This window comes from Sphingobacterium sp. NPDC055431, assembly GCF_053644255.1.
In genome coordinates, this window is sequence record NZ_JBSHLH010000017.1 from 1 (window position 1) to 57,671 (window position 57,671).

At 38.7% G+C, this 57,671-nt stretch carries 46 protein-coding genes (1 of these 46 running past the window's edge); 20 read left to right on the forward strand and 26 right to left on the reverse strand.

Translation table 11 applies throughout. The features are described 5' to 3' along the window. The first annotated feature begins 189 nt into the window (after positions 1-189). From ACWIB3_RS14265 to ACWIB3_RS14275, 3 genes are all read left to right on the forward strand, one after another. Positions 190-615 (forward strand): hypothetical protein, encoded by a 426-nt coding sequence (locus ACWIB3_RS14265; protein ID WP_185212577.1) that lies wholly within the window; start codon positions 190-192, stop codon positions 613-615. 244 nt (positions 616-859) lie between these two features. Further along, positions 860-2,023, forward strand: a complete 1,164-nt coding sequence (locus tag ACWIB3_RS14270) for an acyl-CoA dehydrogenase family protein (protein WP_454291930.1) — start codon at positions 860-862, stop codon at positions 2,021-2,023. A 24-nt stretch (positions 2,024-2,047) separates the two neighbouring features. Next, positions 2,048-4,147, forward strand: coding sequence for a 3-hydroxyacyl-CoA dehydrogenase NAD-binding domain-containing protein (locus tag ACWIB3_RS14275; RefSeq protein WP_454291931.1), 2,100 nt, complete (start codon positions 2,048-2,050; stop codon positions 4,145-4,147). Between the two features lie 1,168 nt (positions 4,148-5,315). Here the strand turns inward: ACWIB3_RS14275 and ACWIB3_RS14280 are convergent. The 4 genes from ACWIB3_RS14280 to ACWIB3_RS14295 form a co-directional block, all read right to left on the reverse strand. After that, positions 5,316-6,764, reverse strand: a complete 1,449-nt coding sequence (locus ACWIB3_RS14280) for a bifunctional 2-methylcitrate dehydratase/aconitate hydratase (RefSeq protein WP_454291932.1) — start codon at positions 6,762-6,764, stop codon at positions 5,316-5,318. Between the two features lie 23 nt (positions 6,765-6,787). Then, positions 6,788-7,945: a bifunctional 2-methylcitrate synthase/citrate synthase gene (gene prpC, locus ACWIB3_RS14285; protein ID WP_185212573.1), complete on the reverse strand. Its 1,158-nt coding sequence runs from the start codon at positions 7,943-7,945 to the stop codon at positions 6,788-6,790. A 1-nt stretch (position 7,946) separates the two neighbouring features. After that, a complete protein-coding gene (gene prpB / locus ACWIB3_RS14290; protein ID WP_185212572.1) occupies positions 7,947-8,825 on the reverse strand; it encodes a methylisocitrate lyase in 879 nt (292 codons plus the stop codon). 186 nt (positions 8,826-9,011) lie between these two features. Further along, positions 9,012-9,494 (reverse strand): very short patch repair endonuclease, encoded by a 483-nt coding sequence (locus ACWIB3_RS14295; protein WP_185212571.1) that lies wholly within the window; start codon positions 9,492-9,494, stop codon positions 9,012-9,014. A gap of 185 nt (positions 9,495-9,679) precedes the next feature. On the opposite strand from ACWIB3_RS14295, the gene ACWIB3_RS14300 reads away from it, so the two are divergent. Further along, entirely contained in the window at positions 9,680-12,640 is a 2,961-nt protein-coding gene (locus tag ACWIB3_RS14300) for a SusC/RagA family TonB-linked outer membrane protein (protein WP_185216796.1), read from the forward strand. 11 nt (positions 12,641-12,651) lie between these two features. Continuing rightward, the gene (locus tag ACWIB3_RS14305) at positions 12,652-14,340 is read left to right on the forward strand and encodes a RagB/SusD family nutrient uptake outer membrane protein (protein WP_254527645.1); all 1,689 of its coding nucleotides are present in this window, start codon (positions 12,652-12,654) and stop codon (positions 14,338-14,340) included. A gap of 49 nt (positions 14,341-14,389) precedes the next feature. Here the strand turns inward: ACWIB3_RS14305 and ACWIB3_RS14310 are convergent, their stop codons facing one another. After that, on the reverse strand, positions 14,390-16,348 hold the full coding sequence (locus tag ACWIB3_RS14310) for a M48 family metalloprotease (protein WP_454291933.1): 1,959 nt from the start codon (positions 16,346-16,348) through the stop codon (positions 14,390-14,392). Between the two features lie 321 nt (positions 16,349-16,669). Between ACWIB3_RS14310 and ACWIB3_RS14315 the strand changes: the two genes are divergently transcribed. Genes ACWIB3_RS14315 through ACWIB3_RS14325 form a run of 3 tightly spaced genes read left to right on the forward strand, consistent with a single transcriptional unit; the run spans position 16,670 to position 17,980 of the window. Further along, entirely contained in the window at positions 16,670-17,305 is a 636-nt protein-coding gene (locus tag ACWIB3_RS14315) for a DUF6266 family protein (protein WP_185212567.1), read from the forward strand. After that, entirely contained in the window at positions 17,305-17,766 is a 462-nt protein-coding gene (locus ACWIB3_RS14320; RefSeq protein ID WP_185212566.1) for a DUF5675 family protein, read from the forward strand. The genes ACWIB3_RS14315 and ACWIB3_RS14320 overlap by 1 nt, the downstream gene beginning before the upstream one ends. 25 nt (positions 17,767-17,791) lie before the next feature. Continuing rightward, positions 17,792-17,980 (forward strand): hypothetical protein, encoded by a 189-nt coding sequence (locus ACWIB3_RS14325; protein ID WP_185212565.1) that lies wholly within the window; start codon positions 17,792-17,794, stop codon positions 17,978-17,980. A 59-nt stretch (positions 17,981-18,039) separates the two neighbouring features. On the opposite strand, the gene ACWIB3_RS14330 is transcribed toward ACWIB3_RS14325, so the two are convergent. The 4 genes from ACWIB3_RS14330 to ACWIB3_RS14345 form a co-directional block, all read right to left on the reverse strand. Beyond that, positions 18,040-19,164, reverse strand: coding sequence for a lipid II:glycine glycyltransferase FemX (locus ACWIB3_RS14330; protein WP_454291934.1), 1,125 nt, complete (start codon positions 19,162-19,164; stop codon positions 18,040-18,042). Positions 19,165-19,298: 134 nt separating this feature from the next. Further along, on the reverse strand, positions 19,299-19,502 hold the full coding sequence (locus tag ACWIB3_RS14335; RefSeq protein WP_093097338.1) for a YwbE family protein: 204 nt from the start codon (positions 19,500-19,502) through the stop codon (positions 19,299-19,301). Positions 19,503-19,556: 54 nt separating this feature from the next. Continuing rightward, positions 19,557-20,258, reverse strand: coding sequence for a DKNYY domain-containing protein (locus ACWIB3_RS14340; protein WP_313259771.1), 702 nt, complete (start codon positions 20,256-20,258; stop codon positions 19,557-19,559). An 86-nt stretch (positions 20,259-20,344) separates the two neighbouring features. Then, positions 20,345-20,905 carry a biliverdin-producing heme oxygenase gene (locus ACWIB3_RS14345; RefSeq protein WP_454291935.1) on the reverse strand — a complete coding sequence of 187 codons (561 nt, stop codon included), beginning with the start codon at positions 20,903-20,905 and terminating at the stop codon, positions 20,345-20,347. Between the two features lie 222 nt (positions 20,906-21,127). On the opposite strand from ACWIB3_RS14345, the gene ACWIB3_RS14350 reads away from it, so the two are divergent. Both ACWIB3_RS14350 and ACWIB3_RS14355 read left to right on the forward strand, forming a co-directional pair. Then, complete coding sequence (locus ACWIB3_RS14350; RefSeq protein WP_313259767.1) at positions 21,128-22,663, forward strand: glycoside hydrolase family 43 protein; 1,536 nt, start codon at positions 21,128-21,130, stop codon at positions 22,661-22,663. Between the two features lie 194 nt (positions 22,664-22,857). Beyond that, positions 22,858-24,807 (forward strand): glycoside hydrolase family 172 protein, encoded by a 1,950-nt coding sequence (locus ACWIB3_RS14355; RefSeq protein WP_454291936.1) that lies wholly within the window; start codon positions 22,858-22,860, stop codon positions 24,805-24,807. Here the strand turns inward: ACWIB3_RS14355 and ACWIB3_RS14360 are convergent. From ACWIB3_RS14360 to ACWIB3_RS14415, 12 genes are all read right to left on the reverse strand, one after another. Further along, positions 24,804-26,561, reverse strand: coding sequence for a hypothetical protein (locus tag ACWIB3_RS14360; protein WP_454291937.1), 1,758 nt, complete (start codon positions 26,559-26,561; stop codon positions 24,804-24,806). The genes ACWIB3_RS14355 and ACWIB3_RS14360 overlap by 4 nt on opposite strands. Positions 26,562-26,618: 57 nt before the next feature. Continuing rightward, positions 26,619-26,804 (reverse strand): hypothetical protein, encoded by a 186-nt coding sequence (locus ACWIB3_RS14365; RefSeq protein ID WP_185216778.1) that lies wholly within the window; start codon positions 26,802-26,804, stop codon positions 26,619-26,621. Between the two features lie 316 nt (positions 26,805-27,120). Further along, positions 27,121-27,570 carry a hypothetical protein gene (locus tag ACWIB3_RS14370; RefSeq protein WP_454291938.1) on the reverse strand — a complete coding sequence of 150 codons (450 nt, stop codon included), beginning with the start codon at positions 27,568-27,570 and terminating at the stop codon, positions 27,121-27,123. Between the two features lie 56 nt (positions 27,571-27,626). Continuing rightward, a complete protein-coding gene (locus tag ACWIB3_RS14375; RefSeq protein ID WP_454291939.1) occupies positions 27,627-29,231 on the reverse strand; it encodes a Na+/H+ antiporter in 1,605 nt (534 codons plus the stop codon). Positions 29,232-29,410: 179 nt separating this feature from the next. Next, entirely contained in the window at positions 29,411-30,148 is a 738-nt protein-coding gene (gene ubiE / locus ACWIB3_RS14380) for a bifunctional demethylmenaquinone methyltransferase/2-methoxy-6-polyprenyl-1,4-benzoquinol methylase UbiE (RefSeq protein ID WP_185216776.1), read from the reverse strand. Between the two features lie 199 nt (positions 30,149-30,347). Then, positions 30,348-31,847 carry a SusD/RagB family nutrient-binding outer membrane lipoprotein gene (locus ACWIB3_RS14385; RefSeq protein WP_254527625.1) on the reverse strand — a complete coding sequence of 500 codons (1,500 nt, stop codon included), beginning with the start codon at positions 31,845-31,847 and terminating at the stop codon, positions 30,348-30,350. A gap of 16 nt (positions 31,848-31,863) precedes the next feature. Beyond that, on the reverse strand, positions 31,864-35,001 hold the full coding sequence (locus tag ACWIB3_RS14390) for a SusC/RagA family TonB-linked outer membrane protein (protein ID WP_454291940.1): 3,138 nt from the start codon (positions 34,999-35,001) through the stop codon (positions 31,864-31,866). A gap of 440 nt (positions 35,002-35,441) precedes the next feature. Next, positions 35,442-35,858, reverse strand: a complete 417-nt coding sequence (locus tag ACWIB3_RS14395; RefSeq protein WP_454291941.1) for an EamA family transporter — start codon at positions 35,856-35,858, stop codon at positions 35,442-35,444. A 13-nt stretch (positions 35,859-35,871) separates the two neighbouring features. Beyond that, positions 35,872-36,666, reverse strand: a complete 795-nt coding sequence (locus ACWIB3_RS14400; protein WP_454291942.1) for a phosphatase PAP2 family protein — start codon at positions 36,664-36,666, stop codon at positions 35,872-35,874. A gap of 66 nt (positions 36,667-36,732) precedes the next feature. Continuing rightward, on the reverse strand, positions 36,733-37,767 hold the full coding sequence (locus ACWIB3_RS14405) for a sulfite exporter TauE/SafE family protein (RefSeq protein WP_454291943.1): 1,035 nt from the start codon (positions 37,765-37,767) through the stop codon (positions 36,733-36,735). A gap of 87 nt (positions 37,768-37,854) precedes the next feature. Further along, complete coding sequence (locus tag ACWIB3_RS14410; RefSeq protein WP_454291944.1) at positions 37,855-39,165, reverse strand: sensor histidine kinase; 1,311 nt, start codon at positions 39,163-39,165, stop codon at positions 37,855-37,857. Continuing rightward, positions 39,162-39,836: a response regulator transcription factor gene (locus ACWIB3_RS14415; protein ID WP_254527610.1), complete on the reverse strand. Its 675-nt coding sequence runs from the start codon at positions 39,834-39,836 to the stop codon at positions 39,162-39,164. The genes ACWIB3_RS14410 and ACWIB3_RS14415 overlap by 4 nt, the downstream gene beginning before the upstream one ends. 137 nt (positions 39,837-39,973) lie before the next feature. Between ACWIB3_RS14415 and ACWIB3_RS14420 the strand changes: the two genes are divergently transcribed. Beyond that, positions 39,974-42,337 (forward strand): PDZ domain-containing protein, encoded by a 2,364-nt coding sequence (locus ACWIB3_RS14420; RefSeq protein WP_454291945.1) that lies wholly within the window; start codon positions 39,974-39,976, stop codon positions 42,335-42,337. 6 nt (positions 42,338-42,343) lie between these two features. Here ACWIB3_RS14420 and ACWIB3_RS14425 read toward each other — a convergent pair whose 3' ends face one another. Continuing rightward, on the reverse strand, positions 42,344-43,402 hold the full coding sequence (locus ACWIB3_RS14425) for an alpha/beta fold hydrolase (protein WP_454291946.1): 1,059 nt from the start codon (positions 43,400-43,402) through the stop codon (positions 42,344-42,346). A gap of 155 nt (positions 43,403-43,557) precedes the next feature. On the opposite strand from ACWIB3_RS14425, the gene ACWIB3_RS14430 reads away from it, so the two are divergent. Continuing rightward, entirely contained in the window at positions 43,558-44,622 is a 1,065-nt protein-coding gene (locus tag ACWIB3_RS14430) for a class I fructose-bisphosphate aldolase (RefSeq protein ID WP_454291947.1), read from the forward strand. Between the two features lie 40 nt (positions 44,623-44,662). Here ACWIB3_RS14430 and ACWIB3_RS14435 read toward each other — a convergent pair whose 3' ends face one another. Next, the gene (locus ACWIB3_RS14435; protein WP_185212549.1) at positions 44,663-45,565 is read right to left on the reverse strand and encodes a hypothetical protein; all 903 of its coding nucleotides are present in this window, start codon (positions 45,563-45,565) and stop codon (positions 44,663-44,665) included. Positions 45,566-45,927: 362 nt separating this feature from the next. Here ACWIB3_RS14435 and ACWIB3_RS14440 point away from each other — a divergent pair, with 362 nt between their 5' ends. From ACWIB3_RS14440 to ACWIB3_RS14465, 6 genes are all read left to right on the forward strand, one after another. Beyond that, complete coding sequence (locus tag ACWIB3_RS14440; protein WP_454291948.1) at positions 45,928-46,095, forward strand: hypothetical protein; 168 nt, start codon at positions 45,928-45,930, stop codon at positions 46,093-46,095. Between the two features lie 190 nt (positions 46,096-46,285). Continuing rightward, the gene (locus tag ACWIB3_RS14445; RefSeq protein WP_454291949.1) at positions 46,286-47,755 is read left to right on the forward strand and encodes a glycoside hydrolase family 76 protein; all 1,470 of its coding nucleotides are present in this window, start codon (positions 46,286-46,288) and stop codon (positions 47,753-47,755) included. A 100-nt stretch (positions 47,756-47,855) separates the two neighbouring features. Beyond that, positions 47,856-48,494: a peptide-methionine (S)-S-oxide reductase MsrA gene (msrA, locus tag ACWIB3_RS14450; protein WP_254527590.1), complete on the forward strand. Its 639-nt coding sequence runs from the start codon at positions 47,856-47,858 to the stop codon at positions 48,492-48,494. A gap of 269 nt (positions 48,495-48,763) precedes the next feature. Next, complete coding sequence (locus ACWIB3_RS14455) at positions 48,764-49,501, forward strand: sterol desaturase family protein (RefSeq protein WP_185212545.1); 738 nt, start codon at positions 48,764-48,766, stop codon at positions 49,499-49,501. Beyond that, positions 49,502-51,388: a beta-ketoacyl-ACP synthase III gene (locus ACWIB3_RS14460; RefSeq protein WP_454291950.1), complete on the forward strand. Its 1,887-nt coding sequence runs from the start codon at positions 49,502-49,504 to the stop codon at positions 51,386-51,388. It abuts the gene before it with no gap. A 9-nt stretch (positions 51,389-51,397) separates the two neighbouring features. Continuing rightward, complete coding sequence (locus ACWIB3_RS14465; protein ID WP_454291951.1) at positions 51,398-52,294, forward strand: DUF6999 family protein; 897 nt, start codon at positions 51,398-51,400, stop codon at positions 52,292-52,294. 73 nt (positions 52,295-52,367) lie between these two features. Here the strand turns inward: ACWIB3_RS14465 and ACWIB3_RS14470 are convergent, their stop codons facing one another. Further along, positions 52,368-53,999: an ABC-F family ATP-binding cassette domain-containing protein gene (locus ACWIB3_RS14470; protein ID WP_313189428.1), complete on the reverse strand. Its 1,632-nt coding sequence runs from the start codon at positions 53,997-53,999 to the stop codon at positions 52,368-52,370. A gap of 135 nt (positions 54,000-54,134) precedes the next feature. Here ACWIB3_RS14470 and ACWIB3_RS14475 point away from each other — a divergent pair, with 135 nt between their 5' ends. Together ACWIB3_RS14475 and ACWIB3_RS14480 are read left to right on the forward strand one after the other, a co-directional pair. Continuing rightward, positions 54,135-55,769, forward strand: a complete 1,635-nt coding sequence (locus ACWIB3_RS14475; protein WP_454291952.1) for a 2,6-beta-D-fructofuranosidase — start codon at positions 54,135-54,137, stop codon at positions 55,767-55,769. A gap of 584 nt (positions 55,770-56,353) precedes the next feature. After that, positions 56,354-57,373, forward strand: a complete 1,020-nt coding sequence (locus tag ACWIB3_RS14480; protein WP_454291953.1) for an OmpA family protein — start codon at positions 56,354-56,356, stop codon at positions 57,371-57,373. A gap of 3 nt (positions 57,374-57,376) precedes the next feature. Here ACWIB3_RS14480 and ACWIB3_RS14485 read toward each other — a convergent pair whose 3' ends face one another. Beyond that, positions 57,377-57,520, reverse strand: a complete 144-nt coding sequence (locus ACWIB3_RS14485; protein WP_313259726.1) for a hypothetical protein — start codon at positions 57,518-57,520, stop codon at positions 57,377-57,379. A gap of 74 nt (positions 57,521-57,594) precedes the next feature. Further along, positions 57,595-57,671, reverse strand: the 3' end of a protein-coding gene (locus ACWIB3_RS14490) for a hypothetical protein (protein WP_185212539.1). The gene runs 451 nt beyond the window's last position; 77 of the gene's 528 nt are visible here — the last part of the coding sequence; its start codon lies off the right edge, out of view; the stop codon is at positions 57,595-57,597.

The window sequence follows — 57,671 nt, forward strand, 5'->3', positions numbered from 1 at the left end:
ATAGTTACTTTTGCAGAGGTAATTCCTTTGGGTAGTAGTTAAAATTTATTGCTGATTAAAAGTGCTAATCGCAGTGAACTGAACTGTATATGTACATACGATTCGGTTGAATAGTTTATTGACTAGGAGCGATTACGAACATGATTGGGGAGGAGTAGTAAGCTTTTGAAATATCTTAATTATTTTAATATGGAAATACCAAACAACACCTTGGAAGGGCAGGATCTTGAAAGGAAACTACAGGATGTCGCTGCGAATTGTTTTACCACATCAAAAAACTTGGAGAACTTGAGTGTTGAGCAACGGTCGCAGATTGTCGATTTATTTGATCGCATTAAATATAAGGACATTATCGATCAAGGATTTTGGAGTTTAGGCGGTGGATTGAACCATTATAAACTCAGTTTAAACGAGATCAAATTAACTTTATTGGAAATTTTGTCTTCGTGTTCAGACGAAAAGGAAAGATTGATCCTAAAGGAGATGTTTCTTTTCTTAAATATTCTTGATGAACCAAGTTTCTATCAGTTATTTGCCTTGAGACAATTGATACACTGTCCAGAAGAAATATTTGACGAGAAAGTCAAAGAAATCTCGGGAAATTATTTTGAATAATCATTCAACCCTTTTAGGCATCGGCAGATAGGGCAACCTCTCCATTAGTCCTGGTCTTCTGCTTGTTTTGAACCAGGGTAAATAAAAATCCTCTTATTTAGGGTGGGATTTGCCAGCTGACTGATGCCTTTTGTTTTAACGGATAATTTATGGGAAATTGACCAATATTTCCTAAATTTATCCCTAAAGGAGCAATAATTTATTTCTGTTTAAATAGATGCTCTGCAAAACCAAATAAACTTATATGTTTTTGACACCAATCAGCCCTGAGCACCAGTTTTTCAGGGAGAGTTTACGTTCATTTATTAAAAAAGAGATCCTTCCTCATATTGATCAATGGGAGAGTGAAGGTAAAATTGATAAAGCCATCTGGCGAAAAATGGGTGAGATGGGTTATTTAGGCTTAAATTTCCCTGAGGAATATGGCGGCTTGGACCTTGATTTTTATTACTCCCTTATTTTTTGTGAAGAACTTTCCCATTGCTTTTCTGGCGGATTTACCATTTCAGTCCTAGTTACTGAATATATGTCTGCACCTTATCTATTAAAATATGGCTCAGCATTTCTGAAAGAAAAATACCTCAATAAGGTGATTACAGGAGAATTAATCAGTGCTATCGCCATTACAGAACCTGGAGCAGGTTCCGATGTGCAAAATATAAAAACTACAGCGACTGATGAGGGTGATTATTACTTGGTCAATGGTTCCAAGACCTTTATCACCAATGGCTATTACGGTGATTTTTATATCACTGTGGTAAAAACAGATCCTAAAGCTGGATCTTCCGGAATCAGCTTGTTGTTAATTGATCGGGAATCTGAAGGTTTAACAACCAATAAAATTCAGAAATTGGGATGGCATGCTTCCGATACAGCAGAACTTGCTTTTGATAATGTAAAGGTTCCTAAAGACCATTTGATTGGCGAGTTGGGTAAGGGATTTAAATATTTGATGGGGGGATTGCAGCTGGAGCGTTTGACCGCTGCCATACATAGTCTGGCAACCGCGGAATCTGCAGTCGATTATACCCTACAGTATCTCAAAGAAAGGTCTGCTTTTAACAAACAATTGAAGGATTTTCAAGTTATTCGTCATAGGGTGTCGCAGATGATGGCTGATATTGAAGTGTTAAAAAGCTTTGTCTACCACTGCTGTGACCTGGAGAATCAAAAAAAATATGCCGTAAAGGAATGTTCCATTGCAAAACTGCAATGCAGTGAGCTGGCCATCAAGGTTGTGGGGGAATGTTTGCAGTTGTTTGGAGGCTATGGCTTTACAGAAGACTATAAAATTTCCAGGTTATACCGAGATGTTCGCGTAGGAACGATCATTGGCGGAACCTCCGAAATTATGCTTGAAATTCTGTCAAAGATATTCATTGATGAAGTGGATTATGAAAAACGTTAAATAACCGATGTAAATAAGAGGATAATGAGTAAAATTAAGGAGAGAATCAAAGAGCAAATCAGTGTCAGTAAAAATGCTGATGGGGTCTATCAATTGAGATGGATCAACGTAAGATCGCGCCCACATGATCTTTCATTGGATGAATTTAAGTTCTGTATCGAACTACTGCTTTCTGTCCTTAAAAAAAGTGATTGTACCAGTCTACAATTGATCTTGGAAGGAAAGTTTAGGGATGCAGACTATGAAGAATTGATCTATACGGCCGGAAAGGAAGGCTTTCTGACAAAGTTAGAGCATATCGATGAAATGATCATCGAACTTTCTGAAATCGACAAACCTACAGTTGTATTATTTGATAAAGCTTGTACAGGCTTGGCAGCAGCTTTTTTGTTGCTGTTTGATCAACGAATTGGGATCGGTCCTAAAGCCAAGATGGGATTTCCGGAAGGCGCCTTTGGTATGCTGACCGGAAACGGAAGCTTCACAAAGCTTTTAGGGCTTGTGGATGCAGAGTTGGTTTTTGACCTGTTGAACTCGGGTCGGATGATAAAACCTGAGGAAGCCGAAAAAGCAGGTCTGCTTCAAGACAGGATCAGTTCTTGGGAACAGGTCCAAGCTTGGCTTCAGGAAAATTCAACCTTCAACAGTGAGGATAAATTTAAATGGAAGGTAGATCCTGATCAGTTGTCAGCAGCTATACAGCAATTAAATGCCAAATCGATGAAGCCTTTGTTGATGACAGAGGTGTTGTTGAGTTTGATCCAGAACTCGGAAGGACAGAGTTTTAAAGACTTATTGACCAAGGAACACTTGGCTTATTTAGGACTATTGACCGCAAAGGAAACATTGGCAAGGGTAAGGACCTTCCATTATGCCGTAGAGGATGCAATTGCCATGTGCAAGGAGGTTGAGGAGGAAGAGATCAATAAGGTCGCTGTCATTGGGGCCGGGATGATGGGATCGGGGATTGCGTATGAGGTTGCAAAAGCAGGGATTGACGTGATCCTAAAGGATGTTGATCTGCAAAACGCAGAAAGGGGAAGAGCCTATTCCGAAAAGCTGTGCAACAAGCTGATCGAATTAAATAAAATGAAGGAGGATGATAAGCCTAAGATTTTGGAACGAATTCTTCCTACGGATCAATTAGAGGATTTAGATGGTGCTGAAATCATTGTTGAAGCGGTCTTTGAAGATAAACGGTTAAAAGCGGAAGTCATCAATGAAAGCAAGCGGTTTCTAGCGCAGAGCGGTTTGTTTGCTTCCAATACAACTTCGCTTCCCATCAGTAAATTATCTAAATCATTTGATGATCCAAGTCGATTTATAGGACTGCACTTTTTTTCGCCCGTTGACCGAATGGCCCTGGTAGAGGTTATCCGCGGCAAGGAGACTTCGGAGGAAACATTGGACAAAGCTTTGAGTTTTGTTGGCAAATTGAAAAAGATACCCATTGTGGTGAATGATGGGCCTGCATTCTTTACCTCGCGGATATTTTTCTATTACCTTTTAGAAGGAATCACCATGTTGTTGGAAGGTGTTCCTACGGAAAGAATTGAAGAAGCTGCAAAAAACGCGGGTTTTGGCGTTGGGCCATTAGCGGTTTTGGATGAGGTATCCTTGCCATTGATGGTGCATGTATATGAGCAACTTCCTGATATGAGCTTCAGCCAGAAAAGAGTTTATAACTACCTGCAAAGAATGATCAAGAAAGGGAGAACTGGCAGGAAATCTAGTCGTGGATTCTATGATTACCCCGATAATAAGCCGAAAAAATACTATGCCGATCCAGAGTTAAAGGATCTCGATAGCCAAATCTCGGCAAAGGATATCCAAGATCGATTATTGGCCGTCTTAGCCTTGGACAGTTACCGCTGTTTAGAGGAAGGGATTTTATTTAGCCCGATTGACGGTGATCTAGGTTCGGTCATGGGATTAGGATATCCGGTCCAGACCGGAGGCGTATTTGGATATATCGATATGATCGGATTGGATGAATTCATCAAGATCTGCGAGAACTTTGGACAGTATGGTGATGAATGGGAAATTCCAGATTCATTGATCAAATTGAGAGACGAAGGATTCCAGTTCTATGATGGATTTGAATCTAATTGGGTAGATGAATAGGAGGCTGTTCAGAAAACTTTCAGATAAAGATAGTAGGATTGGGCTTATGAAGATAAGCCCAATTTTGTTTTATAGTCATCCTTCTGAAAGACTCAGCCAATGGTGATTATTAAGATTGCAATTCACCTTCTTTGTTACTTTTTCGTGGAAAATTATCCAAACCGAAGAAGGAGCTGATGGATAACAATTCTATTGTTACTTTTGAAGCCCAAAAGTAACCAAAAGGCTTCGGCTCATTTAAGATGGCTTTTCGCACGTACATCCGCACATGAAAAGAATGCCTTGTTGTCGGGAATATCTTTCAAAAGATCATCCCTTTTGATGGGATGATCTTCTGAAAGCATTCCAAGGCCAATCCCATCGCGCAGGGCAACGGCATTCTTTCCATTTTTCCGCCATTGGAAATGATCCGGGGGCTAAAGGGCTTCCTTCGGAAGGATTATTTCTGTATTGTAAAACCTCCAGGGGGTGGATCTTTGTGGAACCTGAATGTTTGAAAGGGTGAACCCCAGAGTGGGTGAGATATTTTTCCATACCCTTTCTGTGTCACCCTGAGGGCTCGCCGAAGGGTCTCGGAACTATCCATACTTCACTTGAAATGGTTTTCTCATCTTACGATTTCGAAATGACACACTTCTCTAAATAAAATAAAAAATAGATTCTTCGTTTCACTCTGAATCCCTCTTTAGCGCATTGTGATTCTGAACGGTCAGTGAGGAATCTGTACGGTTCTCCTCACAAACTGCTTGTCATCCTTAACCGAAGGTTAAGGAGCTGTACGCCAATGTTATGCGTCATTGATTAAGTCTGTAAAATTCCGAGATCCTTCCTTTGTGCCAATGACACGTCTGTTAAATCTGTGTTTTTCCTGATGAATTTTTCTTTTGGCGGACAACTGCCCATGGATGGGCAGAATTATATTAGGTGGTCTATTGACTAGAACATGGGTGGCTTCGTCAGAAATCTGAATTTATCTAAAGTATGTAAGTGGCAGGCGTATGTAATACGCCCCCCACGAAAAGGTGCTTAAATTTGGTCTAGAAAGCTATGTTCAATTCCACGATCTTGGTCTATCCTCTCATCCTGGTTCAAAACCCAAATCTTGGTCTATCCTCTAATCCTTCCCATCCTGGTTCAAAAAAAGCGGCCTGTTCAGCCGCTTCTTTATTTATACCATTAAATCCACTAATTCATGGACAGGGATATCTTTAATCTTATCGTAATCCAGGGTGTTTTCAAGAATTGTTTTCTGTTGTTTTTCTGCGAAGACCCTTGCAAGATTGATTTTATACTTTTCGATCAGTTTCGGGATTCCTTCATCACGGCGTCTACGGTGACCAATAGGATATTCCACTACCACCTCTTCCAATATCCTTCCGTCATTCAACTCAACGGTCAAGGCGTTAGCGATTGATCTTTTTTCAGGATCGTGGTAATCTTTGCTGAATTGAGGATCCTCGAAACAGGTTATTTTTTCCCTAAGGGCATCGATCCTAAGATCTACAGCAACATTATCTTCGTAGTCAGCAGCTGTCAGTCGACCAAAGATTAAAGGAACGGCCACCATATATTGGATAGCATGGTCACGATCCGCAGGATTATGTAGTGGACCTTTTTTATCTATGATCCGGATGGCTGCTTCGTGAGTCCTGATTTTGATACTCTTGATATCATCGGATGATTTTCCGGCATCTTTTAATTGCTGATGCAAGGTCATCGCTGCCTCCACGGCAGTTTGAGAGTGGAACTCAGCTGGGAATGAAATCTTGAAAAGGACGTTTTCCATAACATAAGTTCCGTATGGGCGTTGGAATTTAAATGCATTTCCTTTAAAGGAGACATCATAAAATCCCCACACCGGAGCGGTCAATACGGAAGGATATCCCATTTCACCTTTTTGGGCAATCAAAGCCAAGCGAACTGCTCTGGAAGTTGCATCTCCAGCCGCCCAAGATTTACGGCTACCCGTATTAGGTGCATGTCTATAGGTCCTGAGTGACTGTCCATCTACAAAGGCAAGGGAAAGCGCATTGATCAGTTCCTCTTTGTTTAATCCCAATAGTTTGCTCACCACGGCTGTTGAAGCCACCTTTACCAAGATAACGTGATCAAGCCCAACCTTATTAAAGGAGTTTTCCAATGCCAGGACGCCTTGAACTTCATGGGCCATGATCATGGATTCCAAAACGTCCAACATGATCAAAGGTTTTTTGCCGGCAGCAACCCTGTTTCTGGAAATCCAATCGGCAACGGCGAGGATTCCGCCCAAGTTATCTGAAGGGTGTCCCCATTCTGCGGCTAACCAGGTGTCATTGAAATCTAGCCAACGGACCATGGCGCCAATATTGAATGCGGCTTGGATAGGGTCTAATTGAAAAGGTGTCCCTGGGACCTTAGCACCATTTGGAACTACCGTTCCGGGAACAATGGGACCCATTAATTTTGTGCAAGCGGGATAGGTTAGAGCTTCAAAGCCACAGCCTATAGTGTCAAGGAAACAATAGTGAGCTGTTTTTAAAGCTAAATCACTATTGATTTTAAAATCAAGGATATAATCTGCAATATCAACCAAAACCTGGTCAGGATTTGGTCTGTTGTTTGGAATATGTGATGACATTCTAATATATAAGTGTTTTTGTATTAATTTTTTCTTTCTGCTATGGGAATAAATTCTCTATTTTCCGGGCCTGTATAATTGGCGCTAGGCCTAATGATTTTACCGTCTTGGCGCTGTTCAATCACATGGGCGCCCCATCCCGAAATCCTGGACATGACAAACAGAGGCGTGAACATATCGGTAGGGATTCCCATTATATGGTAGGCCACCGCAGAAAACCAGTCCAGATTCGGGAACATACGTTTTTCATCCCACATTACGGTTTCTATCCGCTCGGCGATATCGAATAGACGCATATCTCCACTTTCTTCGGAGAGTTTTTTTGCAATTTTCTTTATGACTTGATTTCTTGGATCGGCGATGGTATAGACAGGGTGTCCAAAGCCGATGATGACTTCTTTATTCGCCAATCTCTTTTTGATATCGGCTTCGGCTTCGTCAGCGTTGGCATACCGTTCCTGGATTTCATAGGCTACCTCATTTGCGCCGCCATGTTTTGGACCACGTAGCGCACCAATTGCCCCAGCGATACAGGAATAGATATCAGAACCTGTACCGGCAATGACCCTAGCGGTAAAAGTCGATGCATTGAATTCATGCTCAGCATAGAGGTTTAGGGAAACCTGCATGGCCTCTACCCAAGAATCACTTGGTTTTTTTCCGTGCAATAGATGAAGGAAATGGCCACCGATTGTCGCATCATCTGTTTTTACATTGATTTCCTTTTGATTATGACTGTAATGGTACCAGTATAGTAGGGCAGAACCCATGCTTGCCATTAATCGATCGATAATATTTCTGGTTGTTTCCACCTCGTGCTGGAGGGGCTCGGGCTCAAGATTGCCAAAAACCGAAACCGAAGTCCGGAGTAAATCCATGGGATGCGCAAATTCTGGGATCAATTTCAGTACCTCTTTTAATTGCTGTGGAAGCCCACGGTCCTTGATCAGTTTTTGCTGGTAAGAATCCAGTTCTTTTTGAGTTGGAAGATGTTCATGGATCAACAGGTAAGCTACTTCTTCAAAGCTAGCTTTTTCTGCAAGGTCCAAGATGTCGTAACCTCTATAATGAAGGTCATTTCCGCTTTTACCGACGGTACAAAGGCTTGTATTTCCAGCAGGAACACCCGAAAGGGCAACGCTTTTTTTAGGTTTGAAACCTGATTCATTTGCTTCTTTCATATTATTTGTTTTTAAACAATTGGTCTAGTTCGTTTTCATACCGATAATAGTCGATACTTTGATAAAGTTCTTCCCGAGTTTGCATGCTGTCGATAACTTGCGCTTGGGAACCATCCTTTCTGATATGCTGGTAGACATTCAGGGCAGCTTTGTTGGCCGCACGAAATGCTGATAGCGGATACAGGACGATGGAGACGCGCACATCCTTTAATTGCTGAACAGTGTATAAGTCTGTTTTTCCAAATTCTGTTATGTTGGCTAGGATCGGTAGGCCTGTAGCTTCAGCGAATCGTAGATAATCCTCCAATTTGGTCACGGCTTCTGCAAAAATGAAATCAGCCCCAGCAATTTGATAGGCAACGGCACGTTCCAAGGCCTTGTCCAACCCCTCGGAGGCAATGGCATCTGTCCTTGCTCCAATTTGAAAATCAGGATCTGTCCGTGCATGCACTGCAGCCTTGATCCTATCAACCATCTCTTCAGTAGAGACCAGTTCCTTGCCGGGTCTATGGCCACATCGTTTTGCACCGACCTGGTCTTCCATGTGGATACCGGCGGCACCTGCTTTTTCCAAGGATTTGATCGTTCTGGCGATGTTGAATGCCGAGGGCCCAAAGCCAGTGTCGATATCTACCAATAAGGGCAGCGAGCAGACGTTGGTGATCCGCTGCACATCGATCAGGACATCCTCTAACGTGGTGATCCCGAGATCAGGGATTCCTAATGAACCAGCTGCTACGCCACCACCGGATAGGTAAATGGCTTTAAATCCAGATTGTTCCGCCAATAATGCATGGTTAGCATTAATAGCGCCTACGACCTGTAAAGGGGTTTCAGATTGAATAGCTTCTTTAAATTTACGACCTGCAGAATCCTTCATATATGTGACGGGATAAATAGTTTATAAAATGATAATGGTAAGGGGAAATGAACTAAGGTAACGTCAATTTGCCTCTCTCTTAAAGGTAGGAAAATTTATGGGTTATCGGAATTTTTATGCTGGAAAAGATGAATAAGAAATTGGCCTTAATAGATAGGGAATAAACTGATTTTGAAAGCCATTGAATTAAGGGTAAAGGCTTCTGGTTTCAATAAACAGATCGATTTGGTTCAGGACTTTTTTCAGATCCTTAATTACTTCATGGGACCAGAACCTGAATACCGTATAGCCTAGATCACGCAAGGCCTTGTTGTTGAAGAAATCCTTTTGCATATTTCTTTCGATTTTTGGAATCCAAAAAGCTTGGTTGCTCTTTATTTTCGATTTTACATTTTCCCAATCATAGCCATGCCAAAATTCACCATCGACAAAGATGGCTAATTTGTATCGGTGGATGACGATATCTGGGCTTCCCGGAAGTTTCTTTTGATGGATTCGGTATCGGATGTTTTTATTCCAAAGTGCTTTGCGCAATATAAGTTCGGGTTTTGAGTTTTTGCCTTTGATCTTAGACATTATCTTACTTCGCTTCTTACTGGTATAAAATCCTTTCGACTCCTCAAAGCGAGGAACTTGTATTGGGCTGTCATTGTAAAACTTATTAACCATCTACTAAAATTAAGGAAAATGTGTGATTTCTGAAGTAATAGGAAAGGTTTTGTAAGAATAGTTATACTTATACTGGCTTGACTTTTCCTAGTAATATTTAATTTCCTGCAAAATTTGTTAAGTGTTGTTTTTTTTCTATTTTGAGTTACAGTAAACCTAGATTTCTAACAAAACCTACTTAACTAATGAAAAAACAGAAGAGTTATTTTAGGACCCTGACAAAGATTCTATTGTTCAGTGGCTCCCTTAGTATGGTTCCCATTTCTCCATTATTTGCGAGTCCGGCAGTCTATACGGCCCCTCAGCAAAAAATCACGGGAACGGTCAAAGACTCAAAGGGGGAGGCCCTTTCCGGTGCGACAATCACCTTGAAAGGAAGCAGAATTAAGACCCAGACGGATGTCAACGGGAATTTTGAATTGTCGGATGTGCCAGCAGGATCGACCTTGACGGTCACCATGATCGGCTTTTTAAACCAGGATGTTCCTGTAACAGGGAATTCAGTAAATGTAGTCTTATCAGAAGATGCGCAAGGACTGGATGAAGTGGTGGTGGTTGGTTATGGTTCCTTGGACAAAAAGGAACTGACCAGTGCCGTAACTACCATCAAGCCCAAAGATTTTGTTCCAGGTACAGTTTCGCCGTTACTTTCGATGCAGGGCAAGGTTGCAGGCCTGAATGTTTCATCAAACAACGGTAGCGATCCGAACTCATCGGTCAGTGTACAATTGCGCGGAGTAAACTCCGTTAACGCCTCACAAGGTCCATTGGTGGTAATTGATGGGGTACCAGGAGGTGATGTGAACTCGGTTGCCAAAGAAGACATCGAATCCATTTCGGTACTTCGAGATGCATCCGCAGCTGCCATTTACGGTACACGTGCATCCGGGGGTGTCATCTTGATCACCACCAAAAGGCCACAGATCGGAAAACCAACTGTAAACTTTACATCCGAGTACTTTATGGAAACGGTTCGGAAGCGACCACAAGTTTTATCACCAGAGAAATTTGTGGAAGTTGGCCTTGGAGACGACCTAGGCCATAGAACCGATTGGTATGATGAAGTCACCAATAAGAACCCTTTCAGTCACCGTCAAGTGCTGAATGTCAGTGGAGGTTCGGAAGATGCCAACGTCTATGCCACTTTCGTAAAAAGAGATGCCAAGGGTATTGCACTTGGATCTAAAAGAGGGGAGATCGGCGGTCGTGTCAATACCAATTTCAGGTTTTTTGATGGATTTGCAGAATTGTCAACCAATGCCAGTTATAACCAAGTAGATGCCGATTTTACCAATAATGACATCTTCAATATGGCCATGGTATTAAATCCAACCGAAACGCCATACAATGCTAATGACCTGACCGGCTATAATGTTTTGGTCGGAGGTTATGATTATTGGAATCCAGTTGCTGAAGTTATGTTAAGAGATGATAGAAGGCAATATCGCTACCTATTAGCGAACTCAACCTTGAAATTGAATCTTACTGACTATTTAAGCACCAGTGCTACCGTTGGTATCAAAAGTAATTCAGAGCATGGAAGTTTCTTCCGTTCGGCACAACATCGCTTATCTAGACAGGACGGAATCGATGGATATGCAAGTCAGGCATTCCAACGTAATTTGGATCGTGTTTTTGAATGGACGGTAAATTATACCAGACGTTGGGAAGAACATTCGGTCAATGCCGTTGGAGGTTATAGTTATCAAGATTTCAATGGCCGCGGCTTTGATATGAATAACTCTGATTTTCCAGTTGATGGTATCAAAGAAAACGACATGGGGACAGGTTCGTTTTTGCCGGATGGGCGTGCTGGAATGGGTTCATGGAGAAATCCATGGGTGAAATTGGCTGCCTTCTTTGGACGTGTTAATTATTCCTATCTAGACCGATATATTGTGACAGCTACTGCTCGATATGAGGGCTCTTCGAAGTTTGCTCCAGAAAACCGTTGGGGATTCTTCCCAGGTCTATCCTTAGGCTGGAGAATGTCTCAGGAACCGTTTATGAAAGATGTCACCTTTATTGATGACTTAAAATTCAGAGCGGGATACGGTGAGACAGGAAATGAGGGTTTCGGTGCCGAGGTATCAACACGGATGTACTCAGCGGATACTTGGTTCTTGCAAAACGGACAATGGTTCCGTACCTATGGGGTGAAACATAACCAGAACCCTGGCATTAAATGGGAAGTGAAAAAAGAATACAACTTAGGAATGGACTTTACCATCCTGAACAATAAGTTGAGTGGTCGATTTGATATCTATAAACGTAAGATTGATGACCTGATCTATGATATTTCTGTTTCGCAACCTCCGGCGATCCACGATAAAACAACGATGAACGTGGGTAGTATGGAGAATAACGGTTTTGAATTTGAGTTGAATTACAATGCTGTTCAAAAAGAGAATTTCAGTTACAGAACTTCAGTTGTTGCTTCGCACAATACGAGTAAATTAAATTCACTATGGGGAAGCCAGACGTTTTCTGATCGTAAGGGATTCCCAGCTCCAGGTTCTCCGGGATCTGCTGTTAGGTTGTATCCAGGAGAGGAAATCGGAAGGTTCTTCTTATGGCAGTTTGCTGGATTTACCGATGATGGCTATTGGATGTTATACGATAAGGACGGTAATGCCTTCGACGTACGCGACAAGAACAAAACTGTAGGTGATAAGAAATTTGTTGGACAAGCGATTCCTACCATTCAGTTGTCATGGAACAATGAGTTTACCTATAAAAATTGGGATGCCAATATTTATATGAGAAGCTGGATCGGTCATGATGTTTTCAATATGATCAATATGTACTACAGCTTACCAAATGTAAAGGGACAGAATGTATTGGATGAGGCTTATGAAAAACATAAGGATATCAAGGGTGAAAAAGAACTATCTGATTACTGGTTGGAAAAAGGGACTTTCTTGAAAGTGGATGCAATCAATATTGGTTACACGTTCAACAGGGAAATGATAAAGCCATTTAAGAGCTTGAGAGTTTATGCAACTGGAAGAGATCTTTTTGTATTCACCAAATACAGCGGATTGGATCCTGAGGTGAACATCAATGGATTGGATCCAGGCTTTGAGGAAAGGAATGTTTATCCAAAGACAAGAACCTTTATGATGGGCTTACAACTTAATTTTTAATGAAAACGACCATGAAAAAATATATAATATTTCTATGTGCAGGTTTTGGTTTGTTGACAACAAACAGTTGTACCAAGCTTGATCAAGAGTTTTACAGCTCGGTAACACCAGAGACCTTTTTTAAGAGTGAGAAAGATATTCAAGCGGCCTTATTTCGCCCGTTTACCCATGCTAAATGGTATATGGGGGAAGACCGTTGGCGCTTGCAAGAATATACAGCAGATAATTTTGCCATTACCACCAAAGGTAGGCACTGGTATAATGGGGGTGAGAATGAAAGATTTCACTATCATCGTTGGACACCGGATGATGGATGGATTTGGGGTAGCTGGAGAGGCACACTAATGGGTGTAGCTTTGGCATTGGATGCGAAAAGCGATTTAGAGAAGTTAGATTATACGCAATTTGCACTGACCGATGAAATTAAAGCATCGCATTTGAGTCAATTGGATGCCTTGATTGCCTATTTCTATTTACGGGGTTTGGATTATTTCGGAGGGATGCCAATTTTCGAATCACTTGAAGGCGAGGCTTTACCACGAAATACCGATGTGGAACTGTTCAACCATATTGAAAAATTGTTGAAAGCAGCTTTGGAAAACATTCCAGCTAAAAAGGCTGGTGAGCAGGAAGACGGTGCCATTACCAAGGGAGCGGTTGCTGCCATGCTGGCACAGCTTTATTTCAATGCGGAGTCGTATATCAATAAACCGATGTACAATGAAGCGAAAACCTTGGCCCAGGCCATCATCAATAATCAATATGGCAGTTATTCCTTAGATACGCAATGGAATGGTCCGCATACCTTTACCAATGATAAATCGCCAGAAATCCTATGGTCTATGCCCTCGGAATTCAAAAAACTGGAATATAGTTGGTTCTATGCTGATTTTTATCATTATAACACCCGTCAGTATTTCAACCAAGATATGGGGGCGAACAATGGTGCCCACTTGACACCATCGCGCAAGCCAGACGGAAGTTTGTATACCACTGACTTTAAGTTAGGTGCTCCATATGAGAAATATTCAGCTGGCGATTTCAGAAAGAAGCCATACAAATACAATGGAAGTGGAAATTATGAAGGTATGTTCATTATAGGTCCACACTTGACTCCAGATGGAAAAGCAATCGTTGGAGGAGAGGAGTATAAGGATAAGCCATTGAATTTTGTGGATCAGGTAGGAAGGTTTACTGAAGTAGGAGCAGGCAAGAAATATTCGAGTGTCAGTCAATTACCATCTAAAATGTCAGAGGGAGAAGAAAATACGGGAGTTCGTTTGGTTAAAGTTCCGATTCCAAATCTGAACGACAATACCTTGAGATGGGGCGCAGATATGCCTATCATTCGTTTGGCAGAGGTTTATTACATGCTTGCCGAATGTAATTTCCGTGCAGGGAATGCTGCAGAGGCGGCAAATCTGATCAACCAAGTGCGTAAGCGTAATTTTGAAGGTGGAAAGGATCCTAATCCTGTGACGGTTGCTAACCTTGACAAATACCGCTTGCTGGACGAGTGGAGCATTGAGTTTCTAGGTGAAGGAAGAAGAAGGACTGATTTAGTTCGCTGGAAAGCCTTTACTACGGAGAAATGGTGGGATCATGTGGCCAGCAATTCTGCTCATTTAAACAGATTTCCTGTTCCGAATGAAGCTATTGCAGGTAATAATAACTTACAACAGAATCCTGGCTACGAATAATCATATTTGGATGAAAGAAGAAAGAGTGACTGCATCAGTCACTCTTTTTTTATGAAGCTCTATAGATGTCCTTCTGAAAATTAAGTAGGTTGTACTTATGGAGGAAGTAAGCCCTAAAGGTCATGTAGTAGTATTGATGGATAGCCGTGAATAATAGATTTAAGTTGTCGTCGTGATAGGCTGATCCTTCAAAATATACCAAGTCGTTATTGACAAATCTGGTCAAGCCATCCAATGTATCCTTTGCGAGTTCTACGGTCAAATCTGAATTGCTAAGGAGCGTTGAGATTTCGGTCTTTAATCTCGTTTCCAGGGATTTGTTTTTCATTAAATGACTGATAATTTCAGAATACTCAATCTGTTCATAAACAAAGGCATACCTTTGGGTCAGGTCGTAATAGAATTGGATGCGATTCTCAAAGCATGCTTCCATTTCCTTCATCACTTCATATTTCTTCTTTAATTGGCTTTTGGTCAAATCGTTATCCGCAAGACTATAGAAGGTTTCAAATGATTTTGTGTTTATTTCATTTATCTGTGCCTGTTTAGCTTGAATTTCAATTTCTACGGATTTGAGGATTTGATTAGTATCCGAGCTTTTATATTTTACCCCATCATAATCAAATGATTTGATCTTATAGGTTTTGTTTTTGATATCAGTTAAGGTCTGTTTATCATTCAATAAGGAATTAAGGTCAAAGGAAAGGTCTCGATTATGATCGGAAAATAGTTCAGAGATTGAAATTGGCTCAGCATGGTAATCCAGCTTGGAGAAATCTTCAATTATCGGATTGATGAAGAAATAAAAGTCATTATACATTTCATCAAAATCATTTTTCTCAAAATCCTTCACAAAGTTTTGCTGGAATTCCAGAGTATCTAACTGTTTAATGGGGCCTTGGTGATTGAGGTTGACAAATAGATGGTTTTTTATTTTTTGGAATAAGTTATCCTTATTCTTGAGTATCTCGATAGCAGGAGATTGATTGTTGTAATCAACCTGAATATCCATTTTTGCAATGGCCCTGATGCGGTCTTGAGTTGATGGATGCGACTGCCATTGGTTTTCTATATTCAATTTAGATTTATTGTATTTTGACTCAGCATCCAAAGGTACCATGGGGAAGCCATTGTTGATTTCGTAATTGTTCTTTTTAGCAAGAAATAAATTAACCACCTGTTGGTTTTCATAGATGTCTTTGGGCAACCAGTTTTGGTTATGGTTCTTTTCATAAAAAGAAATGACGCTTTCCAAGGAATGATTTGCGAAGCTCAATCTTTGTAAACTATCTGCCATGGCCTTTGATCCAGCCACATTGGCCGCAATTTCATCAGCATGAAATTCCATTTCCCTGGAAAGGGCAAGATAATTTATGTTGATATAGTCATAGAGTTTCTGGAGGATCTTTTGGATTCCATTTATGGAGAAAATGGAAATATATAATGGTAAGGCAAGATAGGAGCTCAAACCGGCAATGTTTTCATGCATCTTTCTCAAGGATTCATTGTTGTAGAGCATGTTGAAAATAACATTGTTCACATTATATACATAGCTACCGACCTTCATGCTTCGTTGCGAAAAATGGCCGAATTCATGGGCTAGGATAGCCCTCAATTCTTGGTTGGTCAATGAATTTATTAATCCCACGCCAATCTGTAGGTTTTTTCTAACTGGAAAAAACATACTCCAAAAGCTAGAATTATAAAATACGGAAGCATTAACGTTGTAAGTCAAAAAGACCTTTTGAGGGAAGTCAGTTTTTATTTCATTTACTAATTGATGGATCATGGCAAACAATTCAGGTTGTTCTTCTTGGGTGACTTCGATGAACTCACTGGTGTCGGTCTTATTCGTTGCGAAAATAAATTTGATCAAGAAAAACAAGATCATAAACCCTGCTGCAATCAAACCTAATCCGAGTGTGATCGTCAAGAAATTAGGATAATTCACAATCGTCCAGATTCCGAAATAAGAGAAAGAAGCCGTGATTGCTATCGCAGTTAGCAAAAGGATGCAGTAGACTAAAATAAATACGAAAATTGAAAAAAGAGTTTTTTTAACCCGGGATTGAAAAGCTTGGGAAACTTGAATGTCCATAAATGTTAATTAGTTAAGTCTAATATAAAAATTTATACTAAACAAAATTCATAGTTTGTTTTTTAGGCTCCTCTCATTGAGTTGTTTTCTGTTCCATATTGTTCCATATCGTTTCAAACAGTGCCAAACTATTTCAACATGTATTTATGGGCAAAGAAAACTAGAGTTTAGCTGTCGATATCAAAACAGCATTGCATGCAATCGAATGGTTAAATTTTAAAAATTAAAAAAATGGCAATTATTTCAAACGGAATTTTAGGAAGTTTTTCAGGAAAAGTAGGTTCAGTAGTTGGTGGAAGTTGGAGGGGGATAGAATATATCCGCTCACTTCCAAAAAAGGTCAAAAGAGTACCTTCAGAAAAGATGTTGAACCAACAGGCTAAATTTAGCTTAGTCATGAGTTTTGTAAATCCATTGCGAGATTTTTTGAAGGAAAATTATGAGGATGAAAAAATCAGGTACATGACATCGGCGAACCTTTTGTCCAGTCATATTTTAAGGAATGCTGTACAAGGGAATTTACCTGAAATCAAATTGGATTACTCAAAAATTATTATCAGCAAAGGGACCGTAGAACAGATCATTGATTTAAGCGGAAAACAGACAGATCAGTCTATTTTGCTGACATGGGCTCCAGAGTCGAAGTATTTGGTTCCATTAGCGGAAGTTGAGATTAGAGGGGTCATTTTTAATGAGCATAAAAAGCACTTCCATCACCTGTCATTAGGTACTCGAAAAATATCAACTGCAGAAATTTCAATGAATCTATTTGAGAAAGGCGATAAACTGGCAATATGGGTGTATTCTATTGATAAGAAGACCAAAAGGATTTCTGAAAGTCAATTTGTAAAAGAATTTATTGTCTAATGATCGAGTTGGTCAGAGTGTACAGTGCTGAAAATAGTACTTTATCTCATCTCTATATCGACGGTTTGTTTGCATGTTATATTTTGGAGGATAAGATCAGGTCTTCAAAAGTTTTCGGAAGAACCTGTATTCCTGAAGGGAATTATCCACTTGAGCTAAATAGCACGGCAGCGATGAACAGTCAATATGCGCCTAAATTTGGCAGACGTCACCAAGGTATGCTGGAGATCCGAAAAATTCCTGACTTTTCACTCGTGTTTTTCCATGTCGGAAATTATCATACTGATACTAAAGGCTGTCCGTTAATGGGAAGTTATTTCAGGAAGGAAGGTCAAGATTTTATGATTATTCAATCTGCCTTGGCCTATAAAACTTGGTATCCCGTTTTGGTAGAAAAGATAAGGATGGGGTCGGGAAGAATCAAAATTGTTAACCGCTTACAGGAGTTTAAATATGATTGATCCTCAGAGCAAAATTGGAAAATGAATGAAATTAATTTTAGAGGCATTATCCCAAATCCTATTGATGGTGAGGTCATCATCAATCAAGTTTCCTGGGAAAGTCATGATACTGATCAAATACTTAGGTTTGTTGCTTGATATCTTAAAGCAATGGTTTTATGCCAACCGAGATGTTAAAAAAGACGCTAAAGTAAAAAGATTTGTATTTAGATAATTGAAAGAATAATTAAAATGAGATTGGCAGTCCTTCATTGGACTGCCAATTTTATTTTTTTAGTTGAGGTGATAGCTTTGGTTTTGAAATTCCATGGAAGCATAATAGTTGTATTTTTCTTTATTCAGAGGGTAGTCCCAACAACCCATCCGGTGATACACTTGTCCGCCAAAACCTGATTTGAATCGATATAATCCATACATAGGATGTGATTCATCCGCTTGCGGGGATATTCCAAAGAAGTCATATTCAGTACAGCCATTTTCTTTAGCTAACTGCATTGCTTTCCATTGCAGTGCATAAGTGGCCATATAATTTCTGTTTTCGGTAGCAGAAGCACCGTAGAGGTAAGTTCCTCTATTGCCCGCAAGGACTAAAAACATGGCTGCAAGAGGTTGTTCATCTACTTGAGCGACCAAGAGAAATACCTGCGCAGGTGATTGGGTATCATTTGCCCGAGCGCTTAAAACCACCTTAAAATAGTTGATGTCATGCAGGAAGAAGTTGTTTCTCTGCGCTGTTTGGCGATAAAGTTCATACCAAACATCTAGGTTTTCTATGCCTAAGGATCGGATTTCTACACCTTTTCTTTTTGAGAGATTGATATTATAACGGGTCTTGGACTTCATGTTAGCCAAGATATCTTCTTCATTTTTTTTGAGATCCATGAAGATCGTATTGGAAGGGAGAATATCTGTATTAGCTTTACGGAGATTCCAATTTTCAGTATTGAAGTTAAACCTTAGTTCTTGAATTCTTTTTTCTGGAACACCGATCCAGTTTCCATGAATGTCATAGCAATCACCTTCTTTTGCCCATAAGGATTCCCATGATAGGTCATATCGGATCATGATACAGGATGGGGGAAGATAACTTCTGAGGCTTTCGGAAAGTTGTTCCAGGAAATAGCCTTGGTTTTCAGCCTCTGGTTCAATTTCAGGGCCATAAGGAACATAGGCAATACAGTGATCGGCATCAAGGTGCTGAATGATGATCAGCAGGTCGCCAATGATATAGGTGTCATCAGCTGGATGATTGAACAAATCGGATGACTTTACCTTAAAGTTATAGGCTACGCTTTGAACCCCTTGCATTTTCTTGACTTCAGACCAATAAGCGGTCTGTTGGATAATAGAGGTTCTGTAGATTTCTTTTATCTTTTTATCTTCTAAATCTGCGATCATGATGCTCTTTATTCTATAGGAAAGGCTGGCGAGAATAAATAAATCACCGGTCTTTGTGCCAAAAAGAGGCAAACATAACCAATAAAAGTTGGCTAAACGAATTTAATTGTCACGTTGTTGTTAGAAAGCGCTATTTAGTCTTCGTCGATAATTTCAGCGACTCTACCAATCTGGCCATCAGTGAGCCTAACTTTGATTCCCCGGCTATGGTAGGGAGCAGAAGTAAGGATATCTTTCACAATTCCTTCGGTGAGATTTCCAGATCTTTGGTCTTTTTTTAGGATAATATTAACCAAGATACCCGGTTTGATGTTGCTTCTAGAATTTGGATCGCTCATTTTTTGCTTTGTTTATAGAGTTGCGAATTTAGCCATTCTAATGGATTTAGTCGATTAACTTTCTTGCTTTATAATTTTTGAATCATTTTGGATAGAGCGAGTGTATTCATATTTTCCATTTTTGTCCAATAGTATGATGGGCTGTTTGATGAGGTTATAGTATTCCACTTCAAATGATTGGGGGTCTAATCCAATCTCGAAATCGTAATGAAAAATTCGGAATTGATCTTTAATAAAACCCCATTGATCCAGGGAATAATCATCAACGTCGATTGGAAGGATCTGGTCTTCATAATAGATATGTCGATCGTCCTTTCCATACAGAAAATTAAGATATTGAAAAGATTTAGGGTCCACATTTACTAGTGCATTCAGGTTTCCATCTTTTCTGATGTATATTCCGTTTTTATCTTTCCAATAAACGGTGTCGTATTTATCTTGGATATAATTAAATGACTTACCGTCCAGGCCATCCACTATTACAATCTGCCATTTTGCTTCGGGGTTGTTCATTCGGTGTCCGTAGGCATTAACAATGGTATTTGCAGGGGAATCATCTTGTAGGCATTCTCGATAGACATGGTTTTTGTCAGCAAAAAATCCCGAAACTTTTCTGAAAGTATCAGGGTCAGCTTTAGGGACTTCAATGACTTGGTTTGTATAGTCCCTAAATTGTAAGACTTTATCTCTATACTGATAAAAATTATCGAATAGTCTTTTGAGGTCTTCTCTTTTTAAAGTTTTGAAGAGTTCCATGGGTAAATTGTTTACATGGTTAGAAGATAAAGATGTAAAAATAAATATACCAAAAATACCTGTTCTAAGACTGTTCTATTTATTCGCTATTTTTCTATTTCAGCCATAAAAACTTCCTCAAAATTATCAAATGTTTGGTTGGCAATATCAATTGCTGACTTTTCTTGAGAAGGGTCTGAAGCAAATTTGTTCAATGCATCAGTGTATTTTTTCCACATTTCTTCACTTTGATCCCCATAGCCTTCGAAAAATGAAAAGCCTTTTGTGACGCCATTTTTCTTTAACATTTGAACGATATATGGGCCGCCCATGATCGATCCTTCTAATACATAGAATGAACTTAATGCCTGCAATGTATTTTCAACTTTGGGCGCTTCTGCTGGAGGTAGGCTGCTTAAATCGAACCCAAGGCTTTGGATGTCCGCTAGAATATAGGAAGAATCTCTGCGCAAGGCTTTGTCAGGTAATATTTCGGTGTTAATGAATTTTCCGGTTTCTTGTTCTACGGCATGGAAATAAGCGTAGAAATTTTTTAAAAAGGTCGCATATTCAGCTTCAGTTTTAATTTTTTTGATTATTCTAACCATTTTAGCTTCTAGCCTTTGGTGAGACCCTTTAGTTTCTTCCTTGATAATTTTACTTAGCATGATTTTTATGTGTTTAATAAATAAACCAATTTTTAGGGCATTAATTGTATTTAGGATGTAAAAAAAGGATTACGGAGATTCCGCAAGCTACAATTTGGATGCGGAAATTGCGTTCAATAATAATCTTTCATTGCATTCATATATAGATGGCTTAAACAATTTAGCTAAGCCTTGATTGGCTGTGAATTATTTGCTATTTTGCAATTAATCAATACAAACCTTATGAATTACGAACTAACTTTTCAAAGAATATTAGCAGGTATTTTCCTGATTGTTGCTGTTTTCATTTCTTCGCCATTAAGGGCACAGAACCAAGCAAGAATAGTTGGTGATTTTGCAGACCCTAGCGTCATATCAGCCAATGGAAAATATTATGCAGTGGGAACTTCCAGTGAGTGGGCTCCCCATTTGCCCATTTATACCTCGACAGATTTAAGGGAATGGAAACAGGTGGGTTTTGTTTTTGAAAAAACTCCTGACTGGATCGCATCTTCCTTTTGGGCACCAGAATACTTTTATCAGAATGGGACTTACTACGTGTATTACTCCGCAAAGCGTAAGTCAGATGGAGTTTCCTGTATCGGGGTTGCAACCTCCAAATTTCCGGATCGAGGTTTTGTCGATCAAGGGATTGTTGTAGATTATGGAACCGAGTCTATCGATGCATTTGTTGTCAGGGATGGTAAGGATCTTTACATGACCTGGAAAGCCTATGGTCTTGATCAGCGACCTATAGAGTTATTGGGCAGTAAACTGTCAGCGGACGGTATGAAGCTTGAGGGCGAACCATTTTCTATATTACAAGATACTGCAAAAATTGGTATAGAGGGGCAGAGTTTTATTAAGAAAGATGGGTATTACTATATGTTTTATTCTGCTGGAGCATGCTGCGGTCCAGGATGTGATTACCATGTACAGGCGGTTCGCTCAAAAACTATTAGAGGTCCATATGAAGATGTAGGTGAGTCTGTGCTATTAGGAAGCAACGAAAGATGGAAATGCATGGGTCATGGTACTTTTGTGACCGACAAAAAAGGAGATTATTATTACCTATTTCATGGTTATAGCCAAGATGGGACGGTCTTTACTGGAAGGCAAGGTTTATTGGCAAAGTTGGAATGGTCAGATCAAAATAAGCCTGTTTTTGATTTCATAAAAAATGATAGTGAAGATGGAACATCAAGTTTCAGTTTGGATTTCAAGAATATTAAACGATCAGCTTTGTTTGGGCAATGGGATTTTAGGAATGCTATTCCTAAAATAGAATTGAATTCAACGGGTTTGGAACTATCTGCTGCTGAGATAAAAGCAAATGAAGTTGGGTCTGTGTTAACTTGGAGGCCTGCAAGCAAGAAATACGACCTAACTGCCAAATTGGATTTATTGAAGTCGGATCAAGAACTTCTGAAAGGGGTAGTGATCTATGGAGATAAAGATCGTGCTCTTGGTCTATCTGTTCAAGGAAAGAAAGTTATAGTATGGCAGGCAAGTGGAGAGGAGTACAAGATCCTTTCTAGCCAAGAAATTCCAGGGAATACGAAAGAAATTTCCCTAAGGCTTCAGACAAAAGATGATCTTAGCTGTACGGCATCCTTTTCGGTTCAAGAAGATATTTGGAAAGTTATGGAAATAAACGATGCAAGCAGCTTTAACCTTAAGGAACTTGCACCTTGGGACCGCAGTCCAAGGCCAGGCCTGCAAGTCAAAGGTGGTTCCAATAAAAAAGCAGTATTTACTGAACTGTCCTTAACTTATTAAAACATATAAAAACGCCATTCTATCCTAAAAGGTAAAATGGCGTTTTTGTATCCAGATTCCGTACAATTAAGTACAATCTTGACGAATTGCTATTCTGGAAAGAGGGTCTAATTTATGTTATTTTCTTTATCTTAGAGTAGCTTAAACGTTTAATACCTTTATAAACAGCAGTTTAATTTTCAAAATCCATTGCCATGAAAAGAGCTTATTACCTGTCAATTTTGGCCATTACTTTTATTGTTTTAAACAGTCATCCGGCATTTCCGCAAGAATCACAGTATAGTTTTGTTGAGGAGTTGGATAATTTAATCCGTCCTGATTTACTTCCATCCTATAGGACCGGCGAATATATTGAACAAATATCAAGTTATGATCGGACAGGGAAAAACGATGATGGATTTGGAGGAGCCTATTCTTTTATCCGAAAAGAAGGGAATCATTTGGTCATTGCAGATTTTAAGGGATCGGGTGTTGTCAATAGAATTTGGACACCGACCCCAACCGATGATACCCTGGCCTTCTATTTTGATGGTGAAAAAGAAGCTAGGTTGAGGATCCGTTTTTCAGATCTTTTTTCAGGGAATGTTTTTCCATTTGTGAAGGGAATTTCTGGGAATGAGGTCGGGGGCTATTTTACCTATCTTCCCATTCCTTATAAGAAGTCGTTGAAAATAGTTTTTGAAGGGGAGAAAATCCTGTTCTTACAGATCCAGAATAGGCAAATGCCTGATAGAAAAGTTGAATCTTATACCGGGAACTATTCGCCAATCGAAAAGGCCAAGATTGAAGAGCTAAGTAAAATTTATACGGGTATGGATCCAGGTGCCGATCTATTTGCTAAAGGCAAGTCAGCGGGTATTCAGGTCGTAGAAAAGACATTTGTAATCAACCCGGGTGAAGAACTTGACTTTTTTAAAGCAAATAAGGGTGGAAGGATTGTTGGGCTGGAAGTGGATGCAGGGACATCATTTGAAGGGATGGAAAAAGATATAGTATTGTCTGCAAAATGGGATGATGAAAAAATTGAAGCTGTTTATGCTCCGGTTGCTGATTTCTTTGGATATGCCTATGGTAAAAAAGCTATGCGGGGTCTATTAATGGGGAGTAAGGGAAACCTAAACTATAGCTATATGCCTATGCCTTTTGACCGATCTGCTGAACTGAAAATGGTCTATAAGAAAAGAGCCAATCTGGAACAAGCGCCCATATCAATCAAAACTAAGGTTTACTATACAGATGAGGCAAGAGAAAAGGAGAAAGAAGGGAAGTTTTATGCGGTATGGCGAAGGGAAAAGCCAGAGACAGGTAAATATTATGAATTTTTAAAAACTAATGGAAAGGGTCATTATGTAGGGACCATTCATCTAGCTCAAGGCTTAAGGCCGGGCATGACCTTGTTCTTTGAGGGGGATGATGTTACCCATATCGATGGGAAACAAAGGTTGCATGGAACAGGTTCAGAAGATTATTATAATGGGGGCTGGTATGCTTTGTTGGACAGATGGGACCGTGGGATAAGTTTGCCCATCCATGGATCACTGGATTATAGTTTGCCAATGGGAAGGACAGGGGCCTATCGTTTTTTCATGACGGATAAAATGCCTTTTGAAAAGGAGATTGACCATGTTATCGAGCATGGTCCAGAAGGTAATGAGTTTCCAGTGGATTATACATCTATCGCCATGTATTATGCTGCCCAACCTTTGCGTTCAAAAATTGAGCCTACAGATGCACTTCGTCAGGTTTATTTGCCAACGGTTCATGAGTATTTCCCACAGTTGATGGAAGTAACACTTGGTGGTGGGGCAGAAGTCAAGCAAGACCGTGGATTAAGGATGCGTTCTGATGGGCATCATACCGTTCGAGTTATGCTCACTGATGTTCCAGAAGGGGAGTATAAATTGTCGATTTCCTATTTTGAGAAGAAAAATGGGGCTGAATTCGCCATTTGGCAAAGGCAAAAGCTAATTGCAGATTGGAAGTCAAGCCAAGCTGCCCATGAGAAATTGAATGAGAAGGTAGAAATGGGAACTATTAAGATCACGAAACAAACCAATTCCATTACCTTTCACGTCCGGAAACAGGGAGAGAAAGGTAATGAATTTGAGCTAGATCGGATATTTTTGGAAAAAATCGGCGATTAACCTTTTTTTCTGACACATCGGATGCAAGCATTCCAAGTCGCTGTATAATTTCCGGTATTGATATAATTTCTGGACATGAGACTATAATTGAACTGTGCAAATACAGCAGCTTCCTTGGTTCTCCAATAGCCTTTTGTTTGCATAAAGTTTAAACTGTTAGGAAAATATTGGCTAAATCCTTCTGTGCTGATTCTTTTGTAACCCATTGGAACAAAATTAAGATACCCATCAACATATCCGATTGATAAGGATGTAGGATTTTGTGGGATTATTCTCGTATACCAATTTAAGCCTACAGTCTGTAACTCTTTGTTGGAATAATCATCCAATTGATTGAAATCATCTCTTGTTGGTAAATCCCAAACTCCTTCTGGATAGATTCTTTCACAGATGTTCTTGCCACCTATATTGTAGATATCATTGGTAAACATATCGGTCATGTGGGGGACATCATCGGTCGAATTGAAAATAGGGTTGTCATATCGGAATCTGTATTCATAATAATTGCCAGGTAGTCTAGGGCTTTTAATATTTCGGTACACATTTGCTCTAGCCCACATGGTATTACCAATTGGAATAGCAGATTCAACCAATTTGATTGAAATAAAATAACTTTTTCCAGGTTGAGGGATAAAATTTGGGAAACTGAATGCACGATTATAAAACTCTCTTTCTAAATAATAAGGGTTGTCACCATATTCAGAAAGTCGCTCGCTTTTTATTTTAAGGGTGTCCAAAGAAACAACCAAGTTTACAGGTGCAGTTCCATTAGCAACTGTATAAAAGGTGTATCTTCTTTTCCAATCTGCTTCTGGAACAGAATCAGTTCCCACTGGTACGGAAAAACCAGAACCATGATGGTTATAGACATTCAAGGCACTGATCATAGTACTTGGGTTCTGGTAACTGCTATCGATTAATCTGAAATCAGCTCTGCTAAGACCTGAGTTGTCCTTGAATCGAGGGCTGGCATAAGCTATTGCGCCGAACATGCCCCTAGAGTTAATTTCAACTATGATCTGCGCGGTTTTCCTGGTCAAGACAATGTTGTTGATGCTGCTACTGCCATCGATGACATTGCCAGTAGTTATGAGGCCAGTAGCATAAGCAAAGTCCTGCCTCAATAAATTATTGTTTCCAGAAGGTTTTACTGGTAGGCTGTTTTGATTTGCTGTAAATACTTCTAAAGCACTGTTGTTGTTGTAAGTATATGCATACCATCGATAATTCGTGTTTCTGTATGCTTCAATGGAAACATCCGTACCACCTACCTGACCATCAGCTTGGTCAACAAATTCGATTGGCTTGCCATTTGGATCAGCTTTATATAGTACAATTTTATATCGCACACCATTTTTCAGTTGGGAGATCGCGCGGGCAAAATTTCCATTGCCCGAAGTTCTGGACTGTTTGTTCTTTACCGTGAGAGATTTCTTTTCCATCTTATCTGGGTAATGGCTGGGTATTTCCTCTGTTACCATCATAATGGCATCAATACCATCTAAACTTACGATTTCACTTTCTGCTGCAATCTTTCGTCTCCTTGCTGTAACACTATTTGAAGCTTTACTATTATCATGATTCAATTCAGGTTCACTGATGTCTTGGACACCTTGAATTCTAAAGTGAAGTGAATTTTCTTTGGAAGGATTAGGTTTCTCTGTTTCTCCAGTTTGCTTTTTACATGCTAGTATAGTTAAGATAAAAATCAGGAAAATAGCATGAAATAAATAGGTTTTATTAACTGTTATCATGTTAAATTAAGTATTGGTTTAATTTGAGCTTGGTTCTTAATTGTTTTTTTTAAGAATTTATAGATCAAAATTCTTGAATTTACCATCTGTGTTCATGTCCCAATCTTCTACTTTTGGTTCATTTGAAGGTCCTCCTGTCTTAATATTATAAGATCCGACTGCAATCCCTTCCTCTAATTCGAATTCTTCGATGAGGATAATTGGCTTGACATAAACTTTCTTTTTGTTAGTGCTGTGGTCCATGCTATTTGTTTGCAAAGAAATAGTTATTGTGTGTTTATTAACTAAATAATTAAAAATGTGAGCGAAAATATATTGTATTGTTTAAATAAATAAGTAAATGTATAACCAACATATATTTATGTTAATAAAATTAACTTTTATGTAGTAAGCTTTATTTGGTTTATTAGGATATAATCGTGGTTTTTAAGGAATTGTGGGTATGAAAATAATTTTTTGGAATTATTTTCTTTTGTAACAAAGTAAAATCCGCAACTACGCAGTAGTTGCGGATTTTATTTATCAAGTGTGTATTTTAGTATGGAAAGGTGGGGAGGGTTTATTTTAAAAGCCAGATATTGCTTTTGCCTTCCAGGGCTTCATAAGGTCTGGAGTTGCCATTCAGTAAGTCTGTTTCATGGCCTTCTAAATGCCAGTTGAGGTCTTCTTCATTTACTTTTTTCATCTGAAAAATGGCTTCAGGGTCCTTGAAACTAATGTCACTTTTTAGCATGTTGATTTTACTGTCGGCAAAAAGCTGTTCAGCCTCATCTTTGCTAACCTGGATTAAGTTATTGGCTTTTTGGTCAAAATCTGCTAATTCCCTATCCATTTCCCTTGGATAATTATCTGCAAGGTAGGAAGCATATAAGTCCCGGTTTTTGGTTCGTAGGGCTTCATTTTTATAGACAATGCGTTCAGGGTTCAGTTCAAAGTTAAAGTCTTCGGGATGTTCCCTAAATCCAAATTGTCTGTTTAATTCTTCAATTCTTTGTTCCAATGTCGGCATAAGTTTGATTTTATTGTTTCCTAATAAACGCTTTAAGGGCTGTTTTGTTATTTTTATTATGGCAAATGGCTTTTGAAAACCAAGATGATTCTTTCTTCTTCTAGGTCAATTTGATAGATCTGCTGACGTATCAATTCCTCATCATACTTTTCATCTTTGTTTAAGTTGGTCAAATATATCCTTTGTTCAGCGAAGATTTCCAGTAAGGTCTGCTTGCTTACTCCATTCATCCAACTGTGTTCTTGAACTTTGGATTGATCTTCCCAATACTTCAAGATCCTTTCCATGGCTGCGTCGCCTTGATGTTGGTTTTCATATCTATCCTTGACCAAATTGTAGACATGGGATTTTAGTCCGAGCTTCATGTTCCGTCTATTTTCCTCTTCCATTTCTTCTTCATTTTTATAGCCTTTGAAGGGCTGGGTTTTAGCAATCAAATAAGGTAAGGTGAGTCCTTGTATGACCAAGGTCAATAGGATGGCGACAAAGGTGATAAACAAAATAAGGTTCCGGTGTGGGAATGCTTCGCCGTTGGGAAGGGTTAAAGGGATGGCCAAAGCCGCAGCCAGGGAGACCACGCCGCGCATACCTGTCCAGCCCATCAATAGCGGAGTATACCATCTTCGGGTACTAAACTGTTGTTGATGTGCAATCTGGGGCCTAAAAATGAGGGTTGCTAACATGGCAGCAAAGGCTGAAATCATTCGAGCTGCAATTAATACGATGGTGATGATGATGCCGTAGCCAATAGCTGTTCCCAACGGGGTTCCATGAGCCCGAATTCCGGCCACTATTTCGGGGAGGTCCAGTCCAATTAATAAAAAGACCATTCCATTCAATAGAAATACAAAGCTCTCCCAAACGGAGGCCCCCTTGATCCGACTGCTTGCTGCCAAGTACTTGAGCCTTTGTGAGGACATGTACAGACCACCTGCGACAACCGCGAGCACTCCTGAACAATGCGCCTGCTCTGCCAACCAATACATGAAGTAGGGGCTGATCAAGCTCAGGGCAATATCAGATGCTGCTTCGGTGCGCAGGTGTTTATGTATCCAAATAAAGATCTGAGCCACCAAAAGGCCAATGCCAACTCCCCCAAACAGCATCCATAGGAATTGCGTTCCTGCCTCTTGCCAAATAAATTGTCCCGTTCCTACTGCTACCAGAGCAAAACGGAAGATAATTAAGGAAGATGCGTCGTTCAAAAGGCTTTCGCCTTCTAGAATGGCAGTTGTTGATTTGGGGATCTTCACGAATTTGGTGATTGCCCCGGTGCTGACGGCATCTGGAGGGGAGACAATTCCCCCTAGGACAAAGCCTAACGCCAAACTGAAGCCTGGGATGATCTGATTGGATATGATGGCGACTAGAAATGCGGTGAAGAATACCACCAAAAAAGCAAAGCTTCCAATGATCCGCCACCATTTTTTCATTTCCTTGAATGAGACACCCCAAGCGGCTTCATAGAGGAGCGGTGGCAGAAAGACAAAGAAGATAAGGTCGGGGTCTATCTTTAAGAGGGGCAGACCCGGAACAAAACTAATTGCCAAACCTGCCAAAACCAAAAGAATAGGATAGGCTATTTTAAGCTGATTGGCGAAAATGGTTAAAAATACGATCAGAAGTATTAATACCAGGATAAAGGGTAGTAGGGTATGCATGGCAGATTAGTATTTAGTATATAGTATTTAGTATTTAGTATTTAGTATTTAGACAGGGAAATGGGGTTTTTGGTTGTAATAGTGTGATGTAATTGATTTAAGAAATTTGATATTTTAAACAATAAAAAAAGGATAGTGTTTTGTGACACTATCCTTTTTTTGAAGCTTTTATATCTGATTTATTTCTTTATCCCTTGGTAAATGGTTGAGGCGCCGAAAAATTGAGGCATTATCTTTACGTCGGTGAATCCGGCTTGTTCGAAGCGTTTTTTTAGTTCCTCGCCATACGGGAAGTTTAATGCGGATTTTGAAAGGTATTTATAGGCGGTTTTGTCCTTGCTAAACATACGGCTCAATAAAGGCATTACCCATTTGGTATAGATTAAATGGCCTGACTTCAGGATAAAATTTTGAGGTACGGAGGTTTCAAGGACGATAAGTTGACCACCTGCTGCTGTTACACGATATATCTCTTGTAGGCACTTGTCCAGGTTTTCAAAGTTTCGGATTCCATAGGTAATACTGATGGCATCAAAATTATTGTCTGGAAAGGCAAGGTTCTCTGCGTCTTGCTGATCTAGTTTAATTCTGTTTTCCAGTCCCAATTGTTTTACTTTTTCTTCCGCTACGGCCAGCATGCCTTCTGAAATATCCGTTCCGATAATTTCCGAGGCTTTGCTATTTGCGAAAAGCAGGAGCATGTCGCCGGTTCCGGTTGCAATGTCCAAGATTTTATTGGGGCTTTTTGCTGCGACAAGATTGTAGACATTTTTCTTCCAACCTTTTTCCATGCCAAAAGTAATGACCTTGTTGAGTTTGTCGTAATTCCCGGAAATGGAATTGAACATTTTTCTCACCTGTACATGTTTTTGCTCTTGAGAAGCCTGATCTGGAAGAATAATCTTGTTGTCGCTCATTCTTAAATTTTTAATATCTGCCAAAGGTAAGTTAAATCGGGGATAAAACAGACTTTTTGGAGGGAAATTCTAAGGATAAGGAAGGGGAGAAGCATGCATTTACTTACCCTATGAATGAAAAAAAACAGCAGTAACCATTTGGTTACTGCTGATCTTCTTTTATACTCTTAATCTGATTAACTCAGATTGGTTGTGCAAATTAATTCACGTCCCAGAAAATTTTGCTGGTCTGTGGATCGATGTCTCCTTGAGCAGTTACATTTGCATTGTTGTAGCTGTATTCACTTTGAGGATACATCAAACGAAGCGGGATCTTACGTCCTTGAATATTAGGATTAGCAGATAGAGGAACGTCAGTAGGGAATCCCAATCTTCTGTAATCTACCCAAGCTTCGAAGTTGTTGATACTAGGAAGGGATAGATATTTTTGGTTAATGATCAATTCCAATTTGTTGGCTGCATTATCCCAATTAGCTGAAGCCGCAAGAAGGTCGTCTGCTTCTGTTTGTGCATTGCTGACGTTTAGCCATTTGAAGGATTCCGATACGGCGTTTTCATATGTAGTTTTAGCGTTTCCAGTTAGCCAGCCGCGTTGAGTTGCTTCTGCTTGAAGGAATAAGCTCTCCACAGATGTAAAGAACCACATTGGGTCAGAACCAGAAGAAACGATACCTGGTCCAACTACTCTAGATTGGTTCGCAGAATACAATCCTTGAACGGTTGGTCCGCCAAAAATTGCACCTACATATTCAATGGTAGGATCTACAGGATCATCAGCCTTATCGAAAAGGTATTGATAACGGATATCATTGTTTGATACATATCTATCTAATAAATATGCGCTTACTCTATTGAATGCGTCTGTTTCAATTCCACTTTGATCTGCTACATAAGACATATAGACAGGGTTTACTTGGCCGTCGTTATTGGCAAAGCTCAAGGTTAAATTGGCTGAATTACCGGCTTCAATAAATCCGCTGCCATCAGCCGTAATTTTTGCAATTTCAGCAGTAGGGTTTTGAGCAAACTCTGATTGGTGGATCAATAATTTAAGGGATTGGGTATTTGCCAGCTTTCTCCACATGGTTAAATCGCCTCCAAAAAGGACATCTGCTGTCGCTGTTGCATCTGAAATTTCGGGGTTAGCCTTGAAAATTTGTCTTGCTTCCTCAAGTTGTACAAGTAAATCCGCATAGATGTCTTGTCCCTTTTCATATGTGGGAGCAATATTTGCATCTCCTTTTAATGCGTCTTTATAAGGTACGTTATTGTACATATCAACAAGGTACATAAAACCAATAGCCTTAATTACCTTGGATACACCTAAGAAAAATGTTTCATTGGTTTCTTCCGCTTTTTGAGCCATTAATTCGGCGTCGTTTAGGACATCAAACCAAGTGGTTGAACTATTAGCCCATTGAGCTTGCTGAAATGCAGGTGTGATACTGTAGTTTTCCAAAGGTAAACTTGGTCCATAACTAGCACCGCGACCATAATATCCGGTCCATGAGGCTGCAAAGGAGTATTGAGTTCCCATTCTTGTTGCTGTCTGCTTCAATACCATCGGTAAGATGTACTGAGGAGTGACAGAGGCAATCGTAGGTCTGTTTGGGTTGGTGTTGATATCAAAGAAACTATCTTTACAACCCGACAGTACTAAAGAAGTTGCTAGTACTGCCAATAATATTTTTTGTTTCATTTTCTTCTCGATTAAATTAGAACCTAGCATTTATTGTAAATCCAAAATTTCTAACAGGTGGGTTTGAAGTGTCATTGACATTACCATAAGCGTTCGGATAATCAGAAGCCATGCTGTCAAAATCAGGGTCCATGAATTTGTTTTCTTTAGGAAGCCATAAAGCTAAATTTCTTCCGACAAGTGCGATAGAAAGACCTTTCAGGGTTTTCTGTCTTGTTGAAAGCCATGCTTCAGGGATATCATACGATAATGCCAGTTCCCTAAATCTCCAATGGTTTGCACTTACAATAAAATTAGATGCAGTATTTCCGAATTCTCCTGTATAGTAGTTGTAAATAGGTTCGTTTTCACCAATTTTCGCAGTGGTGTTAGGTATGTATGAACCTGGGTTGTTGGGATCTTCAATCACAGAGTTAGGAAGGATAAATGGTTCGCGGTTGTTGTAAGCTGTAGCTTCAGAAACACCGGTCCATGCCATTGCAGAACCTAATCCAAAGAATGAAGTTACGTGGCCACCTTTATATTCAAATAACGCTGAAAGATTGAAGTTTTTGTAGTTTACAGATGGGTTCAATCCGATTATCCATTTAGGAAGGGTTCTACCAAAGTTTACATTGGTTGATGATTGGAAAGGGCGACCATCAGCTTCACTAACAATGATGCGGCCTTGGTCATCTCTCTCGTAGTCGGTGCCACGCATGACAAATGCCGGTTCACCCACGATTGCATAGTTTCCTGCAGCAATATATCCGCCAACAGCAAGTTCTTTTTGGTTCAATCCTTGAGCCTCGTAGATGCTTGTTACTTCTGAATCGTTCCATAGGAAATTTCCTCTGAAGCTGATACCACCATCATTAAATTTAATTAATGGAGATAAGTTGAAGTCAAAATCAACACCTTTGCTGTTGAATGAAGCGGCATTGGTATTTGTTCTTGAATAACCAGAAGCTTCTGAAGTACTCACCCTGATAATTTGGTCAGTATTTTTCGAGAAGAAGTAAGTAGCTTCTAACGTTAATCTGTTGTTCCAGAAACCTGCTTCAAAACCAGCTTCAGTGGTATTGATACGTTCTGGTTTAAGGTTGTAGTTGTAAGATTCATTGTTGGCAGTCAAACCAGAAACTACACCAAATGGGAATCCATTGGCTTGAGAGAATGTTGCTTCAAGGAAGTAAGGGCTAATGTCTGAATTGGCAGTATTGGTCCAAGCACCTCTAACTTTTAAATAATTAAAGAAATCAGAAGTGATGTCAAGAGCATCTGAAACCACTACTGCAGCATTTACTCCAGGGTAAAAGTATGAATTGTTTCCTGGAGCTAATGTTGAAGTTTTGTCCCAACGGCCTGTGAATTCTAAATTAGCCCAATTTTTGTAATTAAAACCAGCACTTCCGTAGGTAGAAAACAATCTTGTTTTATAACCGTCGGAGTTACCGGTTAAGTTTCCGGTCCTTATGCTGATGTTATATAGTTCTGGTATTACAAGGTTGCCTGCACCTACAGTTGTCGCTCTGTATTCATTCTGTCTTACAAAGGTTCCTAAGATACCGTTGAATTTGAAATCATCATTGATTTGTTTAGTGACATTAGCAAAGAATTCAGAGGTTAAAATTGTTTGGTTATAGCTATATTCTTCTAATGAAGAAGGAATAGGTGTCTTGCCACGAGATTCACCGAAAGGTGTAGATTTATTACCTACGGTAAGATCGCGTTCTGCAATTCCTCTAGACGTTAAACTTGCACGGTAGGTGAAGTCTAACCAATCGAATGGTTTTAAGCCAAGGTCGATATTAGTAATCAAATCCTGCTTTTTGCCAGAAGTACGCCAGTTGTCTAAGGTAAAGTATGGGTTCAAGCCGTAGTTAGTGAACCAGTTCTCGTAAGTCGCGAATTTATTGTTTTTGTAATCTTTATAGCTTGTAAGGGGGATATGCGCAGCTGTATTGATCAATTGGCTGAATAGACCGTCATTACCACCTGTACCTTGGGCTGTGAAGTAGTTTTCTGGGCCTGATTGGTTAAATGTGTTGTAGTTCTGTTGCGAGTAGTTGAAGTTAGCCCCTGCTCTGAACATACCAAATTCACGTTTTGCATTTAAGCGAATACCATTTCTTCTGTTTTTATCACCAGGTACTATACCTTTGATGTCAGAGTTTTCTAAACTTAAGAAAAAGTCTTTTGCGTTAATAGATACGTTGGTTTGATTAGTGACACCTGTGTCGTAAAATTTTTCGCGTTCATCTGTACCTACATAAGGAGTTGTCTGTTGGCTACCATCAGGTAATTGCGGACCAATATCAACTATTTGACCATCGTAAGCTGGTCCCCATGACCAGTTCTCTACTGGGTCGATGATGCCATCGTAACCCTGTCCGAATTGTTTTTGCAATTTTGGAAAGAAGGAGATGTTTTGCCATTGGGTAGAGTGGCTAACATTTATGTCAGTTTTTTCAGATCCGCTTTTGGTATTAACCAAAATCACCCCGTTACGTGCATCAGGACCATAGATTGCTGCAGCAGCAGCGCCTTTTAACACAGATACATTTTCAACATCATTTGGATTTAGGGAAGAAAGATATTTGATATCCATCTGTACACCATTCAATACCAATAATGGGTTGTTGTTACCTGTCAATGATCTGATACCGCGCAAATTTATGCGGACATCTTCAAAAACGCCAGAATTGTAGGTCGTTACATTCAATCCTGAAACTTTACCTTGTAAACCATTGGCGATGTTTACAGCACTGGCTTTGTTAACGGTTTTGCTATCTACTTGTTCAGCAGAATAGCCTAATTCTCTTTTTTCTCTCTTAACCCCTAATGCCGTTACGATAACTTCTTCAAGCTCGTTGTCAGAGGAGGTTAATTGCACATTTACAGTAGATTGGGTACCTACTGCTACTCTTTGTGTTGCATATCCAATATAAGAAAATACAAGAGTTGCATTTCCTCTAGATACATCGATGGTGTAGTTACCATCACCATCAGACTGGGTTGCAGTATTCGTTCCATCAACACGGATTGATACCCCGCTTAAGGAGGTGCCATCCGAGGCCGAAGTCACTTTACCGCTTACCTGCCTTAGTTGTGCATTTGCTACTCCTACGAATAGCAAGCACAGCAGAATAACGCTGAGTAATCTTTGTTTCATAATACTTCGTTGTTCGTAAATAAATTTTGTTAGTAATACTATTTGTTAAACATTTTCAATAAGTGAAGGCTTATTGATTTCATAATTATTGATTGTGTCAAATATAGAAAAACTTTAACATTTATAAACAAATTGGAATATTACTAAGAAAATATAATACTCTACTTGATATTTGGATTAATAAATAAAAGAATATAATCCTTTTTGGTAAAAGTTGGAAAATATGGGGTTTATATTAGTTAAAACTAATTATTTTGTGATGAATGGTTGTCTGACCCATCATATTTTGGGAATTAATTAAAGTTTTGATAAAATAACTCTTTCTGTCAGTAAAACTATTAATTAATTAAAAATCAATAAGTTAATTATTTGAATATTTTTTTGTAACAAGTTTGATTGATTTTTCAAAATTACACTTGATAATACCTTAATAACCAATGCTATTTCATGGTAAGAACCAAGGTGCCTAAGATAATTAGCCCGGCCCCAATTGCAGTTTTCACTGTGAGTGCTTCTTTTAAGAAGATAATGGATAGGATAATAGTAATGGCTACGCTTAATTTATCAATTGCAGCAACTTGAGACACATTGACGAGCTGCAGGGCTTTGAAATAGAATATCCAGGATAGTCCGGTTCCAATACCTGATAAGATTAAAAATAAGATGTTCTGTTTTGAGATATTTGCAATTTCTTTCAGCTCGCCTTTGACTAACACGATGCTCCAGATCAGAAATAATACAATGATAGTTCGAATAGCTGTTGCTAGGTTGGAATTGATTTGAGTGACTCCGATTTTTGCGAAAATGGCAGTCAATGCTGCAAATAAGGCCGAAAGTAATGCATAAAAGATCCACATATTGAATAGATATTTAAAATACTCTACAAAAACTTAAGCCAAACGTTTTGTTTTGGTAAAATGGCATTATCATGGAAGCATTTTGAATGTCCTTTTTAGTTAATAGTTTGTTTATTAAAGGATAAGACCAATATGCAAGTTCTGTGGATAGAATTCCAAATCCTGCTCCGGCCACTACATCACCGACCCAATGACGATTATTGATGGTTCGGTAAACTCCAGTGAACAGAGCGAAGGAATAGCCTGATATTCCTAGCCAGATATTACTGTCCTTATATTCCCTGAACATAAATTGTGCAGAAGAAAATGCCGTAGATGTGTGGCCAGAAGGAAAAGAAAGGTTGTTGGAGCCATCAGGTCTTTCTTCATGGATCAGGTGCTTTAAAGGCAAAACCATTGCCGCATTGAGCATTTGGGATGTGAGGTAGATTATTGTTCTATCGCGTAAATTGTGTTTTCCTTTAATTCCGGCTGCATTCAGACCGTATACTAACAAAGCTGGGGCATATTGGGTATAATTATCTAGCTGTATGTGATCAGGTTGATGTTCAAATATTTCATATCGGGTGGAGTTATTGAGTTCTTTCAAGGATTCATTACTCAGGCTAGCAATCCCAAAACCTATGAACACTGTAGGTGCAATGAGGTGCCTGTAATCCAATTTATAGTTATTTATGTCCTGGTCTTGAATGTCAATTTTAACTTGATTAATTTGGCTAGTGCTATCTTGGGTCTGAGCTGAAACCCTAACCATACTGGATAGCACGTAGACCAAAGTAATTAGTGTGACTCTAAATTTTATAGACATTCTTGTAATGTTTCCTTTTGATATGGAATACAATATCATTGGAGATTTAGAAGAAATTTTGAATTTCTAAATTTTGATTTTGCGGAGTTTATTTTCTTTATAGCAATTGAACTCATATGAAGGATTGTGTCCAATGGAATAAACTTTTTCAAGGATTATCTCATCATATTGATCGATAATATTGCTGTATTTAATAAATATATGGTCGGGAAGCTCTTTTGCTGTTATGGTTTTTTCGACTTCCAGTCCGTAATTCAATGCGTATTCAAAGGTTATTTTCGAGCTTTTCCAAGTCACTGTAGAATAGTTTTTGGTTCCATCATTATAGGATTCTATTTTGAAATTATCTTGCTCTATGATTTTATTGCTCGTTGTCCATAGCAAGCTAAAACCTGAAAGAACCATGGCAATAAATCCTATTTTTTTAAATAGATATTCGCTTATAAAGGGCAATATATATTTGATGGAATATGCTGAAACAATCGTGGCGCTGGCAATGATAATCCCAAGGTATATAGCTGATTTAGAATACAGACCTAAGTATACATAAATAAATAATTTAATGAAATGCAGGAAGACTTCATTGGCTGCACGAGTTGCAACAATCTCTTCTTTCTTTAAGGCAAACCTTAAATAAAATCGGTTAAATAAAAGTCCAATTGCACCTGTTATACCAGATATAAAACCAGCTAGAAATCCAATTATGGCAAGAAGATAGTTAGGATATTTTTGCTTTGTTTCTGTATCCTTTTTTGAAGAGTTAAATAACTGCGGTAAGTTACTGATCAAAAAGGACCCTATAATGACCTGTAAATAGTTTGGATTGATGTATTTAACTAGGTAGGCTCCGATTAAAACTGCTGGAATGGAAAATGGTACAAACCAAGCAAATATTTTCCAATTGATATGTTTCTTGAACATGCTGATTCTTGAAACTGAACTAGAGAAAGTTCCTAAGGTTAGAGCAAAGGGGACTTGGGAAGCAGGCAGAAAGATATTTAATATCGGAATTAGGATCAAGCTTGCGCCGCCTCCGCATATTGCACTGATCCAAAAAGCGATGATACTGCCAGCAAATAAAATGAATAATTCAAATAGCATCTTCGATATTGTTTAATAAGTATTTTACTTATTTCAAAGGTGTGATAGGAATTAGAAGAAATTTTGAATTGCAACAATAGGTATAACTTATATCTTTTGAATTGAAGTTTCCGGCATAAAATGAACTGTAAATTGATGTTTTTGCTGAGAGAATTGGTATTTGATTTCCCATCCTTGATTTTTACAAATCTCTTTTACGATTGCTAACCCTAGGCCACTTCCGTGTATACTTTTTGAATTCTTGGCGAAACGTGTGAACAGGAATTTAGCTTTGAGTTCCTTTTGACCAGAATTAGAAATTTGAAAGCTTTCACCTGTCAGTATGATTCCTATTCTTCCATTTGGTTCGCTATGTCTCAAGGCATTAATCAAAAGATTGTGAATAAGAATTTCAACAAGACTGCTGTTTCCAAGCTGGTGAACACGAGGGGTGACATCCTTTGTTAAGGTAATCTGAAGCTCTTCAAAATGTTCTTTTAGATTTTCTAGGCTTTCATTAACTATATTGCTGATATTGATTTTCTCGGAGCTGTCGAATTGATTGTTTTCAATTTTGGCTAGCAATAGGAGGTTCTTATTGATTCTAGAGCTACGAGTTAATGCCTGGTTCATTTCTTCGGCAATGTGATATTGCTTTTCCGTCAAATCCTCACTTTGTAATAGGATGTCCAACTTATTTTTAAGGATTGCGAGTGGCGTTTGCAGTTCATGCGAAGCATTTTCAGTAAATTCCTTTTGCTGATTGAAAGTGTTGATGTTATGTTTTAATAATTTGTCAAGGGTTTCGTTTAATTCTGCAAATTCCTTGATATCAGTATCCTGAAATTCTAAGGTATTATTTGAATTTAGTTTAAAGGATTTTAACTTTTGTAAAGTGTCTTGAAAAGGCAGCCAAACGGTTCTGGAAAGTCTTCGGTTCAATATCCAGAAGCCAATGATAAGAATCAAGAAGAAAGCTAAAGTTGCAATAGCGATATATACAACTGTTTCCTCTGTTTCCTCCAAATTGGTTTCAACAACTAAAACATAATTTTGCCCATTAATTTTAATGTTTGTCATCAAGCCTCTGAAACGATCAATGGATTCAGTGTCAAAGTAAATGTTCTGTCTGCGGATTGTGTAAAGACTATCGCTTTTTAAAGGGGCTTGGTTAGGCTTGATTTTGCTGACAGGTTGTATTTCATTCCAGAATTTGATGTTTTGTTGGATGTTTTCCCTACTAATGTTTTGAGCGTTGAATTCATTTTCAATTCTTTGAGCAATCAATTTGTTGTTTTCATCAAGCTCTTTAATCCATATCCAGTCAACTAATAAAAAATAGGAGGGTATACTCAATACAAAGACAATAAAAGCAAATATGCTTAGTTGCTTCAAGGATTTTTGCAATAAGTTTTTCATCCTTCCCATTTGTAGCCAGTTCCGTAGACAGTCTTTAGATAGTGATCACAGCCAGCCTCATTCAATTTCTTTTTGAGATTTTTGACATGAGCATATACAAAATCGTGATTATCGAGCATATCCGCAAAATCACCTGATAAATGTTCCGCTAATATACTTTTAGAAAGGACTCGGTTTTTATTGCCGATAAAATATAACAATAGGTTGAGTTCCTTTTTTGTTAATGGGATAATGTTATGGTTAGAAGAAACAGTTCTTGCTAATAAATCAATTTCCAGTTTGCCTTGTGTAATGATATTGCTGTTATTGAATTGTTTCCTTCTCATTAAGGAATAGATCCGTGCATTCAATTCGGATAGATGGAAAGGTTTCGTCAAATAATCATCTGCCCCGATTTGTAGTCCCTTTATTTTATCATCCAATGAGTCTTTGGCTGATATGATGATGACACCATCTTGTTTTCCTAAAGATTTCAATTCTTCCAAGAGCTTTAGCCCATTGCCATCTGGAAGACTGATGTCCAATAGAATACAATCATAGCTAAAGTTTTCAATCCTATCTTTGGCTTCAGAGAAAGTATTTGCTACTTCGCAAAGGTATCTCTCTTCTGATAGGTACTGAATCATGCTTTTAGCCAATTCGATTTCGTCTTCAATAATCAGAATTTTCATTTCATTGAAATAATTTCATGTAATTAAAGGTACAATTTTGAAGAAAATTAGAAGAAAGTATGGTTTTACTCCAAATGAGCTGAAAATTTCTTATATTAAGGGTTGAAATAATCAACTCTAAACTCAAAACCACTCAGATGCACTTTCTATTAAAATCATTTTCAAATGTTTTTTGGCTTGCTATGGCAATGATCTTGATCATTCCTATGGCAAGCGCACAACAAAAAACCACTTCATTTTTTGTTTCAAAAAAAGGTTCTGATAAGCAGGAGGGAAGAACGAAGGACAAACCCTTTGCTTCTGCTGAATATGCCTTGGAACAAATAAGAAAATACAAAAGCTCACATCCAGATCATTTAGTTGAAATGCTTATCAACGATGGTCAATATTATCTATCAAAACCATTGGAAATAAACTTCGATGGCATTACGATAAAAGCCATTAATGAAAGGAAGGTGACTTTTTCAGCAGCAAATAAACTGAATCTGAGCTGGACAAAATCCAAGAATAACCTTTGGACAACTAAGGTGCCAGCAGGGTTAAAATTTCAACGGCTTTTTGCAAATGGTGATTTATTAAATCGAGCAAGATATCCCAATTATGATCGTAAGATTCTTCCTTTCAATGGATATGCTGAAGACGCTATCAGCCCCGAAAGAGTTAAAGGTTGGAAGAATCCACAGGGAGCGATTGTGCATGCCTTACATATTGGTAGATGGGGTGGATTCCATTATTTGGTAAGTGGTAAAGATGAGAATGGAGAATTAAAATTAGAAGGAGGGTTACAAAATAATCGACCTAGCAAAATGCATGAAACATATCGGTTTGTGGAAAATGTATTCGAGGAATTGGATACGTTGAATGAATGGTATTTAGATCAATCAAGTTCAACGCTATATTTAAATATCGGAGATCAGGATCCAAATAACTTTGAATTTGAAGTTCCTCTACTAGAATCTTTGATCTCAGTTAAAGGATCAATGGAAAAACCAGTTCGAGAGGTGCATATAACGGGAATCCGTTTTGTGCAAACAGATCCAACTTTTATGAAAACGGAAGAACCATTATTGAGAAGCGATTGGACCATTTATAGGCAGGCTGCGGTCCGTTTTGAAGGTGCAGAACATTGTAGTGTTTCCAATTCTGACTTTATCGATCTGGGCGGAAATGCCGTTTTCTTGAGCAATTATAATAGAGGAGTAAAAGTGAGCGGGAATTTAATGGAAAGGATAGGTGGGGGTGCTATAAATTTTGTTGGGGATCCTCAGGCTGTTCGAAGTCCTTCCTTCAGGTATGAGAAATTCGTTCCTGAAAATGAAATAGACACTATTCCAGGTCCCAAAACGGAAAACTATCCAGCAGATTGTGAGGCGAACGATAATGTGATTAGAAATATTGGCCTGATAGAAAAACAAGTTGCCGGGGTTCAAATTTCAATGTCAGCAAGAATATCTGTACTGCACAACAGTATTTATGATGTCCCAAGAGCGGGGATTAATGTAGGTGATGGAACATGGGGAGGACATCAGATTTCATTTAACGATGTATTCAATACCGTCCTAGAAACTAGCGACCATGGTGCTTTTAACTCCTGGGGAAGAGACCGTTTTTGGCATCCCGATAGAAAAGAGATGGACCGAATTGTGGAAGCCCATCCAGACTGGGTTAAATTGGATGCAATTGAAACAACGATCATCAGTAACAATAGATTTAGTTGTGATCATGGTTGGGATATTGACCTTGATGATGGTTCATCGAACTATGAAATATTTAATAACCTCTGTCTTAGTGGAGGATTGAAATTGCGAGAAGGTTTCTATAGGACAGTCTACAATAATATCATGATCAATAATGGGTTTCATCCCCATGTATGGTTCAAAAACAGCCATGACGTTTTTAGAAATAATATTGTGATGCATTCTCATCAAGATATTCAGGTTAACTATTGGGGAGATAAGGTTGATGAAAACTATTATACCAGTTTAAAAGACCTGCAAGCAGACCAAGCCAAATCGGTGGATGTTAATTCATTGGTTGTGGATTTAAATTTCGTAGATGTAGCGATCGGAAAATTTGATTTAATTTCCGGTAACATCAATTTTCAGTCATTGAATTTAAATGATGTAGGAGTAAGAAATACCAGATTAAAAAGATTGTTGGATTCGCCCCATATCCCTGAAATCCATAAAGAAGGAAATATTTCGAAAGGTGCAGTTTTTGAATGGAAAGGAGCTAAGCTAAAATCTATTGAATCCTTAGGGGAACAATCTGCTGCTGGGCTTCCAACGATGGAAGGGGTCTTGGTTTTAGAGCTTGAGGAAAATTCTCCATTGGCAAAAGCAGGGATTCAAAAGTCTGATGTTATTGTTGGATGTCAATCAGTGGATGTCAAGGAACTGAAGGACCTACAGCTTGTATTGAAGAGAGATCAGTATATGAATAAATTGAATATTGAAGTTTTCAGAAATCAGGAGAAAAAAACTATGCAGGTTAATTTATAATGCAGGTCAAATTCCTTGCATAGATTTTATGATCTTAATAAACTCTGCCGGATGTTCATCATGAAAACCATGACCAGAATCGACGGTTATCAGTTTGCAATCTTGGATTAAACCTGCAGCTTTAATGGCATCCTCATCTGACATAGCAGCCATGAGGATGCCATTTTCATCATATTGCTTCCACTTAGAATTCTTGGTGAAAATCAATTTTGTTGGACAGTAAATCTTTTTTAGAGTTTCTGCCTGATCAAAATTCTCAAACCAGGAACAATCGTAAAAACTATCAGCAAATCTTTTGTCATATCGGTTATCTGATGCCGATTCCCATATCTTATTAATGGCTAATGGGATAAAACCTATTCTGAATATTCGATTAGGATACTTTGCTCGGAATTTATTTGCTTTTGAAATAATGATTTTCCAGAGGCCTTTGAACTTATTTTTCCAATAGCTTCGAGGGAGGTAAAAGGTTAAATAATCTTTTATTTCAGATTGTTGAATAAAGTCATGGGCTATACGAAAGCTGTCTTGCCAAGCGAAAGTTTTTTGACAACGGTCTTTCTCTGTGGAAAACAAGGGTGGATCTTCTAAGACCGTACTTTGAATCCGAATATGATTTGCAGAAATCCAAGCTGCCAGAAGACCTCCAGAGGAATGCCCTGATAGATAGACAGGTTCTTTTATGACATGATCAATGAACCAGATAAAATCAGTGCCCATTTTTTCTGCGGTGTAACTTTGTGCTTCATGGCTAGATTTCCCATGTCCATGGCAATCTATTGCGAATACATGCCAATCTTGAGATAATTCCGGAAGTACTTTTGCATAATTTTTCCAATCTACCCCTTGGCCATGGATCAACATCAGTGCTGGACCGTTATCAGGTCCCTCACCATAATTTAGCACAATCCCATTTTCTAAACTGACCTGTTTTTCTTCAAAACCGAATTCGGAAATCTTTAACCGTTCTCTATCTTCTGAATGCAAATTATGCTCTACATATATAAAATATAGAATGATTAACAGGGCCAAGATACTAATCAAGATTATTAAGAGGTTCATCATGATTGGTTTTCAATTAAATAGGATAAAATTTCGACCAAATTTAAATAAATATTTTTACCGATTGTTGGTAAATTATTCATTGTTACCAGAAACAATTCTAATGTCATCATGTTCAATTATTATAATAGCCTTTATAAAGATTTAAACATAATAAAATGAATATCAATAAATTGATTGAACACCTAGGATCTGAGGACTTGTTAAAATATCAAAGTAAGACAGTAAAAAAAGAACTGCTTCATTTACCCTCTCCATCCTTTATTGATGATGTATATGGACCGACTGACAGAAATCCGCAGGTCTTAAGGAGTCTAGGAAATATTTTTGGACATGGAAGGTTAGCAGATACTGGTTATCTTTCCATTCTTCCAGTAGACCAGGGCATCGAACATAGCGCTGGCGCTTCATTTGCTGCAAACCCTATTTATTTCGATCCAGAGAATATTGTCAAACTGGCAATCGAGGGTGGATGTAATGCTGTGGCATCAACATTCGGCGTGCTAGGCGCTGTATCTAGAAAATATGCGCATAAGATTCCATTTGTTGTCAAGATCAATCACAACGAGTTATTGTCCTTTCCCAATAAAAGTGATCAGATTCTCTACGGAACAGTTCGCGAAGCTTGGAACATGGGAGCTGCTGCAGTAGGTGCGACCATCTACTTTGGCTCTGAGGAGTCAGGAAGACAGATTGTTGAAGTGAGCAAAGCCTTTCAAGAAGCCCATAGCTTGGGCATGGCAACCATCCTATGGTGTTATTTGAGAAATGATGCTTTTAAAAAGGATGGCGTGGATTATCATTTATCTGCTGATTTGACTGGACAAGCTAATCATTTAGGGGTGACCATAGAAGCAGATATTATTAAGCAGAAGTTACCAGAAGTCAACGGAGGCTATAAGGCCTTAAATTTAGGAAACAGTAGTTATGGTAAGCTTGATGAAAGAATGTACAGTGAATTGAGTTCGGACCATCCTATTGATCTTTGCCGTTATCAGGTATTAAATTGCTTTGCGGGAAGATCGGGATTGATCAATTCAGGCGGCGCTTCAGGTAAGAATGACCTTCGGGATGCTTTGCAAACAGCCGTAATCAATAAAAGGGCTGGGGGAACAGGTTTGATCAGTGGAAGAAAGGCTTTTCAAAAGCAAATGAAAGAAGGTGTAGAACTGCTTCAAGGAATTCAAGATGTCTATTTAATGAAGGAAGTGGATATCGCTTAATATTGAAAAGGATAAATGGGCAACCTATCTATTTGCCCATTTACTCTTCATTTTTACTGGTATCAGGTTCTTCGCCCATTGCATATTTTCGGATAATATATTCACTGGCGAGTTTTAGTCCACGTTCGCTATGTTCGGGATGCAATCCTGCCGTGGTGAAAAACTCAATTTCATTATTGACCTTCGAATACCAAATTCTATTTACATCCTTAAGACCTAAAGTATCATATCTCGTGATTTTTCTAAAGTTTTTTAATCTGTCTTCATCCAAAGCTATTACCTTTTGATTCCACATGTTATTGTCTAAACAGTCTACCACAATGTATCGGTCCTTAAACCAAACCATGCACTCCTTTTTATCCTTGAAGGTAATATAACCTAAACTTGCTGCAATCAGTCCGGCAGATCCCACCCACATTATTGCCTTTTTGTTGAATTTCGAAGTATTGGTTCCTGATTCCGGAGACGAGGAACCTATTCCAGAGCTTTGTCTACTTGTATCAGGAAATTTTGGATCCTCTTTTTCAAGAGATTGGTTTAAAGGTAATATGGAAGTCTCTCTTGATTTAGGGTTTATATCCGCTACCCAATCATCGATCCTAAATGGTCTTGGTTGAAAGTCAATCAGCACGGCCAAAAGCTTTACAATAGTTTCATCGGGATTGCTGGTTTTACCATCAATAAAATATCGTACAGGTTTTAATTTGTCAATGTCAATTCCGGCTATTGATTTTTCGAGATCCCCTAGTTCATCCTTTAAAATAAAGAAATCTCTCAGCGTTTTTCTGTCATCAGGATTCATACCCTCATTCAAAAGGAATAGGGCATAGTCTCTAAGATTAGCAGAAGTTGGATTTGCTAATCGGTCATGTAATTCATTGTTTTTGTGTTTTTCCCAATAGTTGGCAAGAACGCGTTCTTTAAATTTATTGAATGCTGACATTCCTATAATTAAATATTTTCCTCCCCAAGATTTACGGATCCGTAATTCTAATTAATAATACATTTCACAGCCAAAACAGTTTCACAGCAGATCGCTTTGGAAATACCGGAATTCACATGGAATTACCGGAAATATCGGAAAAGGTTGATTATGAGCGGCTTTTAGTGCTTTAGTTTTGCTTTTGAAATCAGCGGTTAATACTGTTTGTGCTTTCAAGGAAAGATACAAAAGAGATTTCAATATTGAGGAATTCATGCCCCTCAATTCCAAAAAATTCAGAAGGCCTTCTGGAAAAATTTCTAGCAATCCCATACAAGGTGTATGTGGACCTAGCAGGCTTTTACCTTCTAATTTTTTGAAAAATGTGGTACTTAATCCTTTACCATTTAATGAACATAGGCAACCCAACTATGCCTATTGAACCGATTGACATTGATGCAATAATAATCCAATCCAACTCGGATTCGGGAGATGATGACCCAGTATATGGAGATCAGGGGCAGGTACGACCTCCACGTCCTAAAAAATAATACAATTAGAATTTGGTTGCCAGAAATGGCAACCAAATTATTCTCTTTTAAATGCTATTCCTGTTGTCCAATTGATTCTGAATATATGGTAATTAATTTTTTGTTTAATTTTTATGTATCTTAATCTTCACATGCTGAATGTTCAGCTTGTGATGCTACAATAACTTAAACCCAACATTTCTTAAATCAAATGCTTAAAAGTACCAGTCTGCCATTCGCAATAGCTTCGATTACTATTGTAATCAGCTTAATTTTCTTTCCTTATTCCAAATCTTTTTCTCAAAATGCCGTAGTAAGCAATGCCACAAAGGATACTTTTTTTGATCTGTCAGATGAGAATCTGCAAAGATCTATGGCACTAGTTGATAGCACTATTGCAGTTTATTTTGAACCGAATTCCTTTAAGATGAGTAGATTTTACAATCCTTTCAATAAAGTGAAATCTGAAGAGACTGCCAGTGTGTGGATGTATTCAGCTGGGATAGAAGCGGTGAATGCAATTTTATCGGGTTTAAGTGCAAACAAAGAATATGGCAACCAAAAGATCTATCAGGCAAATTATGCTAAATATGAAAAGCTACTTTCAAAATTATATGAGAACCTAGAATATTATTTGGGAACCTTTGAATTAGTATCCTATACTCAAACAAAAACTTGGTCCGTTTATGCGGTTGATCGGGTAGGAGAAAAAGGGAAAGCCAATGTGACAGGCATATTAAATGTCTATGATGATCAAATGTGGTTATTACGGGAATTGATCCATTCCTATAAATTGACTGGAAATAAGAGTTATCTGGAAAAGGCTGAATACCTCACGGCCTATGTCCTTGATGGATGGGACTCAACTGTAGATGAAAATGGAAAGGAAATTGGCGGTATATCATGGGGCCCAGGTTATACGACTAAACATGCCTGTAGTAATTCCCCATTGATTAGTTCTTTGGTTTGGCTACATGAAATTTATAAAAACAAAAATGATCAGATTGAACATCGTTCTATTGATGTTAAGGATGGCAAAACCAGACTTTCGAAAATGGAACCTAAGCAGGTTTATTATCTGAATTTTGCAAAAGCTATTTACAAATGGCAAAAGGAAAACTTATTAAACCAAGAGGGTGTATATACTGATATGATGGGTGGCTGTGATCCTGATTGCAAAATCCGTTATGAGGAAATAAACGGTAAAAAATATCGTGCGAATACAAAATTGACCAAGGCAGTCGGGGAATCATACTCCTACAATTCTGGAACTATGCTTTCGGGAGCTGTTGATTTATTCCGGGTTACAAAAGATGAACAATATGACAATGATGCCAAAGAACTAGCCAAGAACAGTTTTTCTTTCTTTGCAAAAGAAGGTAAAGAGATCCCTGATTATTACTCCTTTGGAACAGAGGGCTTCAAGAATTGGTTTAATGGGATATTATTGCGAGGGTTTAAGGATTTGGCCATGAGCAACAGTAATTACGGACAATATATACAACCATTTCAGAAGAATCTAGACTATGGCTATCAACATGCCAATAAAGATGGATTCTTGGCATCCAATCTCTTAAAGGGATGGGATGAAGGAAAGGATACTAATGGCTTGGAGGGAATGTTCATGTTTACCTATGCAGCAGAGTATGCCTTATTAGCAGAATATTATTACGGACTATAGCCTTATCATCCCTATTATTTATCAACTAAATATCACATTTGAGACCCTAAACTCATTTTTTGTACAAAATCCTTAACTTTATGTTTCAAATCTTAAAGCCATGAAAAAATTAGCAGTAATTGCTTCAACAGTCCTAGTCACTGTAATCATCATGACCATGGGCTTTACGGAAGGAAATCAAAAGGAAGAAAAATCAGAAACTAATAGCACAATGAGTTTAACAGGAAAAGAAAAAGAGATATATTTTGCCGGCGGATGTTTTTGGGGAACCGAACATTTTTTCAAATTGGTAAGAGGGGTAGTGGGTACAGAAGTTGGTTATGCCAATGGAAACAAAACCAATCCTACATATGAAGAAGTTTGCACAGGCAGTACCGGAGCCACTGAAACCGTAAAGGTAATTTACGACCCAGAAGTAATTGATTTAGGACTATTGATAGATCTTTACCTTGAAAGTGTAGATCCAACAACTTTAAATAGACAAGGAAACGACAGAGGAACTCAGTATCGTACAGGAATTTATTATACCGATAAAAACGACGAACCTCTGATCAAGGATAAACTTCATGCCCTGTCTTTATCCATTCAAAGCCCTGTGGTCGTAGAAAATGAACCTTTGAGAAATTTCTATGATGCCGAAACCTATCACCAAGACTATTTAGATAAGAATCCAGGTGGATATTGCCATATAGGTCCTGAGCTTTTTGAGGTTGCCAAAAAAGCAAATCCTAAAAAGTAAAAGATAAGAACTTAAGAGTGAGGGAAGCAAATAATATTTTTTGCTTCCCTTTCTTTGTGTTTAACATGAATATAGCTGTTTTCAGGGGGAGTATTTCTTCATTATTTTTCGCTAATTTGAATCATTCGATGAGGAAGAATTACAAATTCTTATTTTATGGAAATTTACATTGACAAATATTTGCCTACATTCTACGTTTTGAATAATAAACAATCAATAATAAGAGTTAATATATAAATTGAATTTCAATAGCTGAAGCCTAATTATTAATGAACGAATTACTGGAAAACACATTCAATTTCGTGCTCTCGAAATGGTACTACACAAGTGTATTTTTCTTCGTGTTTTTTAGTGTCCTTTACTTTGTAGGAACCTTTATTACAGAAACTATTGTACAGTATAAAACGAAGAATGCGAGTTTGAGGCAGATCGTATTTGCTCAAAAACCTGGGCAAAGGGCTAAAGAAATTAAGAACTCCTTGCTTTCCATCCTTGTATTCTCTCTACAGGCGATATTTTTTCAATATTTATTCTCCATAGGAGTGTTTAAGGTCAGGTTTGACAATAATTGGAATTGCCTCTGGGAAATTCCGTTGCTTTTTCTTTGGAATGAAATGCACTTTTATGCAGTCCATTGGCTATTGCACAGACCTTGGTTCTTTAGGAATGTCCATAAGGTCCATCATTGGTCGAAGGAACCTACAGCATATTCTATTTTTAGCTTCCATTGGATCGAATCCTTCCTTTTAGGGACCGTAATTTTCTTTCCATTGTTTTTCCATGATTTTCAGGTCTATTCCATTTTGAGTTTGCCAGTTATGAGTTTGGTCATCAATTTGCTTGGACATTGTAACCATGAGATACCAAGTGATAAACCAAGTACGTCATTTTCAAAATATACTTTTAGGCACAGCATGCACCATAAATGGGGTAGAGGCAATTTTGGTTTTATGCTGGGCATTTTTGATAAGATCTTCAATACTCAAATTTCAGATAATAAACACTAAATGAAAAAAGACAATAGACCAGTTTATATAAATGCCATTGGGATGCATCTTCCCAATTCACCGGTTTTCAATGAGGACATGGAAGATTTCTTAGGCTTGATTGGCGGGAAGCCCTCCAGGGCAAAGGAAAGGATGTTGAAACAGAATGGTATCAAGACAAGATATTATGCCCTTGATAAAAGCCAGAACTCGACGGATTCGGTAGCAGGAATGGCTGATAAAGCCATTAAAAACTGTTTAGCAAAAGCAAATGTCAATAAGGAACACGTGGAGCTATTAACTGCTGGTACAACTCAAGGCGATGTGCCTATTCCAGGCTTTGCAAGCATGGTTCATGCAGAATCAAAATTGCCAGTGTGCAATATTGTCTCGCATCAGAGCGTCTGTTCATCAGGCATTATGGCCTTAAAAAGTGCCTATTTGCATATATTGACTGGAGAAAACGAAAATGCCATTTCTTGTGCAGCAGATATGCCCAGTCGTATGTTTAAGGCCTCACGGTTTGCAAATCAACCCGAAATTCAGGAGAAAGGCTTGCCATTGGATACTGATTTTTTGAGATGGATGCTTTCGGATGGAGCAGGGGCCATGTACCTATCTGATAAACCTAATGCCAAAGGATTGAGCCTTGAGGTTGAATGGATAGACGTAAAATCCTATGCCAATAGTTTTGAGGTCTGCATGTACACTGGTGCCAATAAAAAGAAGGATGGCACAATTGATAAATATTGGTTGGATTATCCAAGTTTTTCAGCCGCCGATGCCGATGCCGCAATTAATCTAAAACAAGATATTAAGCTGGTCAACAATACTGTTAACCTCGGTGTTCAACATCTTTTTCAATTGATTGAAACCGGGAAAGTTGATCCTAAAAGAATAGATTGGCTAGTATGTCATTATTCTTCAGAATATTTTAAACAACCTATTGTAGATCTTTTGAAAAAAGGAGGATTAACCATTGATGAAGATAAATGGTTTACCAATTTACATGATAAAGGTAATACGGGAGCAGCCTCCATCTACATTATGTTGGAGGAATTACTTTATAATGGGAAGTTGAAGCCAAATCAGGAAATCCTATGTATGGTTCCCGAGAGCGGCCGTTTCATTACCACTTTTATGAAACTCAAGGTAGTGGGCAATGCTCAGGAAGAGAAAAAACCATTGATCTCAAAAGAAGATGAAATCTTAGCGCCTGAAATCCACATTGATAATAAACCTGTACAGGAGAAACTCGTGCGTGACCTTACGCAGATTTGGGTAGATTTTGAACTATCTCTACGTAGCACGCCGATTATCGAAAGGATTTACAATGGAACGATCAGTCTGGAAGATTATAAACTCTTATTGTTAAATTTAAGGCAACAGGTTATCGATGGATCGCAATGGATTGCGCGGGCTGCCTCCAATGTGAGCATGGATTATTTTGATATCCGTTCTTCCTTCATTTCCCATTCTCGCGATGAACACAAAGATTATCAGATCCTTGAAAAGAACTATATCAATTGTGGTGGAAATAAGGAAGACCTCTATCAGGGTGAGAAAAATATTGGTTCGGAGGCTTTGAGTGCCTATATGTTCTATAAGGCAAGTCAACCCAATCCTTTCGACCTGCTAGGAGGAATGTTTATTATTGAAGGCTTGGGCAATCGTTTGGCTGGAAAATGGGGCCGTGCTATCCAGCATCAATTGGATCTAAAAGATGATCAGGTTTCTTTCTTTATCTATCATGAAACCTCTGACTCCAATGACAACCATTTTGAGCGATTTGAAAAGGCTCTTAATTCAGAATTGTTAACTGAAGAGATGGCAAAAAGAGTAGCCAAAACGGCGAAAGTCGTGGCGAAACTATATCAATTGCAATTGGCAGAAATCGGAAATTATTAATCAGCTTCTATGTTACATACCAGCGAATATTTCGAACATAAAAAGAACAATCCCAGAGATCCAAGTCATTGGCATGCATTGTTCTTGGACAATAGTGTCCCCTTTAATAAAGATGCTAAGGCTGCTTTTTTGTTTGATTCCAATAGAAAGAGCAAGCAATTTATGTTGCCTTTTTTAAGGGTATTTGGACGATTGACCATTATTATCTTACAGATCTTTAAAGCAGTTGCTCCCAACCTGATCAATGCCCCTAAGACCCTACATCGCTTCCTTTATTGGGGCATGAAGTATTGGGTTTCTCCTGAAGCCAACTTTTTGATCTTGCGGCATTTTTACCTAGGGTCTGAGGTCTTGCGATTTATCAAAGACAATGTTAAGGGAGCCGAGGATATTCCAATGAATCCCTTAAAGCCATTGTCTTTAGAAGTGGTCAAGGATAACTTGTTCTTGGAACATGATCTTAACCTTTACAATTTCATTATCAATTTAAATACAGCAATTCAGGAAAAGGGATTGAAAATTGAACCAGTTTCCAGTCCAGATTTCTCTGCAGTCTCTGCGAGACCTATTCCCTTTGAGGGATTTCCGAATCGCTGGACCAATATGATGGACCTCTCCTCGGCGATTGAGGTATTCACACCAGTCTATCAATTCTTTTTAACCGATAATGATTTTTGGAGGGCATCTAACTCTTTGCAATTGGATGAGGTCATTGGAGTATATGCAGCTACGATAATGAGCTGCCCTGAAAAGCTCATTGCCTTGAACAATAAACATCCCATGATTCCATTGCCTACTTATGGAGCAGGATTTAGGCTAACCCTACATGGTTTATCTACCGAGGTTCTACATCATCTGATTTCACAACAGAAACTGCATTCCGAAGAGACTCCAGTGGTTGTATAATTGAGGAAAATTAATAAATTGAAAAAGGGTTAACACGACAAATGTTAACCCTTTTTCCATAATATCTGGAGATTTATTTCTCTATCTCTTTCAAGCTATTCATTTTCTTGTATTCCAAGAATCCTTTGATGTCTTCAAAATGCTCACGTACGCGTTTGTTTCCGAATTCAAAAACCTTGGTTGCCAATCCATCCAAGAAATCACGGTCGTGGGAAACCAAAATCAAGGTGCCATCAAAATCCTGCAGAGCATCTTTGATGATATCTTTTGTTTTCATATCCAAATGGTTGGTAGGCTCATCCAGAATCAATACATTTACGGGCTCCAACAACAACTTGATCATGGCCAATCTGGTTTTTTCACCCCCTGAAAGAACCTTTACTTTCTTCGTCGTATCATCACCGCTAAACATAAATGCTCCTAGAAGATCCTTAATCTTAACCCGTACATCACCAACCGCAATCTGATCGATAGTTTCAAATACGGTTAGATCTTCATCCAATAAAGCAGCCTGGTTTTGGGCAAAATAACCGATTTTCGCATTGTGGCCTACTTTTAAGGTACCTTCAAAGTCGATCTCACCCATGATCGCTTTGATCATCGTGGATTTACCCTCACCATTCTTGCCTACAAAAGCTACCTTCTGTCCACGCTCAATGACCATATTTGCCTTTTGGAATACCAAATGGTCACCATAGGTCTTGGTGAGATCTTCAACAATGACAGGATACGTTCCTGACCTTGGTGAAGGCGGGAATTTCAGGCGCAAAGCTGAATTGTCAACTTCATCGATTTCAATGATCTCCAATTTTTCCAACATCTTAACTCTAGACTGAACCTGTAATGTTTTGGAATAAGTCCCTTTGAAACGGTCAATAAATTCTTGATTATCGGCGATAAAGCGTTGTTGCTCTTCATAAGCCTTCAATTGGTGCAATCTACGTTCCTTGCGAAGTTCCAAATAATGGCTGTATTTGGCCTTGTAGTCGTAGATTTTACCCATGGTCACCTCAATGGTTCTATTGGTAATATTATCTACGAATGCGCGGTCATGGGAAATCACGATCACCGCCTTTGCCTGATTGACCAAGAAATCCTCTAACCATTCAATACTCTCGATATCCATATGGTTGGTCGGCTCATCCAACAAGATCAGGTCTGGTTTCTTTAATAGGATTTTCGCCAATTCGATCCGCATACGCCATCCTCCTGAAAATTCAGAAGTTTGACGATTGAAATCTGAACGCTCAAAGCCCAATCCCTTCAATACCTTTTCAACCTCAGCATCGTAATTTGTCTCTTCAATAGAATAGAATTTCTCGCTCAGTTCGGAAACACGTTCGATCAATTTCATGTAATCGTCCGTTTCATAATCGGTACGGATATTCAACTGTTCATTCAGCTCCTCCAGTTCATCACGCATTTTATAGACCTCTTCAAATGCCTTTGAAGTTTCTTCAAATACGGTCATATTATCCTTGGTCAACAAATGCTGCGGTAAATATGCGATTACGGCATCTTTAGGACCAGATACATTTCCTGTTGTTGGTTTCCCAACACCAGCAATAATCTTTAATAAAGTGGATTTACCCGCACCATTCTTACCCATTAAGGCGATTTTGTCATTCTCATTGATTGAGAAGGTCACATCGGAAAAAAGAGTTGTTCCCCCAAAGGAAACGGAGATGTTATTTACATTGATCACGATTCGCTCGAATTTATTTTGAGCTGCAAAGATAGAGGAAAAATTCATTCTTTCGACCGAGTTCCTAATTTTAGGATTTCAATTGAAGGCCTTTTGTTAAAAATTCTTATCTTACTCTTACCTAATCCATTCGCTATGAAAAAACTAACCCTGCTTATCCTGTCGGTCTTGCTGAGTGCTGGCCTTTCTGCCGCTGAAATCACCTTAAAGATCAATAAGAAATACCTCAATTTTCCGATATCCAATACGCAGGATAGGAGGAAAATGGAATTTAAACCTGATGGACATGATACTTGGTCAGTAGTTGTTAGGCTAGCCCCTGAGCATGCAGATTATTGGGTGTTTTACGATGTGTCCCATTTAAAGGGGAAAAATCTAAAAATCACCTTTGATGGAGATGAGAAGGCCTTAAAGCAGATCTATCAAGCTGATGAGATCAAGGGTGAGGAAAGTCTATATCAAGAGCAGAATCGCCCTCAATTCCATTTCTCTACCAAAAGGGGATGGATCAATGATCCTAATGGTTTAGTCTACTATGATGGAGAATACCATTTGTTTTACCAGCACAACCCAATGGAAAGGGAGTGGGAAAACATGCACTGGGGCCATGCTGTCAGTAAAGATTTGCTTCATTGGGAGGAGTTGCCTACAGCCTTATATCCAGATAAATTGGGGACCATGTTTTCTGGTTCTGCAATCATCGACTATAATAATACCGCTGGTTACAATAAGGGGGAAAAGCCAGCCATGATTGCCTTTTACACAGCAGCTAGTGCCGACAGACAGGTTCAGTGCATGGCTTACAGTCTTGACAATGGAAGAACCTGGACCAAATATGATAAGAACCCATTGATTGATTCCAAGGAGAAGTGGAACAGTCAGGATACCAGGGATCCCAAAGTCTTCTACCATGATCCTTCAAAACATTGGGTGATGGTTCTCAATGAGCGAGATGGTCATTCCATTTACACTTCCATTAATTTGAAGGACTGGACCTATCAAAGTCATGTCTCCGGTTTTTGGGAGTGCCCAGAATTATTTGAACTTGCGGTTGACGGCGACCAGAATAATAAAAAATGGGTTATGTACGGAGCTACTGGTACTTATATGATCGGTTCATTTGATGGCAAGAAATTTACGCCTGAGGCTGGCAAGTACTTTTATAATGCAGGACATCTCTATGCTGCGCAGACTTATAGCAATATTCCTGAAAAAGATGGCAGAAGGATTCAGATCGGCTGGGGGAGGATCCCTCAAGGTGATATGCCCTTTAATGGGATGATGATGCTTCCTACGGAATTGACCTTAAGAAATACCAAAGATGGACCGCGACTATTCAGTGTCCCAATTAAGGAAACCGAGAAACTCTTTAACAAGGTCGATTCCTGGACGAATTTAACGGCAGCGAAAGCTAACGAGTTATTGCATAAATACAGTGATAAGGACAAATTGCGCATAAAAACAAAGATCAAACTTTCCCATGCCACTGATGCAGGATTCAATCTATATGCCCAAAGGATGATCAGTTACGATATGAATTCCAACATGCTGAATGGCATGTTCTATTCACCACAGGACCCGACGAGCATGGAACTATCAGCTGATATCTATATCGACAGAACATCCATCGAAGTTTTTTTCGACAACGGAATCTATTCCAGCTACCTAGACCGCAAACCCGATAAAAACAATACGGAAGGTTACCATTTCTGGGGAAACAATATTGAAATATTAGAACTTGAAGTCTATGATGTAAATGGAATTTGGTAAAGAAACTGATGACTGGCTCTCGAATTTTCAAATTTAGAACTCTATGGGCAAGGTCAATAAGTTAAGGTTTTTTTGTGTGATACTGAGGAACGAAACATCTCGGAACATTGCAAACCTAATTTTTGGAATGATTGCATTGGCGTGCAGGTCCTCAATCTTCGAATGAAAATGACAAGGTCATGAGGGGAAGAACCGTACAGTTTCCTCACTATACGTTCAGAATCACAATGCGCTAGAGGGATTCAGAGTGAAACGAAGAATCTATTTCTTATTTCTTTTAGGATTTTTGTCATCTTGAGCAAAGCGAAAGAACTATTTTCTATCTTCAAAAATATTCATTGAAAAATATTTCACCCACGCTTTGGATTGACCATTCTAAACAACCAAGTTCTACAAAGATTCCACCCCCTTTGGGGGTTTGCAAATCTATCAATGCGCAAATTATCTTGGCCCATCCTCTCATCCTTTTCATCCTGGTTCGACCCAACAAACCTTCCCCTCGATCACACTCCCTCAAAAACTCATTATTTTCGTGACAATTAACACCTATTATTCCTATATTTAATTACACTAATTAATGAAAAATGAACAAAAAAACCATTTTATTAGGTATACTGCCGGCATTCCTGACCGTGATGTCCTGTAATAATTCGGCTAATAAAGATGCTGAGGCCAATCAAGATAGTATTACTTCTTCCACTGTTGATACAACGGTAAGTACTTCCACCGTTCCAGCCTCAACTTCCTTCAACCCTGAATCTTTAGCAGAAGCAACCGCAGATATGGGGCAATTTCCATATTATTCCATCCCAGAATGGGTGGATGCAAAAAGCAGCTATGGTTTCGATAGGGAATCGGATTTTGGAAAAATTGAGTTCTATACAGGAAATTCATTTTACCCACTGGAGGGAAAGGTCAAGGTTAAGGGATATGCCATGAATGGAACTTGGGATGAATATAAATTTGTTCAATCCTTTGCCAAACATTTCGAAAGCCTTGGCGCTAAAAGGTTGTTTGAAGGACAAATTCCGCAGGACCAAATTGATGCCTTGAATAAAGCTAAGAACAAGGATAGCTATTATTTCGATTTTGCAACCTCCAATATGGAGAATCTTGTAACCTATGGCCTGAAGAAAGATGGTAAACTGGTCCTTTTTGCTATTGCTAGCAATTCTGCCTATGCTGCAATTTATACGGGAGAAAGTGATGCTTTCAAACAGACTGTAGGCATCATTAAAGCAGATAAAATTGAAAAGGATTTGAACGAAAAAGGAAAATCTGTTCTACACATTAATTTTGATACGGATAAAGCCACATTGAAAGCTGATGGCAAAGATGTTGTTTCGGAAATTGGCAAGGTCCTGAAGTCCAATGCGAGCTTGAAATTAGATATCAATGGATATACAGATAACGTAGGCAATGCAGACCATAATCTAAAACTATCTAAAGATCGAGCTAATACGGTTCTTTCAACTTTAGTTCAGGATGGAATCGATAAATCAAGGCTTACCGCAAATGGTTTTGGAGCCAATGATTTTATCGCTGACAACAATACCGATGTTGGAAAAGAGCAAAATAGGAGAGTCGAATTGGTAAAAAAATAAACTTTATTTATTCATTTTATCAATAATAGAAACGATCAACATAATCAACCCTCCAACTATATAAATGGACATAGGGACCACAAAGAACCACTTAAATGCCCAGTATTGATATTTGGACATCTTATTGAACATTTTTGGACGTTTCATATATAAAGAACAATCCTAAAAGAAAAAGGGTCCGCATAATTTTATGCTGACCCTTTTTGCTTCTAACTGTTATTTTATTTTAAAACGAATTTAAATCCTAGCGAGAACCTAGAGGCTTCAAAATGTGAACCATGAGATAGGTTCCACCATG

Excerpts from the sequence above, each read along its gene's own strand:
- ACWIB3_RS14265 (WP_185212577.1), top strand. The coding sequence starts at position 190 with ATGGAAATACCAAACAACACCTTGGAAGGGCAGGATCTTGAAAGGAAA.
- ACWIB3_RS14270 (WP_454291930.1), top strand. The coding sequence starts at position 860 with ATGTTTTTGACACCAATCAGCCCTGAGCACCAGTTTTTCAGGGAGAGT.
- ACWIB3_RS14275 (WP_454291931.1), top strand. The coding sequence starts at position 2,048 with ATGAGTAAAATTAAGGAGAGAATCAAAGAGCAAATCAGTGTCAGTAAA.
- ACWIB3_RS14280 (WP_454291932.1), bottom strand. The coding sequence starts at position 6,764 with ATGTCATCACATATTCCAAACAACAGACCAAATCCTGACCAGGTTTTG.
- prpC (WP_185212573.1), bottom strand. The coding sequence starts at position 7,945 with ATGAAAGAAGCAAATGAATCAGGTTTCAAACCTAAAAAAAGCGTTGCC.
- prpB (WP_185212572.1), bottom strand. The coding sequence starts at position 8,825 with ATGAAGGATTCTGCAGGTCGTAAATTTAAAGAAGCTATTCAATCTGAA.
- ACWIB3_RS14295 (WP_185212571.1), bottom strand. The coding sequence starts at position 9,494 with ATGGTTAATAAGTTTTACAATGACAGCCCAATACAAGTTCCTCGCTTT.
- ACWIB3_RS14300 (WP_185216796.1), top strand. The coding sequence starts at position 9,680 with ATGAAAAAACAGAAGAGTTATTTTAGGACCCTGACAAAGATTCTATTG.
- ACWIB3_RS14305 (WP_254527645.1), top strand. The coding sequence starts at position 12,652 with ATGAAAAAATATATAATATTTCTATGTGCAGGTTTTGGTTTGTTGACA.
- ACWIB3_RS14315 (WP_185212567.1), top strand. The coding sequence starts at position 16,670 with ATGGCAATTATTTCAAACGGAATTTTAGGAAGTTTTTCAGGAAAAGTA.
- ACWIB3_RS14320 (WP_185212566.1), top strand. The coding sequence starts at position 17,305 with ATGATCGAGTTGGTCAGAGTGTACAGTGCTGAAAATAGTACTTTATCT.
- ACWIB3_RS14325 (WP_185212565.1), top strand. The coding sequence starts at position 17,792 with ATGAAATTAATTTTAGAGGCATTATCCCAAATCCTATTGATGGTGAGG.
- ACWIB3_RS14330 (WP_454291934.1), bottom strand. The coding sequence starts at position 19,164 with ATGATCGCAGATTTAGAAGATAAAAAGATAAAAGAAATCTACAGAACC.
- ACWIB3_RS14335 (WP_093097338.1), bottom strand. The coding sequence starts at position 19,502 with ATGAGCGATCCAAATTCTAGAAGCAACATCAAACCGGGTATCTTGGTT.
- ACWIB3_RS14340 (WP_313259771.1), bottom strand. The coding sequence starts at position 20,258 with ATGGAACTCTTCAAAACTTTAAAAAGAGAAGACCTCAAAAGACTATTC.
- ACWIB3_RS14345 (WP_454291935.1), bottom strand. The coding sequence starts at position 20,905 with ATGCTAAGTAAAATTATCAAGGAAGAAACTAAAGGGTCTCACCAAAGG.
- ACWIB3_RS14350 (WP_313259767.1), top strand. The coding sequence starts at position 21,128 with ATGAATTACGAACTAACTTTTCAAAGAATATTAGCAGGTATTTTCCTG.
- ACWIB3_RS14355 (WP_454291936.1), top strand. The coding sequence starts at position 22,858 with ATGAAAAGAGCTTATTACCTGTCAATTTTGGCCATTACTTTTATTGTT.
- ACWIB3_RS14360 (WP_454291937.1), bottom strand. The coding sequence starts at position 26,561 with ATGATAACAGTTAATAAAACCTATTTATTTCATGCTATTTTCCTGATT.
- ACWIB3_RS14365 (WP_185216778.1), bottom strand. The coding sequence starts at position 26,804 with ATGGACCACAGCACTAACAAAAAGAAAGTTTATGTCAAGCCAATTATC.
- ACWIB3_RS14370 (WP_454291938.1), bottom strand. The coding sequence starts at position 27,570 with ATGCCGACATTGGAACAAAGAATTGAAGAATTAAACAGACAATTTGGA.
- ACWIB3_RS14375 (WP_454291939.1), bottom strand. The coding sequence starts at position 29,231 with ATGCATACCCTACTACCCTTTATCCTGGTATTAATACTTCTGATCGTA.
- ubiE (WP_185216776.1), bottom strand. The coding sequence starts at position 30,148 with ATGAGCGACAACAAGATTATTCTTCCAGATCAGGCTTCTCAAGAGCAA.
- ACWIB3_RS14385 (WP_254527625.1), bottom strand. The coding sequence starts at position 31,847 with ATGAAACAAAAAATATTATTGGCAGTACTAGCAACTTCTTTAGTACTG.
- ACWIB3_RS14390 (WP_454291940.1), bottom strand. The coding sequence starts at position 35,001 with ATGAAACAAAGATTACTCAGCGTTATTCTGCTGTGCTTGCTATTCGTA.
- ACWIB3_RS14395 (WP_454291941.1), bottom strand. The coding sequence starts at position 35,858 with ATGTGGATCTTTTATGCATTACTTTCGGCCTTATTTGCAGCATTGACT.
- ACWIB3_RS14400 (WP_454291942.1), bottom strand. The coding sequence starts at position 36,666 with ATGTCTATAAAATTTAGAGTCACACTAATTACTTTGGTCTACGTGCTA.
- ACWIB3_RS14405 (WP_454291943.1), bottom strand. The coding sequence starts at position 37,767 with ATGCTATTTGAATTATTCATTTTATTTGCTGGCAGTATCATCGCTTTT.
- ACWIB3_RS14410 (WP_454291944.1), bottom strand. The coding sequence starts at position 39,165 with ATGAAAAACTTATTGCAAAAATCCTTGAAGCAACTAAGCATATTTGCT.
- ACWIB3_RS14415 (WP_254527610.1), bottom strand. The coding sequence starts at position 39,836 with ATGAAAATTCTGATTATTGAAGACGAAATCGAATTGGCTAAAAGCATG.
- ACWIB3_RS14420 (WP_454291945.1), top strand. The coding sequence starts at position 39,974 with ATGCACTTTCTATTAAAATCATTTTCAAATGTTTTTTGGCTTGCTATG.
- ACWIB3_RS14425 (WP_454291946.1), bottom strand. The coding sequence starts at position 43,402 with ATGATGAACCTCTTAATAATCTTGATTAGTATCTTGGCCCTGTTAATC.
- ACWIB3_RS14430 (WP_454291947.1), top strand. The coding sequence starts at position 43,558 with ATGAATATCAATAAATTGATTGAACACCTAGGATCTGAGGACTTGTTA.
- ACWIB3_RS14435 (WP_185212549.1), bottom strand. The coding sequence starts at position 45,565 with ATGTCAGCATTCAATAAATTTAAAGAACGCGTTCTTGCCAACTATTGG.
- ACWIB3_RS14440 (WP_454291948.1), top strand. The coding sequence starts at position 45,928 with ATGTGGTACTTAATCCTTTACCATTTAATGAACATAGGCAACCCAACT.
- ACWIB3_RS14445 (WP_454291949.1), top strand. The coding sequence starts at position 46,286 with ATGCTTAAAAGTACCAGTCTGCCATTCGCAATAGCTTCGATTACTATT.
- msrA (WP_254527590.1), top strand. The coding sequence starts at position 47,856 with ATGAAAAAATTAGCAGTAATTGCTTCAACAGTCCTAGTCACTGTAATC.
- ACWIB3_RS14455 (WP_185212545.1), top strand. The coding sequence starts at position 48,764 with ATGAACGAATTACTGGAAAACACATTCAATTTCGTGCTCTCGAAATGG.
- ACWIB3_RS14460 (WP_454291950.1), top strand. The coding sequence starts at position 49,502 with ATGAAAAAAGACAATAGACCAGTTTATATAAATGCCATTGGGATGCAT.
- ACWIB3_RS14465 (WP_454291951.1), top strand. The coding sequence starts at position 51,398 with ATGTTACATACCAGCGAATATTTCGAACATAAAAAGAACAATCCCAGA.
- ACWIB3_RS14475 (WP_454291952.1), top strand. The coding sequence starts at position 54,135 with ATGAAAAAACTAACCCTGCTTATCCTGTCGGTCTTGCTGAGTGCTGGC.
- ACWIB3_RS14480 (WP_454291953.1), top strand. The coding sequence starts at position 56,354 with ATGAACAAAAAAACCATTTTATTAGGTATACTGCCGGCATTCCTGACC.
- ACWIB3_RS14485 (WP_313259726.1), bottom strand. The coding sequence starts at position 57,520 with ATGAAACGTCCAAAAATGTTCAATAAGATGTCCAAATATCAATACTGG.